The organism is Pseudomonas sp. P4_B4 (assembly GCF_056402255.1).
Genome location: NZ_JBFUHS010000020.1, coordinates 1 through 55,206, shown reverse-complemented (window position 1 = coordinate 55,206; position 55,206 = coordinate 1). Strand labels below are relative to the sequence as shown.

At 60.3% G+C, this 55,206-nt stretch carries 57 protein-coding genes and 1 pseudogene (1 of these 58 only partly in view); 18 read left to right on the top strand and 40 right to left on the bottom strand.

Annotated elements, in window-relative coordinates:
* The 4 genes from AC1DVE_RS20345 to AC1DVE_RS20330 form a co-directional block, all read right to left on the bottom strand.
* Window positions 1-259, bottom strand: the 5' portion of a protein-coding gene (locus AC1DVE_RS20345) for a DUF4142 domain-containing protein (protein WP_223458319.1). It extends 245 nt beyond the left edge of the window; 259 of the gene's 504 nt are visible here — the first part of the coding sequence; its start codon is at window positions 257-259; its stop codon lies off the left edge, out of view.
* A 72-nt stretch (window positions 260-331) separates the two neighbouring features.
* On the bottom strand, window positions 332-490 hold the full coding sequence (locus AC1DVE_RS20340) for a stress protein (RefSeq protein WP_223458321.1): 159 nt from the start codon (window positions 488-490) through the stop codon (window positions 332-334).
* Window positions 491-608: 118 nt separating this feature from the next.
* Window positions 609-1,955 (bottom strand): sensor domain-containing protein, encoded by a 1,347-nt coding sequence (locus AC1DVE_RS20335; RefSeq protein WP_223458322.1) that lies wholly within the window; start codon window positions 1,953-1,955, stop codon window positions 609-611.
* Between the two features lie 79 nt (window positions 1,956-2,034).
* Entirely contained in the window at window positions 2,035-2,673 is a 639-nt protein-coding gene (locus tag AC1DVE_RS20330; RefSeq protein ID WP_223537371.1) for a LysE family translocator, read from the bottom strand.
* Window positions 2,674-2,826: 153 nt separating this feature from the next.
* On the opposite strand from AC1DVE_RS20330, the gene AC1DVE_RS20325 reads away from it, so the two are divergent.
* Window positions 2,827-3,066 carry a CopG family ribbon-helix-helix protein gene (locus AC1DVE_RS20325; RefSeq protein WP_223458326.1) on the top strand — a complete coding sequence of 80 codons (240 nt, stop codon included), beginning with the start codon at window positions 2,827-2,829 and terminating at the stop codon, window positions 3,064-3,066.
* Window positions 3,056-3,340, top strand: coding sequence for a type II toxin-antitoxin system RelE/ParE family toxin (locus tag AC1DVE_RS20320; RefSeq protein WP_223458328.1), 285 nt, complete (start codon window positions 3,056-3,058; stop codon window positions 3,338-3,340). The genes AC1DVE_RS20325 and AC1DVE_RS20320 overlap by 11 nt, the downstream gene beginning before the upstream one ends.
* Before the next feature lie 20 nt (window positions 3,341-3,360).
* Here AC1DVE_RS20320 and AC1DVE_RS20315 read toward each other — a convergent pair whose 3' ends face one another.
* Window positions 3,361-4,269: a LysR family transcriptional regulator gene (locus AC1DVE_RS20315; protein WP_223458330.1), complete on the bottom strand. Its 909-nt coding sequence runs from the start codon at window positions 4,267-4,269 to the stop codon at window positions 3,361-3,363.
* A gap of 77 nt (window positions 4,270-4,346) precedes the next feature.
* On the opposite strand from AC1DVE_RS20315, the gene AC1DVE_RS20310 reads away from it, so the two are divergent.
* Window positions 4,347-4,835, top strand: a complete 489-nt coding sequence (locus AC1DVE_RS20310) for a DMT family transporter (RefSeq protein WP_223458332.1) — start codon at window positions 4,347-4,349, stop codon at window positions 4,833-4,835.
* 78 nt (window positions 4,836-4,913) lie between these two features.
* Here the strand turns inward: AC1DVE_RS20310 and AC1DVE_RS20305 are convergent, their stop codons facing one another.
* The 4 genes from AC1DVE_RS20305 to AC1DVE_RS20290 all read right to left on the bottom strand — a co-directional run bounded on the left by AC1DVE_RS20305 (window position 4,914) and on the right by AC1DVE_RS20290 (window position 9,707).
* Window positions 4,914-6,245 (bottom strand): MFS transporter, encoded by a 1,332-nt coding sequence (locus AC1DVE_RS20305; RefSeq protein WP_223458334.1) that lies wholly within the window; start codon window positions 6,243-6,245, stop codon window positions 4,914-4,916.
* 186 nt (window positions 6,246-6,431) lie between these two features.
* Window positions 6,432-7,358: a hydroxymethylglutaryl-CoA lyase gene (locus AC1DVE_RS20300; protein WP_223458336.1), complete on the bottom strand. Its 927-nt coding sequence runs from the start codon at window positions 7,356-7,358 to the stop codon at window positions 6,432-6,434.
* On the bottom strand, window positions 7,355-8,548 hold the full coding sequence (locus tag AC1DVE_RS20295) for a CaiB/BaiF CoA transferase family protein (protein ID WP_223458339.1): 1,194 nt from the start codon (window positions 8,546-8,548) through the stop codon (window positions 7,355-7,357). The genes AC1DVE_RS20300 and AC1DVE_RS20295 overlap by 4 nt, the downstream gene beginning before the upstream one ends.
* 250 nt (window positions 8,549-8,798) lie before the next feature.
* Entirely contained in the window at window positions 8,799-9,707 is a 909-nt protein-coding gene (locus AC1DVE_RS20290; RefSeq protein ID WP_223458340.1) for a LysR family transcriptional regulator, read from the bottom strand.
* Window positions 9,708-9,838: 131 nt separating this feature from the next.
* Between AC1DVE_RS20290 and AC1DVE_RS20285 the strand changes: the two genes are divergently transcribed.
* On the top strand, window positions 9,839-10,858 hold the full coding sequence (locus AC1DVE_RS20285) for a DUF4917 family protein (RefSeq protein ID WP_223533471.1): 1,020 nt from the start codon (window positions 9,839-9,841) through the stop codon (window positions 10,856-10,858).
* A gap of 118 nt (window positions 10,859-10,976) precedes the next feature.
* Here the strand turns inward: AC1DVE_RS20285 and AC1DVE_RS20280 are convergent, their stop codons facing one another.
* The 3 genes from AC1DVE_RS20280 to AC1DVE_RS20270 all read right to left on the bottom strand — a co-directional run bounded on the left by AC1DVE_RS20280 (window position 10,977) and on the right by AC1DVE_RS20270 (window position 12,373).
* Entirely contained in the window at window positions 10,977-11,321 is a 345-nt protein-coding gene (locus AC1DVE_RS20280; RefSeq protein ID WP_223458344.1) for a YegP family protein, read from the bottom strand.
* A 150-nt stretch (window positions 11,322-11,471) separates the two neighbouring features.
* Window positions 11,472-11,777, bottom strand: coding sequence for a ribbon-helix-helix domain-containing protein (locus AC1DVE_RS20275; protein WP_223458355.1), 306 nt, complete (start codon window positions 11,775-11,777; stop codon window positions 11,472-11,474).
* 14 nt (window positions 11,778-11,791) lie between these two features.
* Window positions 11,792-12,373: a DJ-1/PfpI family protein gene (locus AC1DVE_RS20270; RefSeq protein ID WP_223446078.1), complete on the bottom strand. Its 582-nt coding sequence runs from the start codon at window positions 12,371-12,373 to the stop codon at window positions 11,792-11,794.
* Window positions 12,374-12,608: 235 nt separating this feature from the next.
* Between AC1DVE_RS20270 and AC1DVE_RS20265 the strand changes: the two genes are divergently transcribed.
* On the top strand, window positions 12,609-13,598 hold the full coding sequence (locus tag AC1DVE_RS20265) for a DMT family transporter (protein WP_223537363.1): 990 nt from the start codon (window positions 12,609-12,611) through the stop codon (window positions 13,596-13,598).
* On the opposite strand, the gene AC1DVE_RS20260 is transcribed toward AC1DVE_RS20265, so the two are convergent.
* The 3 genes from AC1DVE_RS20260 to AC1DVE_RS20250 form a co-directional block, all read right to left on the bottom strand.
* A complete protein-coding gene (locus tag AC1DVE_RS20260; protein WP_477784148.1) occupies window positions 13,589-14,803 on the bottom strand; it encodes a class I SAM-dependent methyltransferase in 1,215 nt (404 codons plus the stop codon). The two genes, AC1DVE_RS20265 and AC1DVE_RS20260, sit on opposite strands and share 10 nt — an antisense overlap.
* A 132-nt stretch (window positions 14,804-14,935) precedes the next feature.
* Window positions 14,936-15,298, bottom strand: a complete 363-nt coding sequence (locus AC1DVE_RS20255; RefSeq protein ID WP_223458349.1) for a hypothetical protein — start codon at window positions 15,296-15,298, stop codon at window positions 14,936-14,938.
* Between the two features lie 2 nt (window positions 15,299-15,300).
* Window positions 15,301-15,579: an Ogr/Delta-like zinc finger protein gene (locus AC1DVE_RS20250; RefSeq protein ID WP_150727575.1), complete on the bottom strand. Its 279-nt coding sequence runs from the start codon at window positions 15,577-15,579 to the stop codon at window positions 15,301-15,303.
* A 301-nt stretch (window positions 15,580-15,880) separates the two neighbouring features.
* On the opposite strand from AC1DVE_RS20250, the gene AC1DVE_RS20245 reads away from it, so the two are divergent.
* Window positions 15,881-16,306: a helix-turn-helix domain-containing protein gene (locus AC1DVE_RS20245; RefSeq protein WP_223458351.1), complete on the top strand. Its 426-nt coding sequence runs from the start codon at window positions 15,881-15,883 to the stop codon at window positions 16,304-16,306.
* Window positions 16,307-16,449: 143 nt separating this feature from the next.
* Here the strand turns inward: AC1DVE_RS20245 and AC1DVE_RS20240 are convergent, their stop codons facing one another.
* The 5 genes from AC1DVE_RS20240 to AC1DVE_RS20220 form a co-directional block, all read right to left on the bottom strand.
* Complete coding sequence (locus AC1DVE_RS20240; RefSeq protein ID WP_150727576.1) at window positions 16,450-16,806, bottom strand: putative holin; 357 nt, start codon at window positions 16,804-16,806, stop codon at window positions 16,450-16,452.
* Window positions 16,793-17,095: a helix-turn-helix transcriptional regulator gene (locus AC1DVE_RS20235; protein ID WP_223458353.1), complete on the bottom strand. Its 303-nt coding sequence runs from the start codon at window positions 17,093-17,095 to the stop codon at window positions 16,793-16,795. The genes AC1DVE_RS20240 and AC1DVE_RS20235 overlap by 14 nt, the downstream gene beginning before the upstream one ends.
* A 130-nt stretch (window positions 17,096-17,225) precedes the next feature.
* A complete protein-coding gene (locus AC1DVE_RS20230) occupies window positions 17,226-17,843 on the bottom strand; it encodes a TPM domain-containing protein (RefSeq protein WP_150727578.1) in 618 nt (205 codons plus the stop codon).
* Between the two features lie 28 nt (window positions 17,844-17,871).
* On the bottom strand, window positions 17,872-18,627 hold the full coding sequence (locus AC1DVE_RS20225) for a TPM domain-containing protein (RefSeq protein WP_477784147.1): 756 nt from the start codon (window positions 18,625-18,627) through the stop codon (window positions 17,872-17,874).
* 37 nt (window positions 18,628-18,664) lie between these two features.
* Window positions 18,665-19,270, bottom strand: a complete 606-nt coding sequence (locus AC1DVE_RS20220) for a LemA family protein (protein ID WP_223459316.1) — start codon at window positions 19,268-19,270, stop codon at window positions 18,665-18,667.
* 263 nt (window positions 19,271-19,533) lie between these two features.
* Between AC1DVE_RS20220 and bglX the strand changes: the two genes are divergently transcribed.
* Window positions 19,534-21,825: a beta-glucosidase BglX gene (gene bglX, locus AC1DVE_RS20215; RefSeq protein ID WP_223537771.1), complete on the top strand. Its 2,292-nt coding sequence runs from the start codon at window positions 19,534-19,536 to the stop codon at window positions 21,823-21,825.
* Window positions 21,826-21,981: 156 nt separating this feature from the next.
* Here bglX and AC1DVE_RS20210 read toward each other — a convergent pair whose 3' ends face one another.
* From AC1DVE_RS20210 to AC1DVE_RS20190, 5 genes are all read right to left on the bottom strand, one after another.
* On the bottom strand, window positions 21,982-23,139 hold the full coding sequence (locus tag AC1DVE_RS20210) for a phospholipase D-like domain-containing protein (RefSeq protein WP_223459320.1): 1,158 nt from the start codon (window positions 23,137-23,139) through the stop codon (window positions 21,982-21,984).
* Window position 23,140: 1 nt separating this feature from the next.
* On the bottom strand, window positions 23,141-23,731 hold the full coding sequence (locus AC1DVE_RS20205; protein WP_223459322.1) for a YceI family protein: 591 nt from the start codon (window positions 23,729-23,731) through the stop codon (window positions 23,141-23,143).
* Between the two features lie 255 nt (window positions 23,732-23,986).
* A complete protein-coding gene (locus tag AC1DVE_RS20200) occupies window positions 23,987-24,310 on the bottom strand; it encodes an amidase (RefSeq protein WP_223537774.1) in 324 nt (107 codons plus the stop codon).
* On the bottom strand, window positions 24,307-25,401 hold the full coding sequence (locus AC1DVE_RS20195) for a serine hydrolase domain-containing protein (RefSeq protein ID WP_223459326.1): 1,095 nt from the start codon (window positions 25,399-25,401) through the stop codon (window positions 24,307-24,309). Before AC1DVE_RS20195 ends, AC1DVE_RS20200 begins: the two co-directional genes overlap by 4 nt.
* A 165-nt stretch (window positions 25,402-25,566) precedes the next feature.
* Window positions 25,567-26,454, bottom strand: coding sequence for an acyl-CoA dehydrogenase (locus AC1DVE_RS20190; RefSeq protein WP_477784146.1), 888 nt, complete (start codon window positions 26,452-26,454; stop codon window positions 25,567-25,569).
* A gap of 155 nt (window positions 26,455-26,609) precedes the next feature.
* On the opposite strand from AC1DVE_RS20190, the gene olsB reads away from it, so the two are divergent.
* Together olsB and AC1DVE_RS20180 are read left to right on the top strand one after the other, a co-directional pair.
* Window positions 26,610-27,365 carry an L-ornithine N(alpha)-acyltransferase gene (gene olsB / locus AC1DVE_RS20185; RefSeq protein WP_057400777.1) on the top strand — a complete coding sequence of 252 codons (756 nt, stop codon included), beginning with the start codon at window positions 26,610-26,612 and terminating at the stop codon, window positions 27,363-27,365.
* On the top strand, window positions 27,365-28,156 hold the full coding sequence (locus AC1DVE_RS20180) for a lysophospholipid acyltransferase family protein (RefSeq protein WP_223459330.1): 792 nt from the start codon (window positions 27,365-27,367) through the stop codon (window positions 28,154-28,156). Before olsB ends, AC1DVE_RS20180 begins: the two co-directional genes overlap by 1 nt.
* 61 nt (window positions 28,157-28,217) lie before the next feature.
* On the opposite strand, the gene AC1DVE_RS20175 is transcribed toward AC1DVE_RS20180, so the two are convergent.
* A complete protein-coding gene (locus AC1DVE_RS20175) occupies window positions 28,218-28,796 on the bottom strand; it encodes an acyl carrier protein phosphodiesterase (RefSeq protein ID WP_223444391.1) in 579 nt (192 codons plus the stop codon).
* A 170-nt stretch (window positions 28,797-28,966) separates the two neighbouring features.
* Here AC1DVE_RS20175 and AC1DVE_RS20170 point away from each other — a divergent pair, with 170 nt between their 5' ends.
* The 3 genes from AC1DVE_RS20170 to AC1DVE_RS20160 all read left to right on the top strand — a co-directional run bounded on the left by AC1DVE_RS20170 (window position 28,967) and on the right by AC1DVE_RS20160 (window position 31,605).
* Window positions 28,967-29,269, top strand: coding sequence for an ArsR/SmtB family transcription factor (locus tag AC1DVE_RS20170; RefSeq protein ID WP_008019443.1), 303 nt, complete (start codon window positions 28,967-28,969; stop codon window positions 29,267-29,269).
* 95 nt (window positions 29,270-29,364) lie between these two features.
* A complete protein-coding gene (locus AC1DVE_RS20165) occupies window positions 29,365-30,534 on the top strand; it encodes an MFS transporter (RefSeq protein ID WP_223459332.1) in 1,170 nt (389 codons plus the stop codon).
* Window positions 30,535-30,555: 21 nt separating this feature from the next.
* A complete protein-coding gene (locus AC1DVE_RS20160) occupies window positions 30,556-31,605 on the top strand; it encodes an alkene reductase (protein WP_223459334.1) in 1,050 nt (349 codons plus the stop codon).
* 272 nt (window positions 31,606-31,877) lie between these two features.
* Here AC1DVE_RS20160 and emhR read toward each other — a convergent pair whose 3' ends face one another.
* Window positions 31,878-32,510, bottom strand: coding sequence for an efflux system transcriptional repressor EmhR (gene emhR, locus AC1DVE_RS20155; RefSeq protein WP_223459336.1), 633 nt, complete (start codon window positions 32,508-32,510; stop codon window positions 31,878-31,880).
* A 277-nt stretch (window positions 32,511-32,787) separates the two neighbouring features.
* On the opposite strand from emhR, the gene AC1DVE_RS20150 reads away from it, so the two are divergent.
* From AC1DVE_RS20150 to emhC, 3 genes are read left to right on the top strand one after another with little or no spacing between them, the layout of a single operon-like run.
* On the top strand, window positions 32,788-33,945 hold the full coding sequence (locus AC1DVE_RS20150; RefSeq protein ID WP_223459338.1) for an efflux RND transporter periplasmic adaptor subunit: 1,158 nt from the start codon (window positions 32,788-32,790) through the stop codon (window positions 33,943-33,945).
* Window positions 33,946-33,948: 3 nt separating this feature from the next.
* On the top strand, window positions 33,949-37,110 hold the full coding sequence (gene emhB / locus AC1DVE_RS20145) for an efflux RND transporter permease subunit EmhB (RefSeq protein ID WP_223459340.1): 3,162 nt from the start codon (window positions 33,949-33,951) through the stop codon (window positions 37,108-37,110).
* Window positions 37,110-38,570 (top strand): efflux RND transporter outer membrane subunit EmhC, encoded by a 1,461-nt coding sequence (emhC, locus tag AC1DVE_RS20140; protein WP_223459342.1) that lies wholly within the window; start codon window positions 37,110-37,112, stop codon window positions 38,568-38,570. The genes emhB and emhC overlap by 1 nt, the downstream gene beginning before the upstream one ends.
* 136 nt (window positions 38,571-38,706) lie before the next feature.
* On the opposite strand, the pseudogene AC1DVE_RS20135 reads toward emhC, so the two are convergent.
* Window positions 38,707-38,851, bottom strand: a pseudogene (locus tag AC1DVE_RS20135) (cystathionine beta-synthase); the annotation flags it as partial.
* A gap of 168 nt (window positions 38,852-39,019) precedes the next feature.
* Complete coding sequence (locus tag AC1DVE_RS20130) at window positions 39,020-39,571, bottom strand: hypothetical protein (protein WP_223459344.1); 552 nt, start codon at window positions 39,569-39,571, stop codon at window positions 39,020-39,022.
* 414 nt (window positions 39,572-39,985) lie between these two features.
* On the opposite strand from AC1DVE_RS20130, the gene AC1DVE_RS20125 reads away from it, so the two are divergent.
* A complete protein-coding gene (locus AC1DVE_RS20125; protein ID WP_223459346.1) occupies window positions 39,986-41,245 on the top strand; it encodes an OprD family porin in 1,260 nt (419 codons plus the stop codon).
* A 161-nt stretch (window positions 41,246-41,406) separates the two neighbouring features.
* Here the strand turns inward: AC1DVE_RS20125 and pcaC are convergent, their stop codons facing one another.
* The 11 genes from pcaC to pcaR all read right to left on the bottom strand — a co-directional run bounded on the left by pcaC (window position 41,407) and on the right by pcaR (window position 52,248).
* Window positions 41,407-41,799: a 4-carboxymuconolactone decarboxylase gene (pcaC, locus tag AC1DVE_RS20120; RefSeq protein WP_223459348.1), complete on the bottom strand. Its 393-nt coding sequence runs from the start codon at window positions 41,797-41,799 to the stop codon at window positions 41,407-41,409.
* A gap of 10 nt (window positions 41,800-41,809) precedes the next feature.
* Complete coding sequence (gene pcaD / locus AC1DVE_RS20115; protein ID WP_223459350.1) at window positions 41,810-42,601, bottom strand: 3-oxoadipate enol-lactonase; 792 nt, start codon at window positions 42,599-42,601, stop codon at window positions 41,810-41,812.
* A gap of 12 nt (window positions 42,602-42,613) precedes the next feature.
* Entirely contained in the window at window positions 42,614-43,978 is a 1,365-nt protein-coding gene (locus tag AC1DVE_RS20110; RefSeq protein WP_223459351.1) for a 3-carboxy-cis,cis-muconate cycloisomerase, read from the bottom strand.
* A gap of 45 nt (window positions 43,979-44,023) precedes the next feature.
* On the bottom strand, window positions 44,024-45,328 hold the full coding sequence (locus AC1DVE_RS20105) for an MFS family transporter (RefSeq protein WP_223459353.1): 1,305 nt from the start codon (window positions 45,326-45,328) through the stop codon (window positions 44,024-44,026).
* A 194-nt stretch (window positions 45,329-45,522) separates the two neighbouring features.
* Window positions 45,523-46,089 (bottom strand): protocatechuate 3,4-dioxygenase subunit alpha, encoded by a 567-nt coding sequence (pcaG, locus tag AC1DVE_RS20100; RefSeq protein ID WP_223459354.1) that lies wholly within the window; start codon window positions 46,087-46,089, stop codon window positions 45,523-45,525.
* 1 nt (window position 46,090) lies between these two features.
* Complete coding sequence (gene pcaH, locus AC1DVE_RS20095) at window positions 46,091-46,795, bottom strand: protocatechuate 3,4-dioxygenase subunit beta (RefSeq protein WP_223459355.1); 705 nt, start codon at window positions 46,793-46,795, stop codon at window positions 46,091-46,093.
* A 37-nt stretch (window positions 46,796-46,832) separates the two neighbouring features.
* Window positions 46,833-48,038: a 3-oxoadipyl-CoA thiolase gene (pcaF, locus tag AC1DVE_RS20090; RefSeq protein ID WP_223459356.1), complete on the bottom strand. Its 1,206-nt coding sequence runs from the start codon at window positions 48,036-48,038 to the stop codon at window positions 46,833-46,835.
* Entirely contained in the window at window positions 48,035-48,814 is a 780-nt protein-coding gene (locus AC1DVE_RS20085; RefSeq protein WP_008054172.1) for a CoA-transferase subunit beta, read from the bottom strand. Before AC1DVE_RS20085 ends, pcaF begins: the two co-directional genes overlap by 4 nt.
* On the bottom strand, window positions 48,814-49,671 hold the full coding sequence (locus AC1DVE_RS20080) for a CoA transferase subunit A (protein ID WP_008054173.1): 858 nt from the start codon (window positions 49,669-49,671) through the stop codon (window positions 48,814-48,816). Before AC1DVE_RS20080 ends, AC1DVE_RS20085 begins: the two co-directional genes overlap by 1 nt.
* Window positions 49,672-49,935: 264 nt before the next feature.
* Window positions 49,936-51,282 (bottom strand): 4-hydroxybenzoate transporter PcaK, encoded by a 1,347-nt coding sequence (gene pcaK, locus AC1DVE_RS20075; protein ID WP_223459358.1) that lies wholly within the window; start codon window positions 51,280-51,282, stop codon window positions 49,936-49,938.
* A gap of 123 nt (window positions 51,283-51,405) precedes the next feature.
* The gene (gene pcaR / locus AC1DVE_RS20070) at window positions 51,406-52,248 is read right to left on the bottom strand and encodes a pca regulon transcriptional regulator PcaR (RefSeq protein ID WP_008054175.1); all 843 of its coding nucleotides are present in this window, start codon (window positions 52,246-52,248) and stop codon (window positions 51,406-51,408) included.
* Between the two features lie 691 nt (window positions 52,249-52,939).
* Between pcaR and AC1DVE_RS20065 the strand changes: the two genes are divergently transcribed.
* Window positions 52,940-53,140: a hypothetical protein gene (locus AC1DVE_RS20065; RefSeq protein WP_007986337.1), complete on the top strand. Its 201-nt coding sequence runs from the start codon at window positions 52,940-52,942 to the stop codon at window positions 53,138-53,140.
* Between the two features lie 379 nt (window positions 53,141-53,519).
* The gene (locus tag AC1DVE_RS20060; RefSeq protein ID WP_223459360.1) at window positions 53,520-54,995 is read left to right on the top strand and encodes an inorganic phosphate transporter; all 1,476 of its coding nucleotides are present in this window, start codon (window positions 53,520-53,522) and stop codon (window positions 54,993-54,995) included.
* The last annotated feature ends 211 nt before the right edge of the window (window positions 54,996-55,206 follow it).

The following is a 55,206-nucleotide window of genomic DNA, read 5'->3' as shown; positions in this document are numbered from 1 at the left end:
GCAAATCCAGTTGCCTGGCGATTTTCGCCAGATGCTGGTTCGCGGTAGTGCGGTCGTTGATGACGATAATGGTGTAGTCCTTGACCTCTTTGGACTCGGATTTCTGATGCGCCAGACGACTGGCTTCGATGTCGGCCATGCCTTTGGCCGAGGCCTCGTCGATGAATTCGGCGGGTGACTGGGCAAAGGCGCTGCTGGTAATCAGGCCCAGTAACGCGGCAAAACTGGCATTACATAATCGGGTGGCCATCCGGTTCATGGTCGCGCCCTCCTTGAAAAGTTCAAACGGGAGCTTTCGCCCCCGCCTCTCAATCAAAACCACCGGCATCCTTTAGCGGGATTTCTGACCGCCCTTGCGGCCCATGTCGGGTTTCGCCGGGTCTTTATCGACGGTCGTGGTGGTGGTTTTCCCACCCTTGCGACCGGATCCAGAGGCCTTCGTTCGATCGTTGGTGAAGTTTCCCGAGTTCGAGTTTCTTGAATTAGGCATGATTCTCTTCCTCTTGGTGATAGTCGCGGCGAGCTGTAGCCCCCATAGAATCTGAAGTTGCGCGTCCCAAAAGGTTTAGAAAATTACGTGGACACCACGACGAACGGTGCCCGGGTTTTCAGACCAGTCGCAGGTGATGTTCGCGTTTGGCGCAGTACATCGCCTCGTCGGCATGCCGGAACAATTGCTTCTCTTCGGTGCCGTGATCGGGGTATCGGGCGACGCCGATACTTGGCTGGATGTTCACGCTGTGCCCGTCCAGGCGCAGGGGCTGGACCAGAACCTGACGGATTTTCTCGACCACGATGTCGGTATCGCCCGCAGCGCGAATGCTGTGCAGCAACACCACAAACTCATCGCCGCCGATGCGGGCCACGGTGTCGGTTTCCCGCACGCAGCCCTTGAGCCGGTTGGCCACCGCTTGCAGCAGCATGTCGCCGACCGCGTGGCCATGGGTGTCGTTGACTTGCTTGAAGCGGTCGAGGTCGACGTACAACAGCGCCATGCGCCCGCGGTCCGCCCGGGCCACTTGCAGTGATGCCTTGAGCCGGTCGCGCAGCAGTTCACGGTTGGGTAACTGGGTCAGCTGGTCGTACTGGGCCATGTATTGCAGGCGGGCATGCAGTTGCTTGCGCTCGATGGCGGTCGCGACTTGGGCGCAGACGTATTGCAGCAGTTCCTTGTCTTGCTCGGTGTAGCGCTCGCCGCCCGGAATGCTTTTGACGATCAACGCGCCGATGGTGCCGTTTTGCGAGTTCAGCGGCACACCCAGCCAACACGGAGCGTTCTGCTCGGTCAACAGCACTTCGAAGCCGGCAGGAGGTGTGCACTGGTCCGGGGTCAACAGGATCGGCTGCCCCGTGCGGATCACCTCGGTGCACAAGCGCCCGGTCATGGTTCCGGGCTGTTCGGGCCGTGGCTCGCGGTCATCGACGTGATAAGGGAAATTCAACTGCGCGCAGTGCTCGTCGTACAGCGCCACGGAAAAATTCAGTGCCGGCAGCCATTCGCCGATGATCATGTGGATGCGTTTGAACAACGCCAGCAGATCCTCTGCCGCATGGGCCGCCTCGGAAATCGCATACAATGCTGCCTGCCGGGATTCGGCCTGCTTGCGTTCGGTGATGTCGCGGGCCACCGCGATGCGCAACTGATCGTCCTCGGACCAACGCGCCGACCAGAGGATGTGCACCACGCGCCCATCCTTGCGCAGGTAGCGGTTTTCGAAGTTGAGCTTGGGTTCGCCGCCCATGATTTCCCGGGCGGCGTCGAGGGTGCGCTGGCGATCGGCCGGGTGCACCATGTCGATCATCGGCTGGCCGATCATCTCATCGGCGCTGTAGCCGAAAATGCGCTCGCACGCCGCACTGACAAAGACGAAGCGCCCCTGTTTATCCACCGCACAAACGGCGTCCAGCAACAGATCGATATAGCTCGCCAGCGGCGCGGAATTTCGGTTTTCCATGGTTCAGCGTGGGTGTCCTGATAATGCAGCGCTTATCAATCATCCCTGCCCTGTCGGCCTTGCATCCTTGTGATCATATTCAAGCCTTGTTCGGCATCAGCCCCGGCAACGCATGGACCAGCGCGTTGATGGCGAAACCGATGAACATCACCCCGCACAACCGGGTGATTGCCAGTTCATGACGCTGGTACAAGCTGCGTACTCGCCGCGCACCGACAACGCCAATGAGAATAGCGTAGGCGAGCAACCCGCCGACGAAACTCAGGGCGATCAGCGCCGGCAGCATTGACCAGTTGAGCAGTTCCGCGCGGCTCGACAACAGCGCCGTGAACGTCGCCACCGCCACCGGATAGGCCTTCGGATTGGTCAGGCCAAACAGAATGCCGTGCCAGAACGGCTGCCGCGCCGGCCCCTGTGGCGCATCAGCGTTGCTGCGCCGGGCGCGCACCGCACGCCAGCCGAGCCAGAACAGGTACAGGCCGCTGAGCACACCGAGCACGTCGAACGCGGTACTGCCGATCTCCCGCGCACCGACAATCGCGATCAGCGCCGTGCTGCACCACACCACATCGCCGAGCAAATGCCCGCACAGAAACCCCGCCCCGGCCCGTCGCCCATGGGCCGCGCCAATGCCGAACACTGCCAGCACACCCGGCCCCGGGGTGATGCCGTAGATAAAACCCGAGGCAAGCACGGCCACTAGCAACGATGGGGTCATTGGGAGTCCTTTTGAACTGCTTGGTGAATGGTCGCCAGTCTATATCAGGTCATTGCCTGTCGACTGATACATCTCGACAGACGAACGGGCGGGCCCCGCCTCACTGATGACGGTGTAGTATGTTGTATTACAAACCACTACATCGAGACCACCATGTCAGTTATGTCCCTGCGCGTACCAGACGAAATCGCCGATACCCTCGCGAGTCTTTCCAAAGCAACGGGCCGCAGCAAATCATTTCTGGCCGTGGATGCGCTGCGTGAATACCTGGCCCGTGAAGCGTGGCAAATCGAGGAAACTCAGAAAGCCTTGAAAGAAGCCGATGAAGGTGACTTCGCGACACAAGAAGAAGTGAACGCAATGGCTGACAAGTGGACGGCGAATGCGCGTTGAGTGGTTGCGTACGGCGTTAAAGAATCTGGATGACGAAGCCGCGTACATCGCCATCGAGAATCCAGAAGTTGCAGCAGATTTTGTCCAGGCAATTCTCGCCAGTGTCGATCACCTTGCCCGATTTCCAGCGACGGGTCGTGAAGGACGCTTACCCGGTACCCGGGAATGGGTCATGCCTGATCGACCCTATTTGATTCCCTACCGGGTACGCCAAGGTCGGCTTCAGGTACTACGAATTTTTCATACGCGTCGCCTGCCACCTTCCAATGGGTGAAGGCCATTTTAGAAAAGCCTCTAGCGTTCGATCCCCTCCCCAATCCTCCGATTCAACCAGTTCAACGCCTGATCCCCACCCCGCCGTTTATGCCACGCCAACACAAAGGTGAACGATGGAATGTGAAACGGCGGTGGCACGACAACCAATGAGGACTCATCGATATCGCGTAAGCCGCGCGACGCAACGGTGAGGATCAGGTCGGAGCCGCTGATGAGCTGCGGGGCGACGCTCCAGTGTGGCAGGCTGATGGCGACACGCCGGCGCTCGCGCAAGGCAGTAAGCGCGCGCTCGATCTCCGGGGTGCCGCTGCCGCGCATTTCCAGCAGGACGTGGGGACGTGCCAAATAAGTGGCCAGGTCGAGGACACCATCGGCGGGCAGGCTGTTGCGGTCCACCAGGCAGGCGTAGTGCTCATCGAACAGCGCTGTGCTGCGCAATTCGTTGGGCATTTCCGGGAATACACCGGCGGCGACGTCAATGTCACCGTTAAGCACTCCTTCGAGCATGCTTTCGCGGCTGCCATGGCTGATTTGCAGGTCGATGCCCGGCGCTTCGCGGCGCAATGTTCGGATCAGTCCCGGCAAGACAATGGCGGCGCCGTAGTCGGACATCGCCAGGCGGAAGGTGCGCTGGGTGGTCGCCGGATCGAAGGCGTTCGGCGCCAGCAACGCTTGCACCTGGGCCAGGGCTTCGGCCAGCGGCGCCACCAGTTCCAGCGCTCGCGGAGTCGGTACAAGGCCGGCACCGGCGCGCACCAGCAGCGGATCGCCGAGCAGGTCACGCAATCGCGCCAGCGCATGACTGACCGCTGGCTGGCTCAAGTGCAGACGCTCGGCCGCCCGGGTCACGTGTTGCTCGCTGAGCAAGGCGTCGAGGATTACCAGCAAATTGAGGTCGATGCGTCGTAGATCATTCATCTGCTGCATGTTCTGGATAACAAAACGGAATTTAAATCTGCGCGACGAATACCCTAGAGTCCAGCAAAACCTGTTGGAGATCGATCATGAGTACGTTGCATTGGGCCGGTCTGATGGGGCTGGCGATGATCGCCGGGGCGGTGGTGCCGTTTCAGAGTGCGATCAACGTTAATCTCGGGCGTGGGTTGGGCCATCCGTTGTGGGCGACGCTAGCCTCGTTGCTGGTGAGCGTTATCGTGCTGTTGCCGATTATCGTTGCGATGCGTTTGCCGTTGCCGTCACTGGCATTCATCAGCAAGGCGCCGCTTTGGATGTGGGCCGGTGGCGCTTTTGGGGTGTGCTTTATTTCCTTGGCATTGGTGTTGCTGCCCAAGCTGGGTGCCGCAGGGTTCATGGCATTGGCGCTGGCGGGGCAAGTGGTGGCGTCGTTGTTGCTGGATCACTACGGCTGGTTTGGGTTGGTGGAGCGGCAGGTCACCTTGCCGAAGGTGTTTGGGGTGGTGCTGTTGATGGCCGGGGTGGTGTTGATTCAGTTTAGTGACGCTGCGGAAAAAGCGATGACAGCGACTTCTTGAAGATCAAAAGATCGCAGCCTCCGGCAGCTCCTACGGGGATGCGTGGTCCGAGCAGGAGTAGCCAAAGGCTGCGATCTTTTAAAACTTATCGAGTGTGCGCAACTTCTGCGGCAACCCCCACAGCAACAGCGCCACCGCAATCAGCGCACAGACACCAATGACATACAACGCCGGCGTGGTGCTGCCGGTCAGGTCCTTGATCCGGCCGACCATCACCGGGCTGACGATGCCGCCGAACTGGCCCAGGGTGTTGATCACCGCGATCCCGCCAGCAGCGCCCGCACCGGCACCGGCCAGCAGTTTCGGCGGCAAGGTCCAGAAGCTCGGGATGGAGGCGATGATCCCGGCACCGAGCAGGCCCAACGCGACAATCAGGGAGGTCGTGTGGTTGGCGAAGATCCCCGCGCAGAAGAACCCGACCGCACCGACCGCCACCAGACCGGCGACAAACTTGCGTCGCTCGCCAGAAGCATCGGACAGGCGTCCGATCACCACCATGCTGATGGCACCGCATATGTACGGGATGGCTGTCAGCAAGCCGATCATCACCGGACTTTCAGTACCGGCGCTGCGGATCAGTTGCGGCGCCCAGAAATTCAAGCCGTAGGACGCCACCTGAATCAGGAAATAGATCAGCCCCAAGGTCAGGAAACCCGGAATCCGCAGCGCGGCGAGCAGCGAACCACCGCTCTTGTGCGGCTCATGCTGGGCGATGCGGCTGGCCAGCAGGGTCTTCTCCGATGGCGTCAGCCAATGGGCGTCTTCGATGCGGTCCTTGAGCAGGGTCAGCACCAGCAAACCGAGGCCGATGCACGGCACACCACCGAGCAGGAACAGCCAGTGCCAGCCACGCATCTGCAACACACCGTCGAGGTGTTGCAGCACCAGGCCTGAGAACGGCGCGCCCACCAGGCCGGCGAACGCCGACGACAGGAACAGCATCGAGGTGATGCGCCCGCGATAGTGCTGCGGGAACCACAGGGTCAGGTAATACAGCACGCCTGGGGCAAAACCCGCCTCCATCGCACCGATCACGAAGCGCAGCACGTAGAACTGCCATTCGCTGTTGACGAACACCATTGCCGCCGTGGCCAGGCCCCAGGACATCATGATCCGGGCGATCCAGCGCCGGGCGCCGACCTTGTACAGCATCATGTTGCTCGGCACTTCGAAAATCACATAGCCGACCACGAACAACCCGGCACCCAGGCCATAAGCGGTGTCGCTCAGGCTCAGGTCGGTCTGCAGCTGAAACTTGGCGAAGCTGATGTTGATGCGGTCGAAAAAGGCGAACAGGTAGCAGACCATGATCAGTGGCATCAGGCGCCAGGCGACTTTGCTGACCAGGGCTTTTTCGGTGTCGTGGCTAACGGCCGGGCTCGCGCCCGCCTCCAGTGCATTAAGGCTCATTGCGTTTCTCCAGGCGGACTTCCCGTGGGTGTCCGATTGTTTTTGTTGTCTGGTTGAGTAGCTCAGCGGAAGTGCTTTTACTGTGGGAGCGGGCTTGCTCGCGAAAGCGGTCTGACATTCAGCAGTGATGTCGACTGACACTCCGTCTTCGCGAGCAAGCCCGCTCCCACAGGGTTTTCGGTTGGGTCAGGAAGGCACGGGGTGCAAATCACAATTGCGCCCGGCCTTGGCCAGCTGTCCGGGCACTTCATGACCGAGCAGCGCCGGCAGTCCTCGGGACAGCTTCAGCAGCAGCGGCAGATCGATACCGGTATGAATGCCGACTTCATCGCACAGGTTCACCAGATCCTCGGTGCAGATATTTCCCGACGCCCCCGGCGCAAACGGACAGCCGCCGAGGCCACCGAGGGCCGCGTCGAAGCGTCGGGCACCGGCCTCGTAGGCGGCCAGTACGTTGCACAGGCCAAGGCCGCGGGTGTTGTGAAAGTGCAGGGTCAGGTCCGCCGGGGGCACCCGCTGCAGCACCCGGCGCACCAGTCGGTCGACCTGACGCGGGTTGGCCATGCCCGTTGTGTCGGCCAGGGTAATGCCCTGGATGCCGAGCTCCTGATAGGCCTCGACGATTTGCACTACGCGGTCCTCATCGATCTTGCCTTCGAAGGGGCAGCCGAAGGTGGTGGCGATGCTGCCGTTGAGTCGCACGGGACTGTCGCCGACGAACTGCACAGTCTCGCCGAACGCGGCCAACGAATCTTCACAACCCATGCGCATGTTCGCCAGGTTGTGGGTCTGGCTGGCGGACATCACCAGGTTCAGCTCATCGGCACTGCACGCCAGCGCCCGTTGCGCGCCTTTTAGGTTGGGGATCAACGCGACGTAGATCACCCCCGGTTGCCGGGTGATGCCCTTGAACACCAGTTCGCCATCGCGCAGTGCCGGGATAGCCTTGGGCGACACGAACGAACCGGCCTCGATACGGCTGAACCCGGCCTGCGACAGTTGGTCGATCAGGGCGATCTTGTCAGCGGTTTCAACCCAGGTCGGCTCGATTTGCAAACCGTCGCGCGGGGACACTTCCTGCACGATCAGGCTATCGGAATAATCGGTGATCATTGCACCACTCCTTCGACTTTCAGGCGTTCGATGTCCATCGCGGTAAGGCCCAATTGCGCGAGGATGCCGTCGGTATGCTGGCCCAGACCGGGGCCGGACCAGTTCACGCCGCCGGGCGTCTCGGAGAGTTTCGGCACGATGCCCGGCATCTTCACCGTGGCACCACCGGGCAGTTCGGCATTGAGCAGCATGTCCCGCGCCTGATAGTGCGGATCGGCGACGATGTCGGCCACCGAGTAGATGCGCCCGGCCGGGACTTCGGCGGCTTCCAGGGCGGCCAGTACCTCATCGATCGGCAGGCTGCTGGTCCAGTGGGTGATGGCGGCGTCGAGCAGACTGCTTTTGGCTGCACGCCCGTCGTTGTGGGCGAATTCCGGCGCCTCGGCCAGATCCACGCGGCCGATGGTTTGCATCAGGCGCTTGTAGATCGGATCGCTGTTGCCGGCAATCACCACGTAGGCACCGTCGGCCGTCAAGTAGGTATTGGACGGCGCGATCCCCGGCAAAGCACCACCGCTGCGTTCACGCACATGGCCAAGCATGTCGTATTCCGGCACCAGGCTTTCCATGACGTTGAACACGCTTTCGGCCAGGGACACATCAACGATTTGCCCGCCGCCCTGCCCGGTCTTGACCCGCAACAATGACATCAGCGCACCGATCACCGCGTGCAGCGACGCCAGGGAATCGCCAAGGCTCACGCCGACCCGAGCCGGCGGCGAACCGGGCGTGCCGGTGGTGTAGCGAATCCCGCCCATGGCCTCGCCGATGGCACCGAAACCCGGACGATCACGGTACGGGCCGGTCTGGCCGTAACCGGAAATCCGCACCAGCGTCAGGTTGGGGTTGAGCGCATGCAACACGTCCCAACCGAGGCCGAGTTTTTCCAGGGCGCCGGGACGCAGGTTCTCGATCAGTACGTCGGCGCCGGTCGCCAGTTGCTTGACCAGCTCGATGCCTTCGGGGGACTTGAGGTTCAACGCCAGGGACTTCTTGTTGCGCGATTGCAGGTACCACCACAGCGAGGTGCCTTCGTGCAGCTTGCGCCATTTGCGCAGGGGATCGCCCTGGCCCAGGGCTTCGATCTTGATCACCTCGGCGCCAAACTCGGCCAGCATGCGCGCCGCAAACGGCGCGGCGATCAGCGTGCCGATCTCGATCACTTTGATCGCACTCAAGGGGGCAGTCATCGCGGGGTACCTCTTGTTCTTGGAATATGCGCCAAGGCTAGAGGACAGGGGGCTCGTGAATCCAACCTTCAGTTGGCAACGAGCGTTCGCGAAATGCGAACGCTCTGGGGGATTGTCGCGGCCTCAGGGCCGCCTTCGTCGGATCGCCGCCCGGAGCAAGCCCGCTCCCACAGGGATCTTCAGCGCTACACAGATCCAGTGTGGGAGCGGGCTTGCTCGCGAAGGGGCCGGCCCATTCAGCAGAGAATTCTCAGGTCGCCCCGCGTAAATGCTCAAACAACATCCGGCTCACCGGTGACAGCAACGCCTCATCGCGCACCACCAGAATCAACGCCCGGTCGGACCATTCATCCGTCAATGGCACCGCGTGCAAACCCAGTGCCCGACCAAACAATTCAAAGGCGCGTTGCGGAAGGATGCCGATACCCATGTTGGCCTGGACCATCCGGCACATCGCATCAAACCCCGGCACATGAATGCGCAAACGCAAAACCTTACCAGCCTGGCGCGCCGCCGCGTGGGTACGCATGTTGATCGAACTGGCAGCATGCAAGCCAACATAATCACTGTCCAGCGTGTCGGCAAACGCCACGCTCGACCGGCTCGCCAATGGATGGTGCGGCGGCATCAACACCACCAGTTTGTCCTGGCGATACAGCACGCTGTGCAGGCCTTTGATGTCACTGTCGATGGAACAGATCCCGAGGTCGGCCACCCCGTCGAGCACGCCCTGAATCACCCCGGCGCTTGGGCGTTCTTCGAGGTCGGTCTTGACCTGTGGGTGACGCTCGGAAAAATCCCGCAGGTCCTCGGGCAAAAACTGAATGATCGCCGACAGGTTGGCGAGCATCCGCACATAGCCGCGCACACCGTGGCTGTGCTCGCCCAGTTCAAGCCCCATTTTCTCGACGTTGAACAACATCTGCCGGGCATGGTGCAACAGGGTTTCACCGGCCGGCGTCAGGGACATGCCCTTGGCTTGGCGCACGAACAGGCTGATGCCCAGCGCCTCCTCCAGCTCCATCAAGCGCTTGCTCGCCGCCGAGACGGCAATCGCTTCGCGCGAGGCGGCACGGGTCAGCGTGCCCTCTTCATGCACGGCGACGAACAGTTGCAGGGTGATCAGGTCGAGACGGCGGATCAGGCTTTTTTGCAGCATCGGGTACTCGGCGAAGTCGGCTCAGGCGAATTCGCAGCATAGCGTTCTTCGCCCGCGTCGTGCCGTGGTCCGGTCACCGGTCGTGATAAAGTCGCCGCCCACAGACCTTTTGCCGTGAGACGAAGACCGCAATGACCGATTTCCAGGATGTCGATGCTCAACTTGAAGACTGGAACGCCTTGCGCAGCACCACTTCGTTCAGTGGTTTGCTGGTGGGCAACGGTGCCAGTCGCGCGGTGTGGGACGATTTCGGCTACGAGTCGCTGTTCGACAACGCCCGCACCGTTGAAGAAAAACCCCTGAGCCCGTCCGAGCTGAGTGTGTTCGATGCGATGCAGACCCGCAGTTTCGAGCAGGTACTGAGCGCGTTGAAGACCACCAGCCGGGTCAACAAGGCCCTGGCCGTCAGTTCCGCCGCCCCACGCAATCGCTACTACGCGATCAAAGAAGCGCTGATCAACACCGTGCATGCGGTGCATATCCCGTGGCGGCTGGTGGTGCCTTCGACGCTGGCAACCATCAATCAGGAACTGGCCAGCTATCGCACGGTGTTCACCACCAATTACGACTTGCTCAACTACTGGGCGGTGCAACACCAGCCTGAGGCGATCACCGATCTGTTCCAGGGCGCCGAACCCGGTTTCGACCTGAGCGACACGGCCACCGATAAAACCCGTTTGCTGTACCTGCACGGCGGTCTGCATCTGGTGCGCAATCAGGACGGTACGGCGCGCAAACTGATGTCGACCGAGGGCACGTTGCTGGGCAGTTTCGCCATCAACAACACGATCAAGACCCTCGACGACGTGCCGCTGTTCGTCAATGAAGGGCCTAGTGCGGACAAGCTCAAGACCATTCGCAGTTCGGACTATTTGTCGTTCTGCTACGAGCAATTACTCGGTCACGGCCAGGCGCTGTGCATCTTCGGCCATGCGTTGGGGGAGCAGGACAGTCACATCGTCCACGCCTTGCGCCTGGCGAAACCGCAGGTGCTGGCGATCTCGATTTACCCGCGCAGCAAGGCCTTCATCCAGCACCAGAAGCGACATTACGCGAAGGTGTTTGAGGGGACGGGGGTTGAGTTGCGGTTTTTTGATTCGAAGAGCCATGCGCTGGGTGGCACGAAGCTGGCGGTTCCGGTCGAGGTTTAGCGGCGACGCTGCTACCGCCATCGCGAGCAGGCTCGCTCCCACAGGTGACCGAGTTCCTTCAGATAAAATGCGGTCGAATGTGGGAGCGGGCTGCTCCCACAGGGGATGTGTGTTGAATTCAAAGCACCGGCAACGTCTTGTCCTTGACCACCTTGGACGAGCCGTTGGCCTTCACGCTGGCAATGCCTTTTTCCATGGCCGCCGGCGAGGAGTAGGCCTCGCTGCTGCCGATGATCTCGTGATTGCCTGCCTTTAGATTGAAATAAGGATGGCCATCCTTGGTGGTTTTCTTCTCGTAACGCTCATCCAGCGGGCTGTTGGCCTGGACCGAGGCGATGCCTTTGTCGGCGGCGGCGTGGGTGGTGTACAGCTCGCTGGTCAGAATGGTCTCGGCGTTGGCCGCCTTGAGGACAAACCTGAACTGGCCATTGCTGCTTTTGCTCACTTCATACCATCCGGACATGCTCTTTCTCCTTGGCGATTGAGAGGTTGCGCGCTTCACAGTAAAGACCAAGCCGGGATTTCTGTCGCCTGAACGGCCCCCTTCGCGGGCAAGCCCGCTCCCACAGGTTCAGCGTGATCCCTGCTCGCGATGGTGTCGACACTATCTTCCTTACTTCGCCGCAGCCCGCACCACCGACAACTCCGGCGCCGACGTCCGCCGCTGGCTCAGATACCGCGTACAACTCACCCGCAAGAACGAAGCGAAATTGACCACCACGCCGCGATAGTCCATCACCTCTTCATACAGCTTGGTGATCAACTGATTGGTGGTCATGCCATCGACCTCGGCGATTTCGCTGAGGATGTCCCAAAACTGATTCTCCAGCCGCAGGGTGGTGACCACCCCGCAGATGCGCAGCGAGCGGGAGCGCGACTCATAGAGAATCGGGTCGGCTTTGACGTACAGCTCGCACATGGACATGGCCCTCGTTACAGCGTGATTTTGGTACCCAGCAACCCCAGGAAACCGGCCAGCCAGTTCGGGTGCGCAGGCCAGGCCGGAGCCGTGGCCAGATTGCCCTGGACATGGCCGTCCGTCACCGCAATATCGATATACGTACCGCCCGCCAGTCGCACTTCCGGGGCGCAGGCCGGATAAGCGCTGCATTCGCGACCTTCGAGAACACCCGCTGCCGCCAGCAACTGCGCGCCATGGCACACGGCAGCGATCGGCTTGCCAGCCTTGTCGAATGCGCGCACCAGTTCCAGGACTTTTTCGTTCAGGCGCAGGTACTCCGGCGCACGGCCGCCCGGAATCAGCACTGCGTCATAATCGGCGGCGTTGACCTTGGCAAAGTCAAAGTTGAGGGCAAACAGGTGACCGGGTTTTTCGCTGTAGGTCTGGTCGCCTTCAAAGTCATGGATCGCCGTGCGCACGGTCTGGCCGGCAGCCTTGTCCGGGCAAACGGCGTGCACCGTGTGGCCGACCATCAGCAACGCCTGGAACGGCACCATCACTTCATAGTCTTCGACGTAATCACCGACCAGCATCAGAATTTTTTTCGCAGCCATGGGGAGGACTCCTCTGGAAGTGGGCTTGCAGGAGTATTCAAGGTAGTCCTTATCCGGCGGGTCGGGTAACAACCGGCTACTACCTTGTGGCGAGGGGGCTTGTCGGAATGCCCCCTCGCCACAAAGGTGTACCCAAAACTGTACGGATATTTCTGTAGCCAGCTGTAAGCGCCAAAGCGCGGGGTTTATGGCTAGATAACACCACCTCCCACCCTCCACGATTCTGGTTGCCAACATGTCCTCGCGCGAAAACACCGGCATGGCCCTGGGCCTGCTCGGCGTTGTGATCTTCAGCCTCACCCTGCCCTTCACGCGGATCGTCGTGCAGGAACTGCACCCGCTGCTCAACGGCCTGGGTCGGGCACTGTTTGCGGCGGTTCCGGCGGCGTTGCTGTTGCTGTGGCACCGGGAAAAATGGCCGACCTGGAAACAGGTCAAAGGCCTGACGCTGGTGATGGCCGGGGTGATCCTCGGTTTCCCGGTATTGTCGGCCTGGGCCATGCAAACTTTGCCGGCGTCCCACGGCGCGCTGGTCAATGGTTTGCAGCCGCTGTGCGTGGCGCTGTACGCCGCGTGGTTGTCCCATGAGCGACCTTCGAAAGCCTTCTGGGCCTGCGCCGCATTGGGCAGCGCGTTGGTGCTCGGTTATGCACTGATCAGCGGTGCCGGCAGTATTCAGGCCGGTGACTTGCTGATGCTTGGCGCCATTGCAGTGGGCGGATTGGGCTACGCCGAGGGAGGCCGGCTGGCGAGGGAGATGGGCGGCTGGCAGGTGATCTGCTGGGCGCTGGTGCTGTCGACGCCGCTGCTGATCGGCCCGGTGGTGTATCTGGCGCTGCAGCATCAGGGCGAGATTTCCGCCAAGACCTGGTGGGCCTTCGGTTATGTCTCGCTGTTTTCGCAGTTCATCGGCTTCTTTGCCTGGTACGCCGGGCTGGCCATGGGCGGCATTGCCCGGGTCAGTCAGATCCAGTTGCTGCAGATCTTCTTCACCATCGCCTTCTCGGCGCTGTTCTTCGGTGAACATGTGGAGCCGATTACCTGGCTGTTCGCTGGTGGGGTGATCGTGACGGTGATGCTGGGACGCAAGACCACAATCAAACCCCATGTGGGAGCGGGCTTGCTCGCGAATGCGGCTCCACATTCAACACCAATATCGACTGACCCAACGCCCTCGCGAGCAAGTCGGATCGCCGCACCGCCGCTCCCACAGGATCAGAGGTAACCGTCAGCGCGCAGCAACGTTTCCAGGCAATGTTCGCTAATGTGATAGAAGTCTTTCAGCTCTTGAATCTTCGCCAGCAACTGGGCCGGGTCCACCGGTTCGGCGCGTTTGACCGCCAGGATCATCTTGTTCTTGTTGGTGTGATCCAGTGAGATGAACTCGAACACCTTGGTCTCATAACCACAGGCCTCAAGGAACAACGCGCGCAAACTGTCGGTGACCATCTCGGCCTGCTGGCCCAGGTGCAAGCCGTATTGCAGCATCGGCTTGAGCAGCGTCGGGCTCTGGATTTGCAGGCGGATCTGTTTGTGGCAGCACGGCGAGCACATGATGATCGAGGCGCCGGAACGGATGCCGGTGTGGATCGCATAGTCAGTGGCGATATCGCATGCATGCAGGGCGATCATCACGTCCAGCTCGCTCGGCGCCACGCTGCGCACGTCACCGCACTTGAACACCAGGCCGGGGTGTTCAAGCTTGGCAGCCGCGGTGTTGCACAGGGTGACCATGTCTTCACGCAGCTCGACGCCGGTCACCTCGCCTTCGGCCTTCAAGGTGTTGCGCAGGTAATCGTGGATGGCGAAGGTCAGGTAGCCCTTGCCCGAACCGAAGTCCGCCACCCGCACCGGCTTGTCCAGCGCCAGGGGTGACGACGTCAGCGCATGGCTGAACACTTCGATGAACTTGTTGATCTGCTTCCACTTGCGCGACATCGCCGGGATCAGTTCATGCTGCTTGTTGGTCACACCCAGGTCGGCGAGAAACGGCCGGCTCAGGTCAAGAAAACGGTTTTTCTCACGGTTGTGCTCGGCCGATGGCACTTCACGCAATTGCTGAGGTTTACTCTTGAACAGCGATGACTTGCCATTTTTGCTGTATTCGAGCTGGGCTTCGTCGGTCAACGACAACAAATGCGCATTTTTGAACGACGCCGGCAGCAACTCGGCAATACTTGCCACGCCATCGGCCAGCGGCAGGTTCTTGGTGATATCGCGGGTCTTGTAGCGGTAGACAAAAGACAGGCAAGGCTGCGCCTTGACCGTCACCGGCTTGATGATGATCCGCTGCAGGTCCGTTTCATCGCCCACGTACTTGGCCAGCACCAGTTTGATGAACGCATTGTGCTCGAGGCTGGTTTGCAGCAGGTCGATGAACTGAGCGTGATGATCCGGCGCGAGGCTGGCGGGAGTGGCGGTGACGGACATGGAAAAACGGCCTCAGGCGATGCAAATCGGAGAATGTCGGTATTTTAAGGGGGACGAGGGCTTTGGGCACGGGGTTATTTTGCGACAGGTCCCAGTCACGCAGCCCAGGACCTCAATACAACCATTGAAACCTCAGGGTTCCACCAGGCGAAGCCTGCGGTTATTCGGTGAGTTAATAATGTGTTTGACGATCAACCCCACTGGCACTGCCCAGGTCAGTCCGCTGGCAGGGTCGGTCACCACGGCGACCGTTTCGGAACTGGCATCGATGTCCAGGCGCCGACGGTCGTTGCACGACTTGAGTACGCCATAGGCACGGCTAACCAGCCTTTCCGCCAAGTGCATCGGTACATCCATACCCTGCAGATTCTTCACCGCGCGACAAAACAGGACTTGATCATCGATCCCCCCTTCACTTTCATGACGCCCCAAAAACGCCTGGGCTATCGCCAATAGCTCCTCATTCAGCTCTGCATTTTCATCGCTGACCTTCATGCTCACGTCTCCTGAGGCACTTCTGTCGTGGCAGGACTGACTGCCACGGGCCGGGCGGCACGGCGCAAATCGGGCCCGGCGCAAGGCAGGCGTACGGCCGGATTGGGCATGCCACTGGGCGAAAGTTCATGGGTCATTTCAAATTCGGCACGTACAGACCAACCGCAAGCTTCCGACGTGCATTGCAGATACGCCACCCGCAGGAAAATATGTCGGCCTTCGCTGGTGCGGATGCGCATCCTGCTCAAGCAGTGCGGGCACACCATTTTATAAGTGCTCATGCTTGATTCCCGACGGTCATTTGGTGGCAATCAACCTGATCAAACGCAATACTGCTTGAGACGTTCATCGTGGCGCTCCGGACTTGCGAATAGTGTCTGCCAGACATAAGGAAGTGCATCGGGCAGACGCGTAATGGGTTCGAGCCATGCTCGTAGGAAATCACCTTGATACCATTAGGAAGTTTCGACATCGTATTCTTCTGACTCATCTTTGATGATTGATTACTTATTATGAAAAAAAGTACTCATTACGCATAAATTAGGCACTCAAAAAGCATATGTCAAAAGGAAGAGGCTCAAATTGCGTAGCAAAAAATCACAAGCTGTTTTGGCTCGACTAAAGCAGATTACTGGCACAAAAACCGATGCTTCTTTATCTTCCGCGCTACAGATCAGCCCGCAGACACTTAGTAGCTGGAGAGGCCGCGACAGCACGCCATACTCATTATGCGTAGATATCGCACAAGCGCGGGGAGTCTCCCTTGACTGGTTGCTGCTGGGTGAAGGGCCGATCCTGAGACAAAAAGTTACTGACTCTTCGGAGGCTGATCAGGAAAGCACAACACGGGAAAACACCATTCTCGCGCTCTGGCGGTTGCTCGACGAAGATGATCGCTGCGCCATACAAAACGCACTCGAGGAAAAGCAACGACTGCGTGACATGGAACTCAGACTTTCCGAAATGGCCTCTATTCTCGCAACACTTAAATCCTCGACTGAAACTTGAAGACATATGTCATCAGAAGTTTCATTGCTTCAAGACGTGCCACGGGCAACAGATAGAAATGCGCTGATAACACGCCAGCCGGAACACACGTATCAAGTAAACCACGTCCGTCACCCACACCAAGGCAAGCCTTCCACAGACCATCATTTTCGCCCTCTCAGGTGTCGAATGATTTCGCCGATACCGGCGCTATCGATCCATTGCATAAGCTTGATGCTGATAGGAATAACGACCAGTGCGCAAAGAAAGGCTGTCACGCCTCCTGTCAGAAAAGGCGCCAGCGGATGTGCGACAGGCGTAAAGAGGTAACCGACACCTGCAGACAGCAACCAGGAACCAATGCGCTGCCAGGCCTTGAAGTCAGTGCGAGTGGTCGTGACCAGCCACGCTCCGAGCATTGCACCGAACAGTGCCTCGCCATCAACGACTGGCAGCGTTGCAATCCCCATTCCCAACATGAGCCCACTGATACCGTTGTAGGTCGAATCAGTCAGGCTCATGTGCACCTCGCGCAACGACCGAGTCCACGATGATCGCTCCCGACTCGATGGCCTTTAGCAAGGCGGAACTGCGCGAACTGACTGCGAATTTTCGGCGAATATTGGCGAAGTGAAAATTGACGGTAGATTCCGTGCAATTCTCGATCCTGGCGATCTCCCAGGAAGTCTTGCCCTTGAAACACCACATCAGGACTTGTGTTTCTTTTGCCGTCAGCTTCGCCGTTGGCGTACGTCCCTCTCCGCCAGGAGCTACTCGTGCCAAAGAGTCATTCGATTGTTGGGTTGTCATAAGAATCCCTCTTCGCGGGAACACCCGTCGCTGGGCGTCCACTGTTAGAGAGAAATACTGATGGCAAGGCCGAACCCGGACAATTAACGGGAGTTGTAACGACGGGCGCTACACAACGTCATGACATGACTTAGCCGAGTACCACCAACCGGTTCGGCAACTCATTGCGCACATGGGTCACTGGCACATGCACCTTGAGCAACTCGCCACAGGCTTCGACGCAGCTGACAAACCCTTGCAGCGTCTGCCCCTGCTTCACCTGCTGGGTAAACGTGGCGACGATCGCGTCCCAGTTCTTGTTGTCCAGCCGGCTGGAAATCCCTTCATCCACCAGGATCTCCACATAACGCTCGGCTTCGGAAACGAAAATCAGCACGCCGGTGCTGCCCTCGGTGTGGTGCAGGTTCTGCTCCAGGAACTGCCGGCGCGCCAGGTTCGAGGCACGCCAGTGGCGCACCGAGCGCGGTATCAGATGGGTGGTGACTTTCGGCAGGCGGAACACCAGGCACAGCACGATGAAGATGGCCCATTGCACCAGCAGCAGGCTGTGCAGGGTCAGCCAACCGGTGAAGTAATGCACGATGCCCGGTACCAGCAGCGCCAGCAGACTGGCCCACAGCAACGGGATGTACGCATAGTCGTCGGCGCGGGCAGCGAGTACGGTCACCAGTTCTGCGTCGGTCTCGCGCTCGACCCGGGCAATGGCCTCGGCCACTTTGCGTTGTTCGTGTTCAGTCAGTAATGCCATGTCGTGAAGTGCCTGCTCATTTTTATTATCACCAGCCGCCGGACGAACCGCCCCCGCCGAAACTGCCCCCGCCGCCGCTGAAGCCTCCCCCTCCACCGCCGCCGCCAAATCCACCACCGCCAAAGCCGCCCCCGGATCCACCGGAGCCGCCCCGGCCAGCGGGAAGGATACCGAGCATCTGGCACACAAAAACAGTCAGGATGAACAACATCACCAAAAACACGAACAACCCGGGATGCCGCGCAACGAAATCGTCCCCCGGATCACCTCTGGATTCATACGCCGTGGAGGGTTCGTCCAAGGGATTGCCGCCCAGTACCACCAGCATTGCTGCCACGCCGTCACTGATGCCTTTACTGAAATTGCCGGTCTTGAACGCCGGCGTGATGACCTGGTTGATGATCACCGAACTCTGGGCATCGGTCAGGCGATCCTCCAGGCCATAACCGACTTCGATACGCAGCCGGCGCTCGTCCCGGGCGATGATCAGCAAGGCGCCGTTGTTCTTGTCCTTCTGCCCGATGCCCCAGTGGCGGCCAAGTTGGTAACCGAAGTCGGCGATGTCGGTGCCTTGCAAATCCGGCAAAGTCACTACCACAAGCTGCTCGCCGGTGGCTTGCTCATGGGCCTGAAGTTGTTGGGTGAGTTGCTCGCGCACCGACGGCTCGATCATTTGCGCGTTGTCGACCACCCGTCCGATCAGCGCCGGGAAGCTCAGTTCGGCCCGGGCCGTGATCGTCACCACCCACAACAACAGCAACAGGCCTGTTTTCAGGACGCGCATTGGCAACCTCTTACGTGGCGATGCCGATTACCGCTGTTCAGAATTTGACCTCGGGGGCCTTTTCCGCCCCAGGTGTGGCTTCGAAGGTCTCGCGCACCGGCAGGTCGCTGTACATCACGGTGTGCCACAGGCGACCGGGGAACGTGCGGATCTCGGTGTTGTATTTCTGCACCGCGAGGATGAAATCACGCCGGGCCACGCTGATCCGGTTCTCGGTGCCTTCCAGTTGCGACTGCAAGGCGAGGAAGTTCTGGTTGGCCTTCAGGTCCGGATACCGCTCGGAGACCACCATCAAACGGCTCAAGGCGCCGCTGAGCTGGTCCTGGGCCTGTTGGTACTGCTTGAGTTTTTCCGGGTTGTCGAGGGTCGAGGCATCCACCTGGATCGAGGTGGCCTTGGCCCGGGCCTCAATCACCGCCGTCAGGGTCTCTTCTTCATGTTTGGCGTAGCCCTTGACGGTTTCCACCAGGTTGGGAATCAGGTCGGCGCGCCGCTGATACTGGTTCTGCACCTGACCCCAGGCGGCCTTGGCCTGTTCATCGAGCGTCGGGATGTTGTTGATGCCGCAGGCGGTCAGCAAAGTGGCCAGCATCAGCAGCGTGGCGACCTGCAGGCGCGAACGGTAGGTTGGACTTACATTCATCAGGCTGACGCTCCCTTGTACAGTTCATGAAAAAACCGACCGTGAATCCTTCTGAGCCGGCTCTTGGGGCATAATCGCCCGCGCCTCTGGATTGCAACGGGCCGATGGGCTAAAAAGAGGCCCTGCGCAAAAAAGCATCCGCCATCTGGCTGCGGTTTTTTGGCTCTGGTCTTTTGAGCCGGCACCCGAACAACAATAGACGCTCCCTAAATTTTGGCTGGCCGGCGTGTGCATCGCCGTTTGGGCCCTTGAGAAAACTATTCATGAAGAAGCTGTGTTTGCTGGGCCTGTTCGTCAGCCTGGCCAGTCATAACGTATTGGCCGCCACGACGCCCGCACCCCTGGAGAACAAGGAAGCCTTCGTCAGCAACCTGATGAAGCAAATGACCCTCGATGAAAAAATCGGCCAGCTGCGCCTGATCAGCATCGGCCCGGAAATGCCGCGCGAAATGATCCGCAAGGAAATCGCGGCAGGCAACATCGGCGGTACGTTCAACTCGATCACCCGCCCGGAAAACCGGCCGATGCAGGACGCGGCCATGCGCAGCCGCCTGAAGATCCCGATGTTCTTCGCCTACGACGTGATCCACGGCCACCGCACCATTTTCCCGATCCCGCTGGCCCTGGCCTCGAGCTGGGACATGGACGCCATCGGCCTGTCCGGGCGCATCGCCGCCAAGGAAGCCGCGGCTGACAGCCTCGACATCACCTTCGCGCCGATGGTCGACATCTCCCGCGACCCGCGCTGGGGCCGCACCTCCGAAGGCTTCGGCGAAGACACCTACCTGGTGTCGCGCATTGCCGGCGTGATGGTCAAGGCGTTCCAGGGCACGGGCGCCAACGCCGCCGACAGCATCATGGCCAGCGTCAAGCACTTTGCCCTGTACGGCGCGGTCGAGGGCGGCCGCGACTACAACGTGGTCGACATGAGCCCGATCAAGATGTACCAGGACTACCTGCCACCGTACCGCGCTGCCATCGATGCCGGCGCTGGTGGGGTCATGGTCGCGCTGAACTCGATCAACGGCGTGCCGGCCACGGCCAACACCTGGCTGATGAACGACCTGTTGCGCAAGGAGTGGGGCTTCAAGGGCCTGGCCGTCAGCGACCACGGGGCGATTTTCGAGCTGATCAAGCACGGCGTTGCCGCCGACGGTCGCGAAGCGGCGAAGCTGGCGATCAAGGCCGGCATCCACATGAGCATGAACGACACCCTGTACGGCAAAGAGCTGCCAGGGCTGCTGAAGTCCGGTGAAATCCAGCAGAGCGACATCGACAACGCCGTGCGTGCGGTACTGGGCGCCAAGTACGACATGGGCCTGTTCAAAGACCCGTACCTGCGCATCGGCAAGGCCGAGGATGATCCGGTCGACACCTACGCCGACAGCCGCCTGCACCGCGCCGAGGCCCGTGATGTGGCACGCCGCAGCCAGGTGCTGCTGAAAAACCAGAATGACACCCTGCCACTGAAGAAGACTGCAAAAATCGCCCTGGTCGGTCCGCTGGCCAAGGCGCCAATCGACATGATGGGCAGCTGGGCTGCGGCCGGTAAGCCAGCGCAATCGGTGACCCTGTTCGACGGCATGACCAACGCCTTGGGCGACAAATCGACACTGATCTACGCCCGTGGCGCCAACATCACCAGCGACCCGAAAATCCTCGGTTACCTGAACTTCCTCAACTTCGACGCCCCGGAAGTAGTGGATGATCCGCGCCCGGCAAACGTGCTGATCGACGAAGCGGTGAAAGCCGCCAAGGATGCTGATGTCGTCGTTGCCGCCGTCGGCGAATCCCGTGGCATGTCCCACGAATCGTCGAGCCGCACCGACCTGAACATCCCGGAAAACCAGCGCGAGCTGATCCGTGCCCTGAAGGCCACCGGCAAACCGCTGGTGCTGGTGTTGATGAACGGCCGTCCACTGACGATTCTCGAAGAGAAAGAACAGGCTGACGCGATCCTGGAAACCTGGTTCACCGGCACCGAGGGCGGCAACGCCATCGCCGACGTGCTGTTCGGCGACTACAACCCCTCGGGCAAACTGCCGATCAGCATCCCGCGTTCGGTCGGCCAGATTCCGACCTACTACAACCACCTGACCATTGGCCGGCCRTTCACTCCGGGCAAACCGGGCAACTACACCTCGCAGTACTTCGATGACACCACCGGCCCCCTGTACCCGTTCGGTTACGGCCTGAGCTACTCCGAGTTCAGCCTGAGCGACATGGCGCTGTCATCGACCACACTGAACAAGACCGGCAAGCTCGACGCCAGTGTCACGGTGAAAAACACCGGCAAGCGTGACGGCGAAACCGTGGTGCAGTTGTACATCCAGGACGTGGCCGGCTCGATGATCCGCCCGATCAAGGAACTGAAGAACTTCCAGAAAGTAATGGTCAAGGCTGGCGAGCAGAAAGTCGTGCACTTCACCATCACCGAGGACGACCTGAAGTTCTACAACACCCAGCTCAAGTACGCGGCGGAGCCGGGCAAGTTCAATGTGCAGATCGGCCTGGATTCCCAGGACGTGACGCAGCAGAGTTTTGAGTTGCTCTAATCCCGGCAACAACGCAATACAAATGTGGGAGCGGGCTTGCTCGCGAAAGCGATCTGTCAGTCGACATCATCATTGACTGACACTCCGTCTTCGTCGGATCGCCGCCCGGAGCAAGCCCGCTCCCACATTTGGTTTCTGGTGTCTAAAAGATCGGCGTCAACCCCGTCGATCCAGCAGATTTACTACCACCCGATCCACCCATCCCCACACCCGCTGCTTGACTCGCCGCCACAACGGCCGACGCTTCCACTCCTCCAGACTGACTTGCTCACTCAACCCGAAGTCCCGTTCGAAACTCGCGGCTACCGCTTGGGTCAATCCGGGATCCAGTGCTTCCAGGTTGGCCTCCAGGTTGAAGCGCAGGTTCCAGTGATCGAAGTTGCACGAACCGATGCTCACCCAGTCATCGATCAGGACCATTTTCAAGTGCAGGAAACACGGCTGGTATTCGTAAATCGTCACCCCGGCCCTGAGCAGTCGCGGGTAGTAGCGATGGCCGGCATAGCGCACGGATGGGTGATCGGTACGGGGGCCGGTCAGCAGCAACCGCACATCGACGCCCCGGGCAGCCGCCCGGCGCAGGGAGCGGCGGACTTTCCAGGTCGGCAAAAAGTACGGCGTGGCCAGCCAGATCCGTCGCTGACCGCTGTTCAGGGCGCGCACCAGCGATTGCAGAATATCCCGGTGTTGACGGGCGTCGGCATAGGCCACACGGCCCATGCCTTCGCCTATGGACGGCACCCGTGGCAGGCGCGGCAGACCGAAATGCGAGGCCGGTCGCCAGGCACGTCGATGGCGGTTGGCAATCCACTGACGATCAAACAGCAGTTGCCAGTCGAGCACCAGCGGACCGGTGATTTCCACCATCACTTCGTGCCATTCGCTGACGTCTTCGCCCGGTGTCCAGAACTCATCAGTGACACCGGTGCCGCCGACCACGGCAAGACTCTGGTCCACCAGTAACAGCTTGCGATGATCGCGGTAGAAGTTGCCGACCCAGCGCCGCCAGCTCAGCCGGTTGTAGAAACGCAGTTCCACCCCGGCAGCCATCAGCCGCTGACGCAAAGTCAGGGTGAAAGCGAGGCTGCCGTAATCATCGAACAGGCAGCGCACCCGCACACCGCGCTCGGCGGCCTGCACCAAGGCCTGGACCATGGCTTCGGCGCAGGCGCCCGCCTCCACCAGATACAGCTCCAGTTCGACCTGTTCTTCAGCCCGGGCAATCGCCACCAGCATGCGCGGAAAAAACTGCGGACCGTCGATCAGCAGTTCGAAATGGTTGCCTTCACGCCAGGGAAAAATCGCTCCGGCCATGTCAGCGCGCCGTGAATATCAGTACCGCACTCACCGGCACTGAAAGACTGATCGCCGACAAACCGGCCATTTTGCGCAACGCTTCCAGGCCGGGAGCCAAATCAAAATCTTCGGCGTTGATTACCAGAGGTTCGAGGGTCACCACTTGAAAGCGGCGGTCATCGAGACGGGTCGCCAGCAGTTCGGCTTGGTACTCGTGTTGCTTGCCGTGCAGGTCGACCGTCAGCGGCAGGCGCAACTCCAGCTGTGCGCCGGGAGCGAGGTCGTTGATCGGGCGCAGATCGATTTTCGTGGTGATCAAGGCGTCGGGAAACCGGTCGATCTGGAACAATTCCTTGCGCATGCGTTCATCGCGCAACGGGATGCCGCTGTTGATCGACTCCAGTTCGACTTCCACCTGTGCCAGTCCCTCGGGATCGACCTTGCCGTGCAACACCAGGAAGCGCTGCACTTCGGAGACATTGGCATTCTTGGTGCTGACAAACGACAGGCGCGAAGACTCGCCGTCGAGGTACCAGTCGGCGCGGGCCGACAATGTGGCGCCGGCCAGCAGCAGGAAAACGAGGGGTTGGAGGGTGGAGCGCTTGAACATAGAGACTCGTGGGGCAGATAAACCTGTGCTGAACCTTAACTGGCCTTCAGCGCATTGCAAGCCGTCTATTACTCCAAACCTGCCTTTGTGGCGAGGGAGCTTGCTCCCGCTCGGCTGCGAAGCAGTCGCAAAACCTGTCATTGCGGTTTGCCTGATGGAACCTGTTGCATGGTTTTGGGGGGCCGCTTCGCGACCCAACGGGGGCAAGCCCCCTCGCCACAAAAGCCTTGTCCTCACCCACGAATCTATTCGTGTTCAAGGCTGCAAGCGGCAACCCTGGCGCTCGCCGATCCACACCGCGCTGTTGCTGCGGCCCATGCCGCTGACCGTGACACGCTTGCCGGCCGGGTCATCGGTAAAGCCGCTGGCGGGCAGCCACTGTTTCACATAACCGTGGCAGTACTCGGCATCGTTGTTCATCACGTAGCGGCACGAACAGTACTCCTTGGTGGTGTAAGCGCTAATGATGTCGGGGAACGCCCACAGCGCCACCCGTTCGTGCCAGATCCAGCCGAGCAAGGCGATCAGCAGGATCAGCAACAGAGAGCTGACCGGTCGACGGCGAATGAAACCGCTCATGGCTGCACCTTCCCGGCAAACGCCTTGAGCGCGAGCTGGAGCAATTGGTTGTGCCGGTAACTGCCGTCGCGGTCATCGCCGTAGCGGACGATCACCAGCTGTTCACTGGGGATCACGTACATCGCCTGGCCCCAATGACCCAACGCGGCGAAGGTGTCGCCGGGGGCATCGGGCCAGGGTCGTGCCGCGCCCTCAACGGCTCGATTGAGCCACCACTGGCCGCCGGGGACGGCATCGTCTTGATCGGCGTGATAGTGAGCGAACGGTTCGCGGTTGAATGCCACCCAGTCCTTGGGCAGCAGTTGCTTGTCTGCCCAGCGACCCTCGCGTGCCATCAACAGACCGACCCGGGCCAGATCCCGTGCAGAGAGGTAGGCATAGGACGAAGCGACGAAAGTGCCCGTGGCATCTGTTTCCCAAACGGCATGGCGAATGCCCAGCGGCTCGAACAATGCAGTCCACGGATAGTCGAGATAGCGGCTGGGGCCGACGATGGTTTTCAACGCGGCGGACAACAGGTTGCTGTCACCGCTGGAGTAGCGAAATGCCTGGCCCGGTGCCGCGTACTCGGCATGCGCTGCGGTGAACGCGGCCATGTCGCGGTGACCGCGGGTGTAGAGCATGGCCACCACCGACGACTTCAGCGGTGCGTATTCATAGTCCTCTTGCCAGTCGATGCCCGAGGCCCAGTGCAACAGGTCGGCCATGGTCGTGGAGGGGTGCTTTTGCAGCGGTGGATAAAACTTCTGTACCGGGTCCTGCAACTTGAACAGCCCTTCGCCGTAGGCCACACCGAGGACCGTGGCCATCAGGCTTTTACTGATCGACCAGGTCAGGTGTGGTGTCTCGGCCGTCGTCGGGCCGGCATAGCGTTCGTAGATCAACTGGCCGTCGCGGATCACCAGCAAGGCATCGGTGCGAATGCCCTGGCGAGTGGTGTCATCGCGGGTTGGGAAGGCATAGGCCTCCAAGGCTTGAAGCGCCGGGCCGGTCGGTGTCGGGGCGGTCGGCCATTGCTCGGCGGGCCAGTTTTCAGCCTGGGCCGTGAGGCTGAGCAACAGCAGGAAAATCAGGGACAAGCCTTTGGGCATGGCGGGGGCTCGGAGATTGAACCTGCTGAGCCTAGTCGAGGTTGATGACAGTTCAGAAATTTGTGCTGCCAATCAGTCCGTCTTCGCGGGCAAGCCCGCTCCCACAGAGATCTCGCTCACACCAAAGATCCATTGTGGGAGCGGGCTTGCTCGCGAAGGGGCCAGTCAATTCAACGAAGATTCCGCCAATGCCTTGGCCAACCTCTTCCCCCGAGCCCCCGCCGCCAACTCCATCACCGCCTGATCCCGCTGCCACATCGTCGCCCACTCTTGAGGCCCTCCAGCCAGCGCCTCATTCACCTCAGCCTTGAGCCCATCGAACTGTGCAAACAACCCGCCAAGTAACACATGCCCGGCCGGATGGGTCGGTGGCTGGCGGCTGGATTCCGAGCACCCCGCGAGCAACCCCAGCAACCGCAATTGCAAGCCTTGTGGCCAATCGCATTCTTGGCCGACGCCATACAACCACGCCGTCATGGCGCTCAGTACATAGATGTCTTCCAGCGTGCGGAACGGTTTGACGTACGCGTCCCAACCATCCCCCGCCAGCAACTCGCACAGCGCGTTATCCAGAAACAAGCGGCCATGGCTGATGTCCGGCATCAACGGGATCAGCGCCAGTTTTTCCACCTGCACACCCGGCTCATCGCGATAGATCACCGCCAGGCTCAAGCGTGGATCGGCGCCGGGCTCCTCGCTGCGTGCCGCCACCAGCAGCCAGTCGGCGGCATTACCGGCGGTGACGAAATCCTTGCGTCCGCTCAGGCGCAAACCGCTCAGTCGGGTTTGCATGTCGGCCGGGCGCAGGCTGCGCTGTTCGGTGGCACACAGCGCGCCCAGGCTCAGTGGCGCGCTCGGCCAGAGCATGCGTAAGGCCGCCTGATAGCCCACCAGAAACGCCAACCCCGGTGTCGCCATCAACCGCCCGCCAAGCACTGCCAATTCGAACGGCGTGACCGTGCCCAACTGCTGCAACAAGGTCGCGAAACCTTCGGCCAGATCCGGGTTGGCGGGTAAGCGATCACGGCGGTTCAACAGGGTTTGCCAGGGCATAAGAGGCTCCTCGAGGGCTGTCATATAAGCATCACCAAAGCTTAATGGCGATGACACCGGGGCTACATAGCCTGACTTTGCACAACACGGCTAGACAAAGAAAGTCGATTCGCTGTAGCCCAAAGACGGGTGAGCAGCCCGCACGGAGATTCGTCATGACTCAGATCGCCCGCATCAGCGACACCGGCAACGAACGCCGCCTGCAAGCCGAACGCCTGGTGGGTGCCGAGGCTTTGCAGGAAGCCCAGGCCTTGCGCTTCAACGTGTTCAGTGGCGAATTCAACGCCAGGCTCAAGGGCGCTGAACTGGGTCTGGACATGGATGACTACGACGTTCACTGCGCCCACATCGGCGTGCGTGACTTGAATACCGGGCGTCTGGTGGCAACCACCCGTTTGCTCGACCACACGGCTGCCAGCAGCCTGGGCAAGTTCTACAGCGAAGAAGAATTCAGCCTCCACGGCCTGGTGCACCTGCAAGGCCCGATCCTGGAAATCGGTCGCACCTGCGTCGACCCGGCCTACCGCAACGGCGGCACCATCGCCGTGCTCTGGGGCGAACTGGCCGAAGTCCTGAACCAGGGCGGCTACAGCTACCTGATGGGTTGCGCGAGCATTCCGATGCAGGATGGCGGCGTGCAGGCCCACGCGATCATGCAGCGTCTGCGCGAACGCTACCTATGCACCGAACATCTGCGCGCCGAGCCTAAAAACCCGCTGCCGAGCCTGGACATCCCGTCGAACGTGATTGCCGAAATGCCACCGCTGCTTAAGGCTTACATGCGCCTGGGCGCGAAGATCTGCGGCGAGCCATGCTGGGACGAAGACTTCCAGGTCGCCGACGTGTTCATCCTGCTCAAGCGCGACGAGCTCTGCCCGCGTTACGCCAAACACTTCAAGGCGGCTGTGTAATGAGCCGGTTACGGGTGTACGCGCGAATCGCGCGAGTGCTGCTGGTGGTGATGCTGGGTTTGGGCATGGCCAGTGTGTTCGGAGTGTTCGAGCGCCTGGGCCTGGCCCATTCGATGGCGCGTCGTCAGCGCTGGTCGCGGTTTTTCATGGCCCGCCTGAGCAACGCCCTGCCCTTTGACGTGACCGTCCACGGCGAGCTGCCGAAGGCACCGATGCTCTGGGTCAGCAACCACGTGTCCTGGACCGACATCCCGCTGCTGGGCATGCTCACGCCGCTGTCGTTCCTGTCCAAGGCCGAAGTGCGCACCTGGCCAGTAGCCGGCTGGTTGGCGGCCAAGGCCGGCAGCCTGTTTATCCGCCGAGGCTCGGGTGACAGCCAGTTGATCCGCAAGCAGATGACCCGTCACCTGGAACAGGCACACCCCCTGCTGATGTTCCCGGAAGGCACCACTACCAATGGCCGTTCGCTGCGGACCTTCCATGGTCGCCTGCTGTCCGCCGCCATCGATTCCGAAGTGGCGATGCAGCCGGTGGCGATTCGTTATGTGCGTAACGGCGAGCCTTGCGCGCTGGCGCCGTTCATTGGCGACGATGACTTGCTGTCGCATCTGATGCGGTTGTTTGCCAATGACCGTGGCGGTGTGGAGATTCATCTGCTCAAGCCAATCGCTTGCGAAGGCCGGGAACGCGCGGCACTGGCGTTCGAGGCGCAGCAGGCGGTGCAGAAGGCGTTGTTTGGGGCTGTCGTTGAACCTCAGCGAGCACCAATGCGCCCTGCTATTGCGGCGTGACGCGATCTTTGATTCACCGAAGTATCCTGTGGGAGCGAGCCTGCTCGCTCCCACATGGGTTTTATGGTGTTGGATAGTTCCGGGCAAAATCCTGCAACTGCGGATAGAACAACCGAAAGTCCTCGCTCAACGGTTCATACAACCGCCGCAACTCCTGCATCGCCGCCGCCAGCTCTTCCGGCCGGGTCAGGCGCCGCGAGATCCCTCGCAATACCTGCTCCAGCACTTCGAATTCCTGATACGAGCCCAACCAGTCATTGGCCACCATGTACGGCGCAATCTTCGCCAGCCGCTCCGGCAATTGCCGTTCGCTGGACAGCACCCGGTAAACGTCCGAGGTGAACAACGCCAGAGGCCGGTCGGCATACAGCGCCCAGTCCCGGGCCAGGCAATGGTCGAAAAACACGTCGAGCACGATCCCCGCGTAGCGACGACGGGTCAGGGAGAAACGCGACAGTGCGACGTCCACCAGCGGATGGCGATCGGTGAACACGTCGATGCTGCGGTGCAACTGGATAGCCCCCTCGATTTCCGGAGCGAATTGCCCTTGCAGCCGTCCCTTGACGAAATCGCCATACAGACTGCCGAGCAATTGGCCGGGACGCTGGCCACCGAGGTGAAGATGTGCGAGATAGTTCATGGACGCAGCTTAGCACTGCCCTCTTGTCTTGTTACACTCAACATATCGTTATAACTCGATATACCGAAATGCGAGCTGGTCAGAGCCAAATCATATTTGTATATCGCGAAATACCGATTTAAAGTTCGCCTCATCGCGATATAGCGTTTTAAACATCACGAGCCCACATCATGACCATCAATCTCGACGAAATAATAAAAGCCCTGGCACACCCAGTACGGCGAGACATCCTGCACTGGCTCAAGGACCCGACCGTCGAATTTCCCGACCAGTCCCACAGCAACGAGCACGGCGTTTGCGCCGGGCAGATCGATCAGCGCTGCGGTTTGTCGCAGTCCACGGTGTCCGCACACCTGGCTACCCTGCAACGCGCCGGCCTGATCAGCAGCCGCAAAGTCGGCCAATGGCACTTCTTCAAACGAAATGAGGAAACCATTCAGGAATTCCTCAAAACCTTCAGTAAAGAGCTCTGACCCTGTGGGGGCGTTCTCAATTGGTTTTCACACAGCGCCGGGAAAACMAATTGAGAACGCCCCCCACGTCAGTCGGCTAAAAAAGGAATTACCCCATGCCCCTCTCGCTACTCATCCTGGCCTTGAGCGCCTTCGCCATCGGCACCACCGAGTTCGTCATCATGGGCCTGCTGCCCAACGTGGCAGCTGACCTCGGTGTATCGATTCCCGGTGCCGGCTGGCTGGTGACCGGTTACGCCCTGGGCGTGGCCATCGGCGCGCCGTTCATGGCGCTGGCCACCGCCAAACTGCCGCGCAAGGCAGCCCTGGTGGCGTTGATGGGCATTTTCATTGTCGGCAACCTGCTTTGCGCAGTGGCCGGCGACTACAACGTGCTGATGTTCGCCCGTGTGGTTACCGCCCTGTGCCATGGCGCCTTCTTCGGTATCGGTTCAGTGGTAGCCGCCGGCCTGGTGCCTGCGAACAAACGCGCTTCGGCCGTGGCATTGATGTTCACCGGCCTGACCCTGGCCAACGTCCTCGGCGTACCGCTGGGCACCGCCCTCGGTCAGGAAGCCGGCTGGCGTTCGACCTTCTGGGCCGTGACCGTGATCGGTGTGATCGCACTGATCGGTTTGATCCGCTTCCTGCCGGCCAAGCGTGATGAAGAAAAACTCGACATGCGCGCCGAACTGGCCGCACTCAAGGGCGGCGGCATCTGGCTGTCCCTGAGCATGACTGCACTGTTCGCCGCCTCGGTATTCACCCTGTTCACCTATGTCGCGCCGCTCCTCGGCGAAGTCACCGGCGTCTCGCCCCGTGGCGTGACCTGGACCCTGATGCTCATCGGCCTGGGCCTGACGGTCGGCAACATCATTGGCGGCAAGCTGGCCGACAAAGGCATGGCCGCGACGCTGATCGGCGTGTTCATCACCATGGCCGTGGTGTCCACCGTGCTGACCTGGACCAGCGTCGCGCTGATCCCGACCGAAATCACCCTGTTCCTCTGGGCCACCGCGTGCTTCGCCGCCGTCCCGGCGCTGCAAGTGAACGTGGTGACCTTCGGCAAGGCCGCACCGAACCTGGTGTCGACCCTGAACATCGGCGCTTTCAACATCGGCAACGCCTTGGGTGCCTGGGTCGGCGGCAGCGTGATCGCCCACGGCTTCGGCCTGACCAGCGTGCCGCTCGCGGCAGCCGTACTGGCGGTACTCGCCCTGCTGGTGACCCTGATTACTTTCCGTCAGAGCGGCAATCCCGATCTGGCCCCAGCTACTTCTAACTGATCTCCAAAAGAGAGCCACTAAATGACGACTATTTTCGATCCGATCAAACTGGGCGACCTCGAGTTGGCCAACCGCATCATCATGGCGCCACTGACCCGCTGCCGCGCCGACGAAGGTCGCGTGCCCAACGCGCTGATGGCCGAGTACTACGTGCAACGCGCCTCCGCCGGCCTGATCCTCAGCGAGGCCACTTCGGTGACGCCAATGGGCGTCGGCTACCCTGACACCCCGGGCATCTGGTCCAACGATCAGGTGCGTGGCTGGTCCAACGTGACCAAGGCGATCCATGGAGCGGGCGGCAAGATTTTCCTGCAACTGTGGCACGTGGGGCGCATTTCCCACGGTTTGTACCTGAACGATGAAGCCCCGGTCGCCCCAAGCGCCATCCAGCCCAAGGGCCACGTCAGCCTGGTGCGTCCGCTGGCCGACTTCCCTGTGCCGCGCGCCCTGGAAATCGCTGAAATCGCCGACATCGTCGACGCTTACCGCGTCGGTGCCGAGAACGCCAAGGCCGCCGGCTTCGACGGTGTGGAAATCCATGCCGCCAACGGTTACCTGCTCGACCAGTTCCTGCAAAGCAGCACCAACCAGCGCACCGACAACTACGGCGGCTCCCTGGAAAACCGTGGCCGCCTGCTGCTGGAAGTGACCGATGCCGCCATCGAAATCTGGGGCGCCGGCCGTGTGGGCGTGCACCTGTCGCCACGCGCCGACTTGCATGACATGGGTGACGACAACCTGGCCGAAACCTTCACCTACGTCGCTCGCGAACTGGGCAAGCGTGGCATTGCCTTCATCTGCTCGCGGGAGAAAGAAGGTGCCGACAGCCTCGGCTCACAACTCAAGGAAGCCTTCGGCGGCCCTTACATTGCCAACGAGCGTTTCACCAAGGACAGCGCCAACGCGTTGCTCGCCAGTGGCAAGGCCGATGCAGTCGCCTTCGGCGTACCCTTCATTGCCAACCCTGACCTGCCAGCACGTTTGCAGGCTGACGCGCCGCTGAACGAAGCGCGCCCGGAACTGTTCTACGCCAAGGGCCCGGTTGGCTACATCGACTACCCGACGCTGTAATCAGTAATGGCTGAAACGCAAAAGCCCCGACTCGAAAGAGCCGGGGCTTTTTAGTTGCTGACAACATAGTGTGGAATTGTCCATGCCCACAAGGGCGATATATGGCCTTCTCACAGACTCGACACAATATTCCTACAAATTACTGAGCTTGCTACCTGTCAACCTGCCGAGTGTAAGTATATAAAAGCACCCCATTGTCGAAGGGCGCGTGAAGAACTGTTCATCTTCGGCTTCAACGGTTGACACACAAGACGCCGATTACGCATTTTGCTTTATTTGCGCAGGCTGGGGCTAAAGCGCAACAGATCCAGCCCGGTATCGACCCAACGCTCGGCTTCGGTGTGCAATTCAAAACTGTCGGGGGTCAGCAACCACTGGTACAGGATGCCGTCAATATAAGCATGCAAGCTGATGGCGGCGCGGGCGGTGTCGAGGTTTTCCGGCAACTGGCCGCGATTCACTGCATTACTCAGGGCCAGGCCGATCCGCACATTGCATTCGAGGCTGGCTGACACCCGTTGTTGGCGCAGGTCGCACATTTCATCGGTGAATTCGCACTTATGAAAAAGAATCTCATTAATGCGTCGGGTTTTCGGGTCCAGCGCAATTTGATGAAACAAATGAATCAACAGCTTGCGCATGCAGCCCAGGGGATCGAGTTCGTCTTCGCTCTCGCTGGCCTTGGCCATTTCTTCCAGCGGCTCATGCAGGGTGTCGAGCATGGCCTGCACCAGATCCGCCTTGTTGCTGAAATGCCAGTAAATGGCCCCTCGAGTGACGCCGGCCAGGGTCGCGATGTCCGCCAGGGTCGTGCGCGCCACGCCTCGCTCGAAAAAGGCCTTTTCGGCCGCCACGAGAATTTGCGCGCGGGTTTCCTGAGCTTCCTCTTTGGTACGACGGACCATGGCAGTACAACCTCAATCAGGGTGCTTCAGCGATGCCTGAACATCGGCTGAATAAAAGTGGGGCGAACGTTCTGGGGGGGCGTCCCCGGCCTACAATTCCAACCTTTCAACGGCTTGTGTAACGGCCCGTGTAGCGACATTGATACGCAGCCTGGGTATTTACAAACAGCCATGTACGTAAGTATATTCCTTAGCAAGCTACTTATCCACTCGGCAAACACTTTTCAACCTTCCACCTTTCTAGTGCGCTCCTTGCGCGCCTGACCCGAGGATTTTCATGCAATTCAAGCCAGCTGTTACCGCTCTGGTCGCCGCCGTCGCCCTGGCATCGCTACTCAGCGGATGCAAAAAGGAAGAGGCAGCACCGGCCGCCCCACCGCCTCAGGTCGGCGTCGTGACTCTGCAACCGCAAGCTTTCACCCTGACATCCGATCTGCCCGGCCGTACCAGTGCGTTCCGCATTGCCGAAGTCCGCCCGCAGGTCAACGGCATCATTCTCAAGCGCCAGTTCAAGGAAGGCAGTGACGTCAAGGCCGGCCAGCAGCTCTATCAGATCGACCCGTCGATCTATGAAGCAACGCTTGCCAGCGCCGAAGCCAACCTGCGTTCGACCAAGTCGATTTCCGACCGCTACAAGCAACTGGTCGACGAACAAGCCGTAAGCCGTCAGGAATACGACACCGCCGTGGCCAACCGCCTGCAATCGGAAGCCGCGCTGCAAACCGCACAGATCAACGTGCGCTACACCAAGGTCTATGCCCCGCTGACCGGCCGCATCGGCCGTTCCTCGGTGACCGAAGGCGCGCTGGTCAGCAATGCCCAGGTCGACGCGATGGCGGTGATTCAGCAGATCGACCCGATCTACGTCGACGTGACGCAGTCCTCGGTCGAGCTGTTGCAACTGCGCCGTGAGCTGGAAAGCGGTCGCTTGCAAAAGGCTGGCGACAACACAGCCTCGGTCAAGCTGACCCTTGAAGACGGCAGCGAGTACAAGCTGGACGGCAAGCTGGAATTTTCCGAAATCTCGGTTGACCAGACCACCGGTTCCGTCACCCTGCGTGCCATTTTCCCGAACCCTGACCACACCCTTCTGCCTGGCATGTTCGTGCACGCCAAGTTGCTGGCCGGTGTGAACAGCGCGGCGATCCTGGCCCCGCAGCAAGGCGTGACCCGCGACCTCAAGGGTACCCCGACCGCACTGGTTGTCGGCCCGGACAACAAGGTCGAACTGCGCCAACTCAAGGCCAACCGCACCGTCGGCAATCAATGGCTGATCGAAGACGGCCTGAAGGCTGGCGATCGCCTGATCACCGAAGGTCTGCAATTCGTCAAACCTGGCGTCGAAGTCAAGGCCAGTGAAGCGACCAACGTAGCCGTAACGAACCCGGCCCCCGCCCAGGCAGCTGATAAAGCCTCTGGCGGCAAAGGGGAGTAAACCATGTCGAAATTTTTTATCGACCGTCCGATTTTCGCCTGGGTAATTGCCCTGGTGATCATGTTGGTCGGGGCACTATCGATCCTCCGGTTGCCGATCAACCAGTACCCGAGCATTGCACCTCCAGCGATCGCCATCTCCGTGGCCTACCCGGGTGCTTCGGCACAAACGGTTCAGGACACCGTGGTTCAGGTGATCGAGCAACAGCTCAACGGTATCGACAACCTGCGTTATGTCTCGTCGGAAAGTAACTCCGACGGCACCATGACCATTACCGCGACCTTCGAGCAAGGCACCAACTCCGACACCGCGCAGGTTCAGGTCCAGAACAAGCTGAACCTGGCCACCCCGCTGCTGCCGCAAGAAGTGCAACAGCAAGGTATCCGCGTCACCAAGGCGGTGAAGAACTTCCTGTTGGTGATCGGCGTGGTGTCGCGTGACGGCAGCATGACCAAGGACGACCTGTCCAACTACATCGTGTCGAACATGCAGGACCCGATCTCGCGGACCGCTGGTGTCGGCGACTTCCAGGTGTTCGGTTCCCAGTACGCCATGCGTATCTGGCTCGACCCGGCCAAGTTGAACAACTACAACCTGACCCCGATCGACGTCAAGACTGCCATCGCTGCGCAAAACGTCCAGGTGTCGTCCGGCCAGCTCGGCGGCCTGCCTGCCCTGCCCGGCACCCAGCTGAACGCGACGATCATCGGCAAGACCCGCCTGCAGACCGCTGAGCAATTCGACAAGATCCTGCTCAAGGTCAACAAGGACGGTTCCCAGGTTCGCTTGAAAGATGTCGCCGAAGTCGGTCTGGGTGGTGAGAACTACAGCATCAACGCCCAGTTCAACGGCGCGCCGGCTTCCGGCCTGGCGGTGAAACTGGCCACCGGTGCCAACGCTCTGGATACCGCCAAGGCCCTGCGCACGACCATCGACAGCCTCAAGCCGTTCTTCCCACAAGGGATGGAAGTGGTGTTCCCATATGACACCACTCCGGTAGTAACGGAATCGATCAGGGGCGTGGTTCACACCCTGGTCGAAGCGGTCGCGCTGGTGTTCCTGGTGATGTTCCTGTTCCTGCAGAACTTCCGTGCCACCATCATCACCACGATGACCGTGCCGGTGGTATTGCTCGGTACGTTCGGCATCCTCGCGGCAGCCGGTTTCAGCATCAACACCCTGACCATGTTCGGCATGGTGCTGGCCATCGGCTTGCTGGTGGACGACGCCATCGTCGTGGTGGAAAACGTCGAACGGGTGATGAGCGAAGAAGGCCTGTCACCCAAGGAAGCCACCAAGAAATCCATGGGCCAGATCCAGGGCGCACTGGTGGGTATTGCCCTGGTGTTGTCGGCGGTGCTGCTGCCCATGGCGTTCTTCAGCGGTTCCACCGGTGTGATCTACAAGCAGTTCTCGATCACCATCGTCTCGGCCATGGCCCTGTCGGTACTGGTTGCACTGATCTTCACCCCGGCGCTCTGCGCCACCATGCTCAAGCCAATTCCGAAAGGCGAGCACGGCACCCCGAAACGCGGTTTCTTTGGCTGGTTCAACCGCAATTTCGACCGCGGCGTTCGCAGCTACGAACGCGGTGTCGGCAATATCCTGCAGCGCAAGATCCCGTATCTGCTGGCGTACCTGCTGATCGTGGTTGGCATGATCTGGCTGTTCGCCCGCATTCCAACGGCGTTCCTGCCTGAAGAAGACCAGGGTGTACTGTTCGCCCAGGTGCAAACCCCGGCCGGTTCGACGTCCCAGCGCACCCAAGTGGTTGTGGACGAGATGCGTGAATTCCTGCTGCGCCCTGGCAAGGATGGCGGCGAAGGTGATGCGGTGAACTCGGTGTTTACCGTGACCGGCTTCAACTTCGCCGGCCGTGGCCAGAGTTCGGGTATGGCATTCATCATGCTCAGACCGTGGGACGAACGTAACGCCGACAACAACGTGTTCAAGGTGGCGGCCCGTGCCCAGCAGCACTTCTTCACCTTCCGCGATGCCATGGTGTTCGCGTTCGCGCCACCGGCGGTACTGGAACTGGGTAACGCCACCGGTTTCGACGTGTTCCTGCAGGACCGCGCCGGTATCGGCCACGAAAAACTGATGCAAGCGCGCAACCAGTTCCTCGGCATGGCTGCGCAAAGCAAGATTCTGACCCAGGTGCGTCCGAACGGCCTGAACGACGAACCGCAATACCAGCTGGAAATCGATGACGAGAAGGCCAGTGCCCTGGGCATTACCATCGCCGACATCAACAACACCCTGTCGATTGCCCTGGGCAGTAGCTACGTCAACGACTTCATCGACCGTGGTCGGGTGAAGAAGGTTTACGTGCAAGGCCAGCCAGGCGCTCGAATGGGCCCCGAAGACCTGCAGAAGTGGTACGTGCGCAATAGCGTCGGCACCATGGTTCCGTTCTCGGCGTTCGCCAAGGGCGAGTGGATTTACGGTTCGCCGAAACTGGCCCGCTACAACGGCGTGGAAGCGATGGAAATCCTCGGCGCCCCGGCACCGGGTTACTCCACCGGTGAAGCCATGCTCGAAGTCGAAGCCATTGCCAAGAAACTGCCGGCGGGTGTCGGTATTTCCTGGACCGGCCTGTCGTACGAAGAACGTCTGTCCGGTTCGCAAGCACCGGCGCTGTACGCCCTGTCGCTGCTGATGGTGTTCCTGTGTCTGGCGGCGTTGTATGAAAGCTGGTCGATTCCGATCGCGGTGATGTTGGTGGTACCGCTGGGGATCATCGGTGCACTGATGGCCACCAGCCTGCGCGGTTTGTCCAACGACGTGTACTTCCAGGTAGGTTTGTTGACGACTATCGGTCTGGCGGCGAAAAACGCCATTCTGATTGTCGAATTTGCCAAGGAACTGCACGAACAAGGGCGTAGCCTGCGCGATGCGGCGATTGAGGCGTGCCGCATGCGTCTGCGACCGATCATCATGACCTCGCTCGCCTTCGTTCTCGGTGTGGTACCACTGGCGATATCCACGGGCGCAGGTTCCGGTAGCCAGCATGCAATCGGTACCGGTGTGATCGGCGGTATGATCACGGCGACGGTGCTGGCGATCTTCTGGGTCCCGCTGTTCTTCGTCACCGTGTCGTCCATAGGCCAGCGCAAAATCGCCGACCAGGATGACGCTACTGAAACTCCTAAAGAGGCTGGCTAATGAGCAAGTCGCTACTCTCCCTGGCAGTCGCCGCCTTCGTGCTCGGTGGCTGCTCGCTGATACCTGATTATCAGCAACCCGAAGCACCGGTGGCGGGCCAGTACCCGCAAGGCCTGGCGTACTCGCCGGCCCAGGCACCGGCGCAAGCGGCTGCCGAGCAGGGCTGGAAGCAGTTTTTCCATGACCCGGCGCTGCAACAGCTGATCCAGGTTGCCCTGGAAAACAACCGTGACCTGCGTGTCGCGGCCCTGAACATCGACGCGTTTGCGGCTCAGTACCGCATCTCCCGTGCCGATCTGTTCCCGGCCGTCTCGGCCAACGGCACCGGCAGCCGTCAGCGCGTTCCGACTGACGCTTCGCAGACCGGTCAAGCCGGCATCACCAGTTCCTACTCGGCAACGGTTGGTGTCAGCGCCTATGAACTCGACCTGTTCGGTCGGGTTCGCAGCCTGAACGAAGAGGCGCTGCAGAAGTACTTCGCCACCGAAGAAGGCCGCCGCAGCACGCAGATCAGCCTGGTGGCCAGCGTGGCCAATGCCTACCTGACCTGGCAGGCCGACAAGGAACTGTACAAGCTGACCCAGGACACCCTGGCCGCCTTCGAGGAGAGCTACAAGCTCACCGCCCGCAGCAACGAAGTCGGCGTCGCTTCGGCCCTGGACCTGGCGCAGTCGCGCACCTCGGTGGAAAACGCCCGTGCGCAACTGGCCAAGTACACCCGTCAGGTCGCCCAGGACGAGAACATCCTGGTACTGCTGCTCGGCACCGGCGTCCCGGCCAACCTGCAAGCGGCCAAACCGCTTGACGACGACCTGCTGAGCGACGTTCCGCCCGGCCTGCCGTCGGACCTGCTGCATCGTCGTCCGGACATCCTTCAGGCCGAGTACAACCTCAAGGCCGCCAACGCCAACATCGGCGCGGCGCGGGCTGCGTTCTTCCCGAGCATCAGCCTCACGGCCAATGCGGGGACCTTGAGCCCGGACCTGTCCGGTCTGTTCAAGGGTGGTTCGGGCACGTGGCTGTTCCAGCCGCAGATCAACCTGCCGATCTTCAACGCCGGCGCCCTGAGCGCCAGCCTGGATTACTCGAAAATCCAGAAAGACATCGGCGTGGCGAACTACGAGAAGTCCATTCAAACGGCCTTCCAGGAAGTCGCCGACGGCCTGGCCGCGCGCCAGACCTACGTCCAGCAGTTGCAGGCACAGAAAGATTTCGTCAGTGCCAACCAGGACTACTACCGCCTGGCCGAGCGTCGTTACCGCATCGGGGTCGACAGCAACCTGACCTTCCTCGATGCCCAGCGTCAGCTGTTCAGTGCACAACAGGTGCTGATCACCGACCGTCTGGCGCAGCTGGTCAGCCAGGTCAACCTGTACAAGGCCCTGGGTGGTGGCTGGAACGAACAGACGGCGAAGAACGAGCCGTTGAAAGAAGAAGCACCGAAGCTGAAGATGTTCTGATCGGCATGCGCTCGCAAGGATGTTTGACTGATCCTTGAGGCTCACGAAAATCCGGAATCCCACCGAGGATTCCGGATTTTTTATGCCTGTCCCAAAGGCGTTGCGTACACACCTGGCGTCAAATCCGAGCCAGCGCCTGGGCGCGGCCGACCACGGCCAGACCCAGGCCGGTGTTGCCAGCACAGTTGCCTCGACGATGGTACCGCCGGGATGCAGGCGACCTTGATCAAACCGCCGGGGTTCTGCGATTCGAACTTGAGAAACAGCGTGCAGGAGTCGGTAATGCCGTCCTACGAACGATAAGTGTCAGACAGTGACGAACGAGCCGATGAAAAAGCCTCGTCATCGCGCGTAAGAGGTTCTGTTTCACAAGTAAGAAAAAACCCATGCCAGTGCTCCATGACATGGGTTTTCGATCAGAGCTTTAGCTCGACCACATCACGCACTTATCACGCCTGGCCACGCGCCTCCAAACGCTTTGATTTCGGCACTCTCAATCGAAAATTCGGACATGAGAAAACCACATCCCGCGGCTTCTCCTCGCTGTTATCAATATAATTAAAACTAAAATGCCCCTCAATGACATCCCACTCACCTTGCTCGGTAATGAACATAACAGTAAGCGAACCACGCAATTCCGACTGAGGATAGCCTGTACTGCCGTGCCTCAAGAACTCTGCTTGCACCTCATTGGCGCCCCATCCTATTTGATGAGAGCCAACCTTTAATTCATCCCCCCAAAAAGCCAACTCCGTATATGGACCTACCTTCTTGGCGAGCAAAAAGAAATAATGAGGTTCACTTTGCCAATAAAAATATAGCTCCTCGCGCTCACCATCTCCGCGGAACTCAATATCGATATTGTCCCCATCGTCAATTTTAAGGTTCCCGTTTATCACCCCCCGTACAGCGGGGATATTCAGCACGGGAATTTTTCCGCCTTCAACAACAACCTGCCCATTATTTTCTTTAACAACTATCTTTTTCTTTAAGGCTTCCATAGGGGCCACCATTATCTCAAGCGATCATCAACAACCAAACAACACATTAAACCTATGCCACAGCCTTCCCCCTTACAACTATCAGATCTACTAGGTTGACATACGCCAAAGCCAGAACATTCTGTTTAATCCCTTGCACGCCCTTATTAGCCAAATCGAAAGCACACCTGCGCGAACGCTTATACTTTCGTTCGATAATCGCCCAAAACCCGCTTTTTACGATTGAACCATCCAGTACATTCCCCGCACCATCCGAACCACAAAACCAATAACAACAGGTTCGACACCATGCCCCCGCGCCCTGCCCTCACCGGCTGACCCGCTTCGTTTTGTGCTGATTCCGAATATTCGTCTGCAACCCCGGGTTGTGGCATCACCCCGCTTCATCCCCAAGAATTAGAGAGACCCGAGCTCATGACGTCTTCCACCGCGCAGTATTTCGTTCCCAGCCTGATCGCCATGGCCCTGGCCAGCGCGGCCCTGCCCGCCTACGCCGAGGAGTCGGGTTTTGTTGAAGGGGCCAAGGTCAACCTGAACCTGCGCAACTTCTACATCAACCGCAACTTCACCAACCCGACCAAGGCCCAGGGCAAGGCTGAAGAATGGACGCAGAGTTTCATCCTCGACGCCAAGTCCGGTTTCACCCAGGGCACAGTCGGGTTCGGCATGGATGTGCTCGGTTTGTATTCGGTGAAGCTCGACGGCGGCAAAGGCACCGGCGGTACCCAACTGCTGCCGCTGGATCATGACGGTCGCCCGGCGGATAACTTCGGGCGCACCAACGTCGCGTTCAAGGCCAAGCTGTCGCAGACCGAAGTGAAAGTCGGCGAGTGGATGCCGGTGTTGCCAATCCTGCGTTCGGACGACGGTCGTTCGCTGCCGCAAACCTTCCGTGGCGGCCAGATCACCTCGAAGGAAATCAATGGCCTGACGCTCTACGGTGGCCAGTTCCGCCAGAACAGCCCACGCGACGACAGCAGCATGAACGACATGTCGATGACCGGCAAAGCCGCGTTCACCTCCGACCGTTTCAACTTCCAGGGCGGTGAGTACGTGTTCAACGACAAGCGCACCCAGATCGGCCTGTGGAACGCCGAACTCAAGGACATCTACAGCCAGCAATTCATCAATCTGATCCACAGCCAGCCGCTTGGCGACTGGACCCTTGGCGCCAACCTGGGTTTCTTCTACGGCAAGGATGACGGCAGCGCCCGGGCCGGCGAGCTGGACAACAAAACAATGTACGGCTTGTTTTCGGCCAAGCACGGCGGCAACACGTTCTACGTCGGCCTGCAAAAACTCACCGGCGACAATGCCTGGATGCGGGTCAACGGCACCAGCGGCGGGACCCTGGCCAACGATAGCTACAACTCCAGCTACGACAACGCCCAGGAGAAATCCTGGCAAGTGCGCCACGACTACAACTTCGCCGCCCTGGGCGTGCCGGGTTTGACCCTGATGAACCGCTATATCAGCGGCGACAATGTGCACACCGGCAGCATCACCGATGGCAAGGAATGGGGGCGTGAATCGGAACTGGGCTACACCGTGCAAAGCGGTGCGCTGAAGGACCTGAACCTGAAATGGCGCAACTCGACCATGCGCCGTGACTACAGCAACAACGAGTTCGATGAAAACCGCCTGATCATCAGCTATCCGATCAGCTTGTTGTAAACACTAAAAATGTGGGAGCGGCGGTGCGGCGATCCGACTTGCTCGCGAAGAGGGAGTGTCAGTCAACAATGATGTCGACTGAAAAACCGCTTTCGCGAGCAAGCCCGCTCCCACACTGGATCTTCTGTGACTATAAAACTGCGTTCGCACAGGTAAATAGCTTATCCCCGCGACTCAACCCCCAACTCATCCCACACCGACTCGGCCAGGTGGAACGTCGCATTGGCCGCCGGAATCCCGCAGTAGATTGCACTCTGCATGATCACTTCCTTGATCTCGCCACGGCTGACGCCGTTGTTGGCGGCGGCGCGCAGGTGCAGTTTGAGTTCGCCCTCGCGGTTCATGCCGATCAGCATGGCGATGGTGATCAGACTGCGGGTGTGGCGCGGCAGGCCCGGGCGGGTCCAAATGTCACCCCAGGCGTGGCGGGTGATCATCTCCTGGAACTCCGAGTTGAACTCGGTCAGGGCGTTCAGGCTGCGGTCGACGTGGGCGTCGCCAAGGACCGCGCGGCGGACTTCCATCCCCTCGTCGTAACGTTGTTTCTCATCCACAGGAAAACCCTCAATCAGCCGACAGAAACGCCAGCACGCGCTCGCTGAACGCATTGCCTGCCTGGACGTTGGACAAGTGCGCTGCGTAGAACTCGGCGTACTCGGCCCCGCGCACATGCTCTTGAATGAAATGCCCACCGGACGGTGGCGTCACCGCATCTTCGCTACCGACAATCACCAGCAACGGCGCCTTGATCGCAGACAACTGTTCACGGAAATCGGCATCGCGTACCGCCGCACAGTTGGCCGCATAGCCTTCTGGCGAAGTGGTCGCGAGCATGTCGGTAATCTGCTTGGCCGCCGCCGGGTTGGCTTCGGAGAAGTCCGGGGTGAACCAGCGGGCAATCGACGCATCGCGCAGGGCAACCATGGCCGCCTGACCATCGCGCAGCACCATTTCGATACGCGGGTTCCACACCGATGGATCGCCGATTTTCGCCGCGGTGTTGCACACGATCAGTTTATTCAGGCGCTCGCCGGCATTGATACCCAGCCACTGGCCGATCAACCCGCCCATGGACAATCCGCAGAAATGCGCGCGTTCGATGTGCAAGGCATCCAGCAATGCCAGCACGTCGTGGCCCAGTTGCTCGATGCTGTACGGGCCTGGCGTCACCAGCGATTGGCCGTGACCACGGGTGTCAAAGCGCAACACGCGAAAATGCTCGGTGAACGCCGGGATTTGCGCGTCCCACATGTGCAGATCCGTGCCCAGGGAGTTGGATAGCACCAGCACCGGCGCATCGATCGGTCCATCGAGTTGGTAATGCAGTTCGCCCTCGGCGAGTTGTACAAAAGCCACAGCAAGTCTCCTTCAGGCAGTCAATGCAGAATGTTCAGCCACCGCCCTCTCGACCCAGGTTTTGGCCTGACCGAGATAGTGGGCGGGGTCCAGCAGATGATCGAGTTCAGCCGCCGACAGTTCGGCGGTCACTTGCGGTTCGTCGCCGAGGACCGCACGCAGGTGACGTTGTTCGGCCACGGCGCGTTTGCAGCATTGCTCCAGCAGATGATGCGCAGTATCGCGCCCAACCCGTTGCGCGAGGACGATGCTCACCGCTTCGGCGAGCACCAGGCCTTGGGTCAAATCGAGATTGCGGGTCATGCGCGCGGCATCCACTTCCAAGCCCTGCGCAATCAACAAAGCTTGTTGCAGGCTGCCGGACACCAGGCAGCAAATTTCCGGCAGGGTTTCCCACTCCGCATGCCACAGACCGAGGCTTCGCTCGTGTTCCTGGGGCATGGCGCTGAACAGCGTCGACAGCAGACCCGGCACACGTGTCGCCGCGCCGATCAACACCGCCGCGCCCACAGGATTGCGTTTGTGCGGCATGGTCGAGGAACCGCCCTTGCCCGGCGCCGAAGGTTCGAACACTTCGGCGGCCTCGGTTTGCATCAACAGGCTGATATCGCGCCCGAGCTTGCCGAGACTGCCGGCGATCAGGCCGAGCACGGCGCCGAACTCCACCACGCGATCGCGCTGGGTATGCCATGGCTGATCGGGCAAGGTCAGTTGCAGTTCTTCGGCCAGCGCCTGGGCAATCGGCATGGCCTGTTCGCCAAGGGCTGCAAGGGTTCCGGACGCACCGCCGAATTGCAGCACCAGCAGACGCGGTTTCAGTTCGGCCAAACGTTGGCGACTGCGTGTCACCGCCCCCAGCCAGCCGGCGATCTTCATACCGAGGGTGACTGGCGTCGCATGCTGCAGCCAGGTGCGTCCGGCCAATGGCGTGGTCGCGTAGCGCTGGGCCTGGGACGCGAGGGTCTGCCCCATTTGTGCCAAGTCGCCTTCGATCAGTTCCAGCGCCCGGCGTAGTTGCAGCACCAGGCCGCTGTCCATCACATCCTGGCTGGTCGCGCCCAGATGCACATAGCGTTCAGCCTCGGCATCGGTGGCCGCAATCTGTTTGCCCAGCGCCTTGACCAACGGAATCGCCGAGTTACCCGCCGTGGCAATCGCCTCGCCCAATGCCGCAAAGTCGTAAAGCCCGGCGCTGCAAGCCGCTTCAATCGGCGCGACAGCACTCGACGGTATCAACCCTACCCGCGCTTCGGCCCGGGCCAGTGCCGCTTCGAAATCGAGCATGGCCTGGACGCGGCCCTGATCGCAAAACACCTCACGCATATCGCGGGCAGTGAAATAGGCATCGAACAATTGATTGCCCGGTCGCTGGTTCATAAACAGTTCCTGAAGGCGCGGGCCTTTGCGACCCGCGCGTGAAGATCAAAGGTCTTGCTGCAGATACTTCGGCTGTTTCGGCAGGCGCAGGCTGAACAGGAATGCCACCGCCATCATCACCGTGACGTACCAGTAGAAGGAGTTTTCCATGCCCTCGGCCTTGAGACTCAAGGCCACATACTCCGCCGAACCACCGAAGATCGCATTCGCCACCGCATACGCCAGGCCAACGCCCAAGGCACGTACTTGCGGCGGGAACATTTCGGCTTTTACCAAACCGCTGATCGAGGTGTAGAAACTGACGATCACCAGCGCCAGGGTAATCAACACAAAGGCCAGGAACGGACTGCTGACACTTTTCAGGCTCAACAGGATCGGTACGGTGAACAGCGTGCCGAGGGCGCCAAACCAGAGCATCGAGTTACGCCGGCCGATCTTGTCGGCGAGCATGCCGAAAATCGGTTGCATGCACATATAAAGGAACAACGCGCCGGTCATGATGTAGCTGGCGGTCTTGGCCGGCATGCCGGCGGTGTTTACCAGGTACTTCTGCATATACGTGGTGAAGGTGTAGAAAATCAGCGAACCACCGGCGGTGTAACCGAGCACGGTGATGAACGCAGCTTTATGGTCGCGAAACAGGGCACTGATGCTGCCGGCGTCCTTGTTTTCTCGCATTTCCTTGCTGGTGGTTTCTTTCAGCGAACGACGCAGATACAGCGAAACCAGCGCCGCCATGGCACCCACCACGAAGGGAATCCGCCAACCGTAGGCACGCAGATCATCTTCGGTGAGGAACTGTTGCAGGATCACCACCAGCGACACCGCGAGCAACTGGCCGCCGATCAGGGTCACGTACTGGAACGAGGCGAAGAAACCGCGCTGGCCCTTGAGCGCTACTTCACTCATGTAGGTCGCGGTAGTGCCGTACTCACCGCCCACCGACAAGCCTTGCAGCAAACGGGCGAACAGCAACAGGATCGGCGCCCAGACCCCGATGCTGTTGTAGGTCGGCAGGCAGGCGATAAGCAGCGAGCCGAAGCACATCATCAGAATCGAGATCAACATCGAATTCTTGCGCCCGTGCTTGTCCGCCAACCGCCCGAAAATCCAGCCACCAATCGGCCGCATCAGGAACCCGGCGGCGAACACACCAGCGGTGTTGACCAACTGCACGGTGGGGTTATCGGACGGAAAAAACGCCGGCGCGAAATAGATCGCACAGAAGGCGTAGACGTAGAAGTCGAACCATTCGACCAGGTTGCCGGACGAGGCACCGACAATGGCGAAGATCCGCTTGCTGCGTTCTTCGCCCGTATAAAGAGCTATAGGAGCTGTGGGTGTTGTCATTGTTTTTTTCACTCAATGGGGACAGTGAGAGTCTAGACACACTTTGCAACAATCCCGTTCCGCAGATGCATCAGCGAACACACATCCCTGTGGGAGCGGGCTTGCTCGCGAAGGCGTAGTGTCAGTCAATAAAAATGTTGCCTGACATACCGCTTTCGCGAGCAAGCCCGCTCCCACAAGGGGACGGTGTTCACTCAATAGTCGAAGAACACCGTCTCGGCATCGGTGCCTTGCAGAATCACGTTCCACTGATAAACACCCGATGCATCCTGCTTGGCGATCAAGGTACCGCGACGATCCGTCGGCACGCACTCCAGCAACGGATCATTTACGTTCGCCGCCTCGCCATCAAAGTAAATCCGCGTCAGCAGGTGCTTGACCAGGCCACGGGCAAACACCAGTACCACCAGATGCGGTGCCTGAGTCGTGCCTTTGAGCCCCTCAACCGTACCCGGCTTGATGGTGGTGAAACGAAAACGCCCTTCGGCATCCACCGGCACCCGGCCAAAGCCTTCGAAGTTCGGGTCCAGGGGTTTGTCCTGGTCGTCTTCCGGGTGGTCATACTTGCCGGCGGCGTTGGCCTGCCAGACTTCCAGCATCGCGTCGTTGACGACATCGCCGTTGCCATCGACCACTTGCCCGGTGATCGCCACGCGCTCGCCCAGGGTTTGTTCGACGGTCAGGTTTTCGCGGTTCAGCCAGGTCAGGCCGATGTGGTAGTACGGCCCGACGGTGTGGGACGTGGTCGCAGTCAGCGTCATCTTATTTCTCCATCGGCGTGGCGTCGCGGCCGCGCAAAACGATGTCCCAGCGATAACCGAGGGCATAGGAAGGGATGGTTTTTTCCAGATCGAACGTGGCGATCAAGCGCTCTTTGGCGCTGGTATCGGGCACGCAATTGTAGATCGGGTCGTACGCCAGCAACGGGTCGCCCGGGAAATACATCTGCGTCACCAGGCGCGTCAGAATGCTCGGCCCGAACAGCGAGAAATGGATGTGCGCCGGGCGCCACGCATTGTGGTGGTTACCCCACGGATAGGCACCGGGCTTGATGGTCTGGAACTGGTACCAGCCATCGGCGTCGGTCACGGTGCGGCCGGTGCCGGTGAAATTCGGGTCCAGCGGTGCGTCGTGCAGGTCGCGGGCATGGGCGTAACGACCGGCGGCATTGGCCTGCCAGATCTCCACCAGAATCCCCGGCACCGGCAGACCGTTTTCATCCAGCACGCGGCCGTGGATGATGATGCGCTCACCCTGTGGTTGCCCCTCGTGCTGGGCGGTCAGGTCGCTGTCCTTCTCGTTGACGCGCTCGGCGCCGATGGTCGGACCGGTAATTTCCGACAACGAATGGGGCAGCAATACCAACGGTTTGGACGGCGAGCGCAGGTTGGTGGATTGATAGGCCGGGTGCAGGTATTCCGGCTGAGTGCCCGCCTGCGGGCGACGGTAACCAGGCTTGTCAGTCATGAAGCATTCCTCAGTTCTTATAAGTCTTCAGAGCGCGTCAGACGCGCTCGATCGCCAGGGCCAGACCTTGACCAACACCGACGCACATGGTCGCCAGACCTTTCTTGCCACCGGTTTTTTCCAGCTGATGCAACGCGGTCAACACCAGTCGCGCGCCGCTCATGCCCAACGGATGACCCAAGGCAATCGCGCCACCGTTCGGGTTGACCTGTGCCGCGTCGTCCGCGATTCCCAGTTCACGCAGCACCGCCAAACCTTGGCTGGCGAAGGCTTCGTTAAGTTCGATCACATCGAAATCGCTGACCGCCACACCGAGGCGTTCGATCAGTTTACGCACCGCCGGCACCGGGCCAATGCCCATCACCCGAGGGGCGACGCCGGCGCTGGCCATGCCCAGCACTTTGGCGCGGGCAGTCAGGCCGTGTTTCTTCACCGCTTCGGCCGAGGCCAGGATCAACGCGGCGGCGCCATCGTTCACACCCGAGGCATTGCCGGCAGTAACGGTCTTGTCGGGGCCGTTGACCGGTTTGAGTTTGGTCAGGGCTTCCAGGGTGGTGTCGGCGCGAGGATGCTCGTCCTGGCTGACCACGGTTTCACCCTTCTTGTGGGCGATCCGCACTTCAACGATTTCTTCGGCGAAAAAGCCTGCGGCTTGCGCAGCGGCCGTGCGTTGTTGACTGCGCAGGGCGAACGCGTCCTGATCGGCGCGGGACACCTTGTAATCGTCGGCCACGTTGTCAGCGGTTTGCGGCATCGCGTCCACGCCGTACTGGGCTTTCATCAACGGGTTGATGAAGCGCCAGCCGATGGTGGTGTCTTCCAGCTTCATGTTGCGCGAAAACGCGGCATCGGCCTTGCCCATCACGAACGGCGCACGGGACATCGACTCGACGCCACCGGCGATCGCCAGCTCCATCTCGCCGCTGGCGATGGCGCGGAACGCGGTGCCGATGGCATCCATGCCCGAAGCGCAGAGGCGGTTGAGGGTCACGCCGGGAATGCTTTCCGGCAGACCGGCCAGCAGCAGTGCCATACGCGCGACGTTGCGATTGTCTTCACCGGCCTGGTTGGCGCAGCCGAGGAACACCTCGTCCACGGCGTTCCAGTCCACCGATGGGTTGCGCTCCATCAAGGCCTTGATTGGCACGGCAGCCAGGTCGTCGGCACGCACCGTCGACAGGCCACCGCCGAAACGGCCGATGGGGGTACGAATCGCGTCGCAGATATAAACGTCACGCATCACGCTTCTCCGGGGGCTTGGCCGTGTGCGGCAGCGGTGCGGGCTTCGAGGTCGCGCAGCGCAGTCAGTTCGACTTCAGTCGGCTCGGCGGTTTGCTCAACATGGTCGGCAAAGCGAATTGCCCAACCAGTAGCCGCTACCACTTGCTCGCGGGTCACGCCCGGGTGCAGTGCGGTGACCACGAATTCGTGGGTGCCCTCCTCCGGCTCCATGATGCACAGGTCGGTGATGATCCCCACCGGACCGGCGCCTGGCAGGCCGAGACGCTTGCGCGAATCGCCGCCCTCGCCATGGCCGACCGAGGTAATGAAATCGAGTTTGTCGACAAAGGAGCGCGACGACTGCTTGAGGATAATCAACACGCTCTTGGCGGAGCCGGCAATCTCCGGCGCGCCACCTGCACCCGGCAGACGGACTTTCGGCGCGTGGTAATCACCCACGACGGTGGTGTTGATGTTGCCGAAACGGTCGACCTGCGCCGCGCCGAGGAAACCGACGTCAATGCGCCCGCCCTGCAGCCAGTAACGGAAAATCTCGCCGGTCGGGACCACGGTGTCGGCGGTTTCCGCCAGCTCACCGTCACCGATCGACAGTGGCAATACACTTGGCTTGGCACCGATCGGACCCGATTCGTAGATCAGGACGACATCAGGCGAGGAAGTCAGGCGTGCCAGGTTGGCTGCTTTCGACGGCAGGCCGATACCGACGAAGCACACCGAACCGTTCTTCAGACGGCGAGCGGCGGCGACGGTCATCATTTCATTGGTGGTGTAAGTCATTACTTCGCCTCCGAAGCGGCGGCCAGTTTGGCCTGGAACTCGCTGAAGTCAGCGCTGCCGTGGATGTATTCGTTGATCCACGCGGTGAAGGTTTCACGGTCGCGGGCAATCGGGTCCCAGGCCTGGTAGAAACGGTTGTCGCGCTCGTTGTAACCGTGGGCGTAGGACGGATGCGCGCCGCCGGGTACGTGGCAAACCGCGCTCAAGGCCCAGGTTGGCAATACACAGGAGTTCATCGGTGCATTGAGGTCGTCGACGATTTCCTCAACGGTGACGATGCAGCGCTTGGCCGCCAGCGCAGCTTCTTTCTGCACGCCGAGGATGCCCCAGAGCAGCACGTTGCCCTTGCGGTCGGCTTTCTGCGCATGAATCACGGTAATGTCCGGGCGCACCGAAGGCACGGCGGCCAACACTTCGCCAGTGAACGGGCAAGTGACAGATTTGATCAGCGGGTTGACCTTCGGCAAGTCGGAACCGGCGTAGGCACGCAGTACCGCGAACGGCAGGCCGGAAGCGCCGGCGACGTAGGCATTGGCCAGGTCGGCGTGGCTGTGTTCTTCGATTTCCAGCGCGTGGGGCCACTGTTTCTCCACAGCGTCACGCAGGCGATGCAGGGAGCCGACACCCGGGTTGCCGCCCCAGGAGAAAATCAGCTTGCGGGCACAACCGGCACCGATCAACTGGTCGTAGATCAAGTCAGGGGTCATCCGCACCAGGGTCAGGTCTTTCTTGCCCTGGCGAATGATTTCGTGACCCGCCGCCGTCGGGATCAGGTGAGTAAAGCCTTCGAGCGCGACCGTATCGCCGTCGTTTACGAATTGCTTCACCGCGTCGTGCAGCGAAAGGATTTCAGCCATTGGGGCAGGCTCCCGTTTATTGTTAACCGACAGTGGAAGAAGGCGCCGATGCGCAGCGCCGGAATGACTGAAGATTAAGCCCGTGCAAAACGCCAAACAATCCGATAATCGACTAATCGTTCGATTATCGAACATATTGTTGCTTGGCTACCGATCCCCAAAAGCTTCGCGAGCAGGCTCGCTCCCACAGTTGATCGCGTTTTCCTGTGGGAGCGAGCCTGCTCGCGAAGAGGTCCGCACGCTCAATGAAGAATCGGACAGGCCTCAGGTCGCATCCGCATGACTGACCATGCCCTTGATCAGCACCGCCGTCGTTGCCAGTGCCGCCGGAATCACCAGCGCCGTCAGCACTTGCTCGAAGTTCCAGCCCAGCCCCAGCAGCGTCGCGCCCATCCAGGCACCAAGGATGGCGCCGAAGCGGCCGATCCCGAGCATCCACGACACCCCGGTGGCCCGCCCCTGAGTCGGATAAAACCGTGCAGCCAGCGACGGCATTGCCGATTGCGCACCGTTGACACACATCCCGGCCACCAGCACCAGGGTCGCCAGGATTGTGATGTTGCCCAGGCTCTGCCCTACCGCATAGGCAAACACCCCGGCCAGCAGGTAGAAAGTGCCGATGACCTTGTGCGGATTGAACCGGTCCATTGCCCAGCCCACGCCCACTGCACTCAGCACGCCACCAAACTGGAACAGCGCGCCGATGAAGGCCGCCTGCTCCATGCTCGCGCCACTGTCGCGCATCAGGGTCGGCAGCCAGCTGGTCAGCAGGTAAACAATCACCAGGCCCATGAAGTAGGTCAGCCACAACAACAAGGTGCCGGTGCTGTAGGTGCCGGAGAAGATCACCGCGAACACATTGCGCGCCTTCACGGTTTTCTGTTCCGGGACGCTGAAGCTGGACGCCTGGGCCACCACCGTCGGGTCGATCGGCGCCAGTGCCTTGCGCACTTTGTCCGCACCGCGGTTGCGCACCACCAGGTAACGCGCCGACTCCGGCAGCCAGAGCAGCAAAACGACGGCGAGGATCAGCGGCAGAATCCCGCCGATCAGCAGCAGGCTGTGCCAACCAAAGGCCGGAATGAGCTTGGCCGAGATAAATCCGCCGCCGGCCATGCCGAGGTTGAAACCGCAGAACATGCTGGTCACCAGCAGGGACTTCTTGCGCTCCGGGGTGTACTCCGACAACAGCGTGGTGGCGTTCGGCATGCCGGCGCCCAACCCCAGGCCGGTCAGGAAGCGCAACACCAGCAACTGATCGACATTGCTGCTGTAGGCCGAGGCCAGGCTGAAGGCGCCGAACAACAGCACCGCACCGACCAGTACGACTTTTCGCCCGAAGCGGTCAGCCAACGGGCCCGAGCCCAGTGCGCCGAAGACCATGCCGATCAACGCCGCACTCATCACCGGGCCAAGGCTGGCGCGGTCGATACCCCAGTCCTGGGACAGGGCCGGGGCGATGAACCCCATGGCCGCGGTGTCGAGGCCATCGAGGAAGACAATCAGGAAACACAGGATCACCACGCGCCACTGGTAGCGCGAAATGGGTTGGGCATTGATGAAGGACTGCACGTCGAGGCAGTTACCTACAGCAGACTGAGGCTGGTTCATTATTTTTATTCCACGGATCGCAGTCGAACGGTGTCAGCAGACGCTGACGAAGCCGCGACAGTAATGATCCGCAGGAAACAGCGTCAATTCGATAAACGCAACTCTGTGCGTTTATCGAACAGCTTAGGCAAACAGCTGGGCACTGAGGTCGCGGCTGGCGCTCAACAAACCGGGCAGGAAACGCTGTTCAAGTTCATTGCGGCTGACCCGCCCCGCATGGGTGCTGACGTTGAGGGCCGCAACCACCTGCCCGGAAGCGTCGTACACCGGGACGGCAATCGAACGCAGCCCTTGCTCGAGTTCCTGGTCGACGATGCACCAGCCTTGCAGTCGTACTTCTTGCAGGCATTCGAGCAATGCCTCGGGGGTGTGGATCGTGCGGCTGGTCTTGGCTTGCAATTCGGCGTGGTCGAGGTATTCGCCCAGCGACGTGTCATCCAGCGCGGCCAGCAGAATCCGCCCCATCGACGTGCAATAGGCCGGCAAGCGCCCGCCCACCGACAGGTCCACCGAAATCAGGCGCTGGGTGGTCGCGGAGCGGGCGATGTACAAAATGTCATCACCTTCCAGCGTGGCCATGTTGCAGGCCTCGTGCAGTTGCTCGCTCATGCGGTCCAGGTAAGGTTGGGCGGAAACCGCCAGCGGCGTTGATGACACATAGGCATGGCCGAGGGTCAGCACTTTGGGCAACAACGAATAGGTGCGGCCGTCGGTGGTGGCGTAGCCGAGCTTGATCAGGGTGTGCAGGCAACGGCGCACGGCGGCGCGGGGAATTTCCGTACGGTGGCTGATCTGGGCGATGGTCAGGTGCCGTTTGCGCTCCTGGAACGCTTGCACCACGGCCAGGCCACGGGCCAGGGACGTCATGAAATCCGGGTCGCCGGTCAGTGCCTGGATCCGTTTGGCCGGTGAGGCAACGATGGGAGGAGCCACTGAAGCGAAGGAATTGCGCATTTGATCGTTCATACAAGGTCCTTTTACCCATTCGGATCAGCGACTATTACAAAGGGCTACTGCCTGACGCTCAAGCCCGGCCCGTCAACTCCGTGCGATTATCGAACGCTCGACCGATAATCGCAATCCACCGGGTAAATCGCCCGATCCGCCGGTGTCCGGATTTTTGCTGACTCGCGAACCCATGTTTACGTCGACTCGACACAGGACTTAATGGGGCAATCTAATTACCGTAACTTGCCCGACTTAACGGCGTCAGAAAGGCACGGCAGCGATGTGGTATCCGTCGACGTTCTAGTTAATCGCAAAGTTTCGAGCAACAAAACGGTCACACACCAAGATTCACTTTTAACTCTTTGGAGATAGTGTTCTTCAAATGGGCCGCTATAATACAATTCAGTAGCGCTTCGGTTTTTTACTTGCCGAACCCGCTGCCCGGCAATGCGATGTTCCATCGCCGTTGCCCGTTGCAAGCGCCAGATCCGCATTGCACAGCCTTGCCAGTGCGCTTGCAGTAACAGGAAACTGAAGCTACGTCAGCTGTTTATCTCTGGTGCCGTGGCCGCCTGTGACATGGAAGTATTGATCACGTCGTTGCCAAAAACGATGCCTTGACGGGCATTGCCCATTCGACGAACGTGATCGATCGATTTGATGCAGCGCGTTTTCACCAGAATTTATCCCAACTCAAACAGGTAGCACTGTGACGAAAGACGAACTGCGCGCGGAACTAGAGCGCCAGGAACAACGTTACAAGGAAGTTTACGGCGGAGAAGTCACCACTTACGCCGCTCAACCCGAACCGGAACGCAAACCCTGGCGTAAACGCGCCACCGTTCAGGATCAGGTTTTCCAGCAAGAACTTCAAAAAATGGAAAAGGAACTCAAAGCCGAAGAGCCGTGACTGCTTTGGCCTGATATCCTTACCAGGGCCTGCCTCTGCACCCGTTAAAAGCGGGATGTATTGATGTTGCCTTGCGTGCCCGCTATGAGCGGGCAGCGGCCATTACCGTCGTCGAATCAGGCAGATTTCCGGTATCTGACCTATTTCTCAGATTTTTCGCACAACCGTTCAAGCCCCCTCTTACCGGGCCGTGAAGGTTATGTGACAGCGTATTTCTTCAATAAAATCAATTACTTAAAAAACGCAGCAAAACCCTGGGTTTTCCGGTGCTGCGGCAAAAAAATTCGTTGAAGAATGTTACCGATGAGCAGCTAGTGCATTGATTAGCAGTCTTTTCTGGCATAATCGCGCCCCCTTATGACCGGGTCAGAAAACCTTCATGATCGATTTATTCAGCGGACTGGATGCTTGGGTGCTTGTGAGCCTCTTGCTCGCCCTGGCCTTTGTCCTCGCCTTCGAGTTCATCAACGGCTTTCATGACACCGCTAACGCGGTGGCGACCGTTATCTACACCAAAGCCATGCCGCCTCACCTGGCGGTGTTCTTCTCCGGTGTGTTCAACTTCCTCGGCGTGCTGCTGGGCGGGGTCGGCGTGGCGTATGCCATCGTCCACCTGCTGCCGGTAGAACTGCTGATCAATGTGAACACCGGTCACGGACTGGCCATGGTGTTCTCGTTGCTCGCCGCCGCCATTACCTGGAACCTGGGCACCTGGTACTTCGGTATTCCCGCTTCCAGTTCCCACACGCTGATCGGTTCGATCCTCGGGGTTGGCCTGGCCAACGCCCTGATCAACGATATTCCGCTGGCTGACGGTGTGAACTGGCAGAAAGCGATCGATATCGGCGCCTCGCTGGTGTTCTCGCCAATGGCCGGTTTCCTGATCGCCGCGCTGATCCTGATCGGTCTTAAATGGTGGCGTCCGCTGTCGAAGATGCACAAGACACCGGAACAGCGCCGCAAGATCGACGACAAGAAGCACCCGCCGTTCTGGAATCGCCTGGTACTGGTGATCTCGGCCATGGCCGTGAGTTTCGTGCACGGTTCCAACGATGGCCAGAAAGGTATCGGCCTGATCATGCTGGTCCTGATCGGTATCGTGCCGGCGCAGTTCGTCCTCGACCTGAACAGCACGACCTATCAGATCGAGCGGACTCGCGACGCCACGCTGCACCTGAGCCAGTTCTACCAGCGTAATTCCGAAACCCTGGGCGAGTTCCTGGCCCTGGGCAAGAGCCTGGATGGCGATCTGCCGGAGAAATTCCGTTGCAACCCGCAACAGACCGAACCGACCATCACCGCCCTGCTCGGCACCCTCAAGGGTGTAGCCGACTACCACTCGCTGCCGTCGGAAAGCCGCATCGAAGTACGTCGTTACCTGCTCTGCCTGGACGACACGGCGAAGAAAGTCAGCAAGTTGCCAACGCTCGGGGCTCGTGAAAAGGCTGACCTGGACAAGCTGCGCAAGGACCTGACCACCACCACCGAATACGCTCCGTTCTGGGTGATCCTGGCGGTTGCACTGGCTTTGGGCCTGGGCACCATGGTCGGCTGGAAACGCGTGGTACTGACCATTGGCGAGAAGATCGGCAAGCAAGGCATGACCTACTCCCAAGGCATGTCGGCGCAGATCACCACCGCCAGCCTGATCGGCATGGCGAACATCTTCAGCCTGCCGGTTTCCACCACCCACGTGCTGTCCTCGGGCGTGGCGGGCACCATGGTCGCCAACAAAAGCGGCCTGCAAAGCGGCACCGTCAGAACCATCCTGCTGGCCTGGGTATTGACCCTGCCAGCCACCGTGGCCCTGTCGGCCGGGTTGTTCTGGCTGGCCTCGAAGGCCCTTGGCAGCTGATACACCGCCAAACTAGAAAAGGCGCGCTCCGCAAGGAACGCGCCTTTTTTATTGCTGCCTACTTCCGACATTACACAATTAATGTGGGAGCGGGCTTGCTCGCGAAGGCGGCTTCACATTCAACGAAGATGTTGACTGATCCACCGCCTTCGCGAGCAAGCCCGCTCCCACATTAATTGTGTAATGTCGGAAGTAGGCAGCAATAAAAAAA

What these genes read in the sequence shown, in the direction of transcription:
- AC1DVE_RS20080 (WP_008054173.1), bottom strand. Translation starts at nt 49,671, where the DNA reads ATGGCTGAAATCCTTTCGCTGCACGACGCGGTGAAGCAATTCGTAAAC.
- AC1DVE_RS20295 (WP_223458339.1), bottom strand. Translation starts at nt 8,548, where the DNA reads ATGACTGCCCCCTTGAGTGCGATCAAAGTGATCGAGATCGGCACGCTG.
- AC1DVE_RS20255 (WP_223458349.1), bottom strand. Translation starts at nt 15,298, where the DNA reads ATGAAGGTCAGCGATGAAAATGCAGAGCTGAATGAGGAGCTATTGGCG.
- AC1DVE_RS20325 (WP_223458326.1), top strand. Translation starts at nt 2,827, where the DNA reads ATGTCAGTTATGTCCCTGCGCGTACCAGACGAAATCGCCGATACCCTC.
- AC1DVE_RS20220 (WP_223459316.1), bottom strand. Translation starts at nt 19,270, where the DNA reads ATGAATGTAAGTCCAACCTACCGTTCGCGCCTGCAGGTCGCCACGCTG.
- AC1DVE_RS20170 (WP_008019443.1), top strand. Translation starts at nt 28,967, where the DNA reads ATGACCATCAATCTCGACGAAATAATAAAAGCCCTGGCACACCCAGTA.
- AC1DVE_RS20320 (WP_223458328.1), top strand. Translation starts at nt 3,056, where the DNA reads ATGCGCGTTGAGTGGTTGCGTACGGCGTTAAAGAATCTGGATGACGAA.
- AC1DVE_RS20310 (WP_223458332.1), top strand. Translation starts at nt 4,347, where the DNA reads ATGAGTACGTTGCATTGGGCCGGTCTGATGGGGCTGGCGATGATCGCC.
- AC1DVE_RS20205 (WP_223459322.1), bottom strand. Translation starts at nt 23,731, where the DNA reads ATGTTCAAGCGCTCCACCCTCCAACCCCTCGTTTTCCTGCTGCTGGCC.
- AC1DVE_RS20315 (WP_223458330.1), bottom strand. Translation starts at nt 4,269, where the DNA reads ATGCAGCAGATGAATGATCTACGACGCATCGACCTCAATTTGCTGGTA.
- emhC (WP_223459342.1), top strand. Translation starts at nt 37,110, where the DNA reads ATGAGCAAGTCGCTACTCTCCCTGGCAGTCGCCGCCTTCGTGCTCGGT.
- AC1DVE_RS20105 (WP_223459353.1), bottom strand. Translation starts at nt 45,328, where the DNA reads ATGACAACACCCACAGCTCCTATAGCTCTTTATACGGGCGAAGAACGC.
- AC1DVE_RS20300 (WP_223458336.1), bottom strand. Translation starts at nt 7,358, where the DNA reads ATGATCACCGATTATTCCGATAGCCTGATCGTGCAGGAAGTGTCCCCG.
- AC1DVE_RS20335 (WP_223458322.1), bottom strand. Translation starts at nt 1,955, where the DNA reads ATGGAAAACCGAAATTCCGCGCCGCTGGCGAGCTATATCGATCTGTTG.
- pcaH (WP_223459355.1), bottom strand. Translation starts at nt 46,795, where the DNA reads ATGACTGACAAGCCTGGTTACCGTCGCCCGCAGGCGGGCACTCAGCCG.
- AC1DVE_RS20240 (WP_150727576.1), bottom strand. Translation starts at nt 16,806, where the DNA reads ATGAGCCTGACTGATTCGACCTACAACGGTATCAGTGGGCTCATGTTG.
- AC1DVE_RS20195 (WP_223459326.1), bottom strand. Translation starts at nt 25,401, where the DNA reads ATGCCCAAAGGCTTGTCCCTGATTTTCCTGCTGTTGCTCAGCCTCACG.
- AC1DVE_RS20225 (WP_477784147.1), bottom strand. Translation starts at nt 18,627, where the DNA reads ATGCGCGTCCTGAAAACAGGCCTGTTGCTGTTGTTGTGGGTGGTGACG.
- AC1DVE_RS20130 (WP_223459344.1), bottom strand. Translation starts at nt 39,571, where the DNA reads ATGGAAGCCTTAAAGAAAAAGATAGTTGTTAAAGAAAATAATGGGCAG.
- AC1DVE_RS20330 (WP_223537371.1), bottom strand. Translation starts at nt 2,673, where the DNA reads ATGACCCCATCGTTGCTAGTGGCCGTGCTTGCCTCGGGTTTTATCTAC.
- AC1DVE_RS20210 (WP_223459320.1), bottom strand. Translation starts at nt 23,139, where the DNA reads ATGGCCGGAGCGATTTTTCCCTGGCGTGAAGGCAACCATTTCGAACTG.
- AC1DVE_RS20305 (WP_223458334.1), bottom strand. Translation starts at nt 6,245, where the DNA reads ATGAGCCTTAATGCACTGGAGGCGGGCGCGAGCCCGGCCGTTAGCCAC.
- AC1DVE_RS20250 (WP_150727575.1), bottom strand. Translation starts at nt 15,579, where the DNA reads ATGAGCACTTATAAAATGGTGTGCCCGCACTGCTTGAGCAGGATGCGC.
- pcaK (WP_223459358.1), bottom strand. Translation starts at nt 51,282, where the DNA reads ATGAACCAGCCTCAGTCTGCTGTAGGTAACTGCCTCGACGTGCAGTCC.
- AC1DVE_RS20265 (WP_223537363.1), top strand. Translation starts at nt 12,609, where the DNA reads ATGTCCTCGCGCGAAAACACCGGCATGGCCCTGGGCCTGCTCGGCGTT.
- emhB (WP_223459340.1), top strand. Translation starts at nt 33,949, where the DNA reads ATGTCGAAATTTTTTATCGACCGTCCGATTTTCGCCTGGGTAATTGCC.
- AC1DVE_RS20165 (WP_223459332.1), top strand. Translation starts at nt 29,365, where the DNA reads ATGCCCCTCTCGCTACTCATCCTGGCCTTGAGCGCCTTCGCCATCGGC.
- emhR (WP_223459336.1), bottom strand. Translation starts at nt 32,510, where the DNA reads ATGGTCCGTCGTACCAAAGAGGAAGCTCAGGAAACCCGCGCGCAAATT.
- pcaG (WP_223459354.1), bottom strand. Translation starts at nt 46,089, where the DNA reads ATGACGCTGACTGCGACCACGTCCCACACCGTCGGGCCGTACTACCAC.
- AC1DVE_RS20280 (WP_223458344.1), bottom strand. Translation starts at nt 11,321, where the DNA reads ATGTCCGGATGGTATGAAGTGAGCAAAAGCAGCAATGGCCAGTTCAGG.
- AC1DVE_RS20290 (WP_223458340.1), bottom strand. Translation starts at nt 9,707, where the DNA reads ATGCTGCAAAAAAGCCTGATCCGCCGTCTCGACCTGATCACCCTGCAA.
- AC1DVE_RS20200 (WP_223537774.1), bottom strand. Translation starts at nt 24,310, where the DNA reads ATGAGCGGTTTCATTCGCCGTCGACCGGTCAGCTCTCTGTTGCTGATC.
- AC1DVE_RS20180 (WP_223459330.1), top strand. Translation starts at nt 27,365, where the DNA reads ATGAGCCGGTTACGGGTGTACGCGCGAATCGCGCGAGTGCTGCTGGTG.
- AC1DVE_RS20175 (WP_223444391.1), bottom strand. Translation starts at nt 28,796, where the DNA reads ATGAACTATCTCGCACATCTTCACCTCGGTGGCCAGCGTCCCGGCCAA.
- AC1DVE_RS20270 (WP_223446078.1), bottom strand. Translation starts at nt 12,373, where the DNA reads ATGGCTGCGAAAAAAATTCTGATGCTGGTCGGTGATTACGTCGAAGAC.
- olsB (WP_057400777.1), top strand. Translation starts at nt 26,610, where the DNA reads ATGACTCAGATCGCCCGCATCAGCGACACCGGCAACGAACGCCGCCTG.
- AC1DVE_RS20150 (WP_223459338.1), top strand. Translation starts at nt 32,788, where the DNA reads ATGCAATTCAAGCCAGCTGTTACCGCTCTGGTCGCCGCCGTCGCCCTG.
- AC1DVE_RS20110 (WP_223459351.1), bottom strand. Translation starts at nt 43,978, where the DNA reads ATGAACCAGCGACCGGGCAATCAATTGTTCGATGCCTATTTCACTGCC.
- AC1DVE_RS20285 (WP_223533471.1), top strand. Translation starts at nt 9,839, where the DNA reads ATGACCGATTTCCAGGATGTCGATGCTCAACTTGAAGACTGGAACGCC.
- AC1DVE_RS20085 (WP_008054172.1), bottom strand. Translation starts at nt 48,814, where the DNA reads ATGACTTACACCACCAATGAAATGATGACCGTCGCCGCCGCTCGCCGT.
- AC1DVE_RS20275 (WP_223458355.1), bottom strand. Translation starts at nt 11,777, where the DNA reads ATGTGCGAGCTGTACGTCAAAGCCGACCCGATTCTCTATGAGTCGCGC.
- AC1DVE_RS20235 (WP_223458353.1), bottom strand. Translation starts at nt 17,095, where the DNA reads ATGACAACCCAACAATCGAATGACTCTTTGGCACGAGTAGCTCCTGGC.
- AC1DVE_RS20160 (WP_223459334.1), top strand. Translation starts at nt 30,556, where the DNA reads ATGACGACTATTTTCGATCCGATCAAACTGGGCGACCTCGAGTTGGCC.
- AC1DVE_RS20190 (WP_477784146.1), bottom strand. Translation starts at nt 26,454, where the DNA reads ATGCCCTGGCAAACCCTGTTGAACCGCCGTGATCGCTTACCCGCCAAC.
- AC1DVE_RS20260 (WP_477784148.1), bottom strand. Translation starts at nt 14,803, where the DNA reads ATGTCCGTCACCGCCACTCCCGCCAGCCTCGCGCCGGATCATCACGCT.
- AC1DVE_RS20340 (WP_223458321.1), bottom strand. Translation starts at nt 490, where the DNA reads ATGCCTAATTCAAGAAACTCGAACTCGGGAAACTTCACCAACGATCGA.
- AC1DVE_RS20060 (WP_223459360.1), top strand. Translation starts at nt 53,520, where the DNA reads ATGATCGATTTATTCAGCGGACTGGATGCTTGGGTGCTTGTGAGCCTC.
- pcaR (WP_008054175.1), bottom strand. Translation starts at nt 52,248, where the DNA reads ATGAACGATCAAATGCGCAATTCCTTCGCTTCAGTGGCTCCTCCCATC.
- AC1DVE_RS20230 (WP_150727578.1), bottom strand. Translation starts at nt 17,843, where the DNA reads ATGGCATTACTGACTGAACACGAACAACGCAAAGTGGCCGAGGCCATT.
- AC1DVE_RS20125 (WP_223459346.1), top strand. Translation starts at nt 39,986, where the DNA reads ATGACGTCTTCCACCGCGCAGTATTTCGTTCCCAGCCTGATCGCCATG.